Here is a 57,274-nt window from a genome sequence, read left to right as displayed (position 1 = left end):
TTCATGACCAGCATCCGCAACAACATCTACTACGTGGCGATCGTGGTGCCGGCGCAGACCGTGCTCGCGCTCGGGCTGGCGCTGGTGGTCAACAACCGGATGCTCAAGGGCAAGAGCTTCTTCCGCAGCGCGTTCTACTTTCCCTCGGTCACCAGCTCGGTCGCGATCAGCGTGGTGTTCCTGTTCCTCTTCGCCAACTCCGGCGCGGTGAACGCGCTGCTCGGCTTCCTCGGGATCGACGGCCCGGAGTGGTTCGCCGACTCCCGGGGTGTGCTGCACCTGCTCTTCGGCGCGGTCGGCGTCGACTCGCCCCCGGCGGCGCTCACCGACGGCGGCCCGTTCGGGCTGAGCTGGTGGGACTGGCTGGCCGGCCCCAGCGTGGCGATGATCTCGATCATCACGTTGGTCATCTGGACCACCTCCGGCACGTTCATGCTGATGTTCCTGGCCGGCCTGCAGAACGTGCCGGTGACGCTGGACGAGGCCAGCACGCTCGACGGAGCCTCCCGCTGGCAGCGGTTCCGCTACGTCACCCTGCCGATGATCAGGCCGACCACCTTCCTGGTGCTCACCCTCGGCATGATCGGCTCCTGGCAGGTCTTCGACCAGGTGTACGTCATGAGCCAGGGCGACCCGGCCAAGACCACCGTCACCCCGGCGTACCTGTCGTACCGGACCGCGTTCCGGGACTTCGACTACGGCTCCGGCGCGGCGATCTCGTTCGTGCTGTTCCTGATCATCATCGTGCTCACGCTGATCCAGCGTCGGGCGCTCGCCGAGCGGGACACCGACCGGCCGCGCCGCGGCTGGCGGCGTCGACGCGTACCGGAGAGGTCCTGACATGGCCGTGCTGACCGACCGCCCGGCGGCGGCGCCCACGCGCGGCGACCAGCGCGCGGCCCGCACCCTGGTCACCCGCTTTCTGGGGTACGCCACGCTGGTCTTCTTCGGGCTGGTGTTCCTCTACCCGTTCGTCATCCAGATCGCGAGCTCGCTCAAGACCGAGCCCGACGCGGCGGCGAACCCGCTCTCGCCGATTCCGGACCCGCTCAGCCTCGCCGGCTTCGACCGGATCTTCGCCGGCACCAACTTTCCGCTCTGGCTGGGCAACTCGCTGCTGGTCACCGTGCTGGTGACCCTCGGCCGGGTGTTCTTCGACTCGCTCGCCGGGTACGCGTTGGCCCGGCTGCGATTCCGGGGTCGCGGCGGGCTGTTCGCCGCCGTCATCGCGGTGATGGCGGTGCCCGGCGTGGTGCTGCTGATCCCGAAGTTCCTGGTGCTCAACCAGCTCGGCCTCTACAACAGCTACGCCGGCCTGGTGGTGCCGCTGCTGGCCGACGCGGCGGGCGTGTTCATCATGAAGCAGTTCTTCGAGTCGATCCCGGTGAGCGTGGAGGAGGCCGCCCGCATCGACGGGGCGAGCATCTTCCGCACCTTCTGGTCGGTGGTGCTGCCGATGGCGAAGCCAGCGCTGATCACCCTGACCATCCTGTCGTTCCAGGGTTCCTGGAACGAGTTCCCGCACAGCCTCGTGTCGGTGCAGGACCCGGACCTGTTCACCCTGCCGCGCGGCCTCGCCGACCTGGTCAGCGGCTCGCTGGGCAGCGGCACCCAGTACCCGCTCAAGCTGGGCGCGGCGCTGCTCGCCACCATCCCGGTGGCGATCATCTTCGTGGTGTTCCAGCGCTACTTCGTCCGCGACGCCAGCGACGGCGCGGACAAGGGTTGACCGTACCGGTGCGGCGGCCCCGGGCCGCCGCACCGGTCACTCGGCCGGAACCTTCTCGGTCGGCACGGCCACGTGCAGGCGCACCTGAGGCACCAGCATGTCGTCGACGTCCAGCGCCCGGGCCGCGCCGTCGGGCTCCCAACCGGTGCTGGTGAGGAACTTCCGGGTCGCCTCGTCACCGTCGAACGCCCAGGCCACCGCCCGACTCATGCCGTCGGACCGCCACAGGTCGACGGTCGCGGCGAGCAGCCGACTGCCGTGCCCGCGCCGGCCCCAGCGCGGCTCCACCAGCAGGTCGGTCACCGCCGCCACGTCCGGGCCGAGCGCGTCGGCCGGCTCACCCGGGGCGAGCGCCTCGCCGTCGGCCGGGCCGGAGGCGGCGAACCCCACCAGATACGATTGCTCGGCCTGTTCGACGGCGACCAGCACCCGGTGCGCGCCCGAGGGCGGCTCCAGCACCGCGGCGCTCCACCGCCGGGCGAGGAACGCCTCGTCCAGGTTGTCGAGCACATGCCGAGGCAGAATGCGGCGGTACGCGACCCGCCAGGTCGCGAGCTGGATGCGTGCGATCTCGCCGGCGTCCTCGGGACGCGCCGGGCGGACGTACCCGAGAGCCATGGGACGGAAGCCTACGCAGGGCGAGGGAGGCGACGGTGGCGCAGGGTGCCAACAGGACGACCGCGCAGGTCGTCGGGGTGGTGGTGCTCGCCGCGGCGGTCACCGCGTTCCTCGCCGTCGCGGCCGTCCGGCACGGTTTCTTCGACCTCAAGGTCTACTACGGCGCGTTGACGTGGTGGGTGCACGACGGCGGGGAGATCTACGACTACCTCAAACCGGGGACCCAGTACGGCTTCACGTACCCGCCGTTCGCGGCGCTGGTCATGCTGCCGATGGCGTACCTGCCGTGGTCGGCCGCGATCGTGGTGAGCGTACTCGCCAGTGTGGTCACCACGACGGTGCTGATCTGGTGGCTGGTCGACCCGATCGCCCGCCGGGCCGGGTGGACTCCCTGGTTCGCCCTCGCCGTCGCGCTCTGCCTGGCCGCCGCCTTCGAGCCGATGCGGGAGACGGTCAACTTCGGCCAGGTGAACACACTGCTGCTGTTCCTGGTGGCGGTGGACCTGCTGCGGCTGCTGCCGGTCGGCGACCGGTGGGCCGGGGTGGGCATCGGCCTGGCCACCGCGATCAAGCTGACCCCGGGCATCTTCATCGTCTATCTGCTGGTCACCGGGCGGTGGCGGGCGGCGCTCACCGCCAGTGGCGCGGCCGCCGGGGTGACGTTGCTGGCCGGCGCGCTCTTTCCGGACGCCTCCCGGGAGTTCTGGACCGAGGCGCTGTGGAACACCGGGCGGGTCGGGGAGCTGGCGTTCGTCTCCAACCAGTCGCTGCGCGGGGTGGTCGCCCGGCTCGACCCGCAGCACCCGAGCACCCTGCTGTGGCTGCTGCTGGTGCTCGGCGCCCTGGCGCTCTGGGCCTGGCGGTCCCGGGTCGCCGTCGCCGCCGGTGACGAGGCGACCGGCCTGGCCCTGACCGGCGCGGTGATGTGCCTGGTCAGCCCGGTCACCTGGGTGCACCACCTGGTCTGGCTGCTGCCCGGGCTGATCCTGCTGGTCGACAACGCGATGGCCGCGCCGGCCGGACGTCGACGGCGCGTCCTGCTGGCCGCCGCGACCATCGGGTACGTGCTGCTGATCAGCCGGACCGTCTGGTTCTGGGAGAAGGACTTCACCGGCGCCGACGGCTTCGTCGGCAGCAACGCGTACGTCTGGATCAGCCTGGCCCTGCTGGCCCTCCTGCCGGTCCGCCGGTGGCTGACACCGGGCAGGTCAGTCGTCGAGGCGTCCGGCGTACCGCAGCTCGACCAGTCCGACCGGCCCGCGCCCGCCGGCGAGCGGCACCTGGTAGGTCGACCGTTCACCGTCCGGTGACAGCCCCGCCCGTTCGTAGAACCGGCGGGCCCGCCGGTTGTCCGCCAGCACCCACAGCCGGTAGCCGGTCCAGCCCCGTTCGCTGAGCCCGGCGCGGGCGGCGGCGAGCAGTTCGGCGGCCATCCCGTCGCCCCAGAACTCCGGCTCGACGTAGAGCGCCAGCACCTCGCCGACCGTCGGGTCCAGATCGTCGCGGTCCTGGTTGCGGCGGTACGGCCCGAACGTGGTGAAGCCGACGACCAGCCCGTCCACCTCGCCGAGCAGGGTGCTGAACGGGTGCTCCGGGTCGGCGGTGCCCAGGTCACGACGGCGCTGCGCCCAGGCCCCCACGTTGAGCCGTCCGAGCACCTCGTCCGGCATGAAGCCGGCGTAACCCGCCTGCCAGCCGTGCACGTGCACCCGGGCGACCGCCTCGGCGTCGTCGGGCTCCTCCCGGCGGATGGTCAGCATTGCACCGTTCTATGCCCCCGTAGCCGTCGGAGTCCAGCTTCCCGCACCGGCGTCGTACCGATGATTTATCGTCGCCGACGATGGCCGCACCGGAAGCACTCTCACTCGCCCAGGCCCGCCGGGTGGCACTCGCCGCCCAGGGTTTCGCCGACCCGCCGCCGGTCGGGGTGCCCACGCGTCGACATCTGCGCCGGGTCCTCGACCGGGTCGGGTTGATCCAGATGGACTCGGTCAACGTGCTGCAACGTGCGCACTACCTGCCGCTCTACAGCCGGCTCGGTCCGTACCCCACCGCGCTGCTCGACCAGGCCGCCTACCGCCGCCCCCGCGAGCTGTTCGAATACTGGGGCCATGAGGCGTCCCTCGTGCCGGTCGGGCTGCACCCGCTGCTGCGCTGGCGAATGGCCCGCGCGCACAGCGAATCCTGGGGTGGCATGCGGCGCATCGCACAGGAGCAGCCGGAGCTGGTCGCCTGGGTCCGGGCCGAGGTGGCCGCGCGGGGTCCGTTGACCGCCGCCGAGATCGAGCACGACGCGCCCCGGGAGACCGGCAACTGGGGGTGGAACTGGTCGGCGGTGAAGCGGGCGCTGGAGTTCCTGTTCTGGGCCGGCGAGGTGACCGCCGCCGAGCGCAGCACGTCCTTCGCCCGCCGCTACGACCTGCCCGAGCGGGTGCTCCCGCCGGCCGTGCTGGCCGCGCCCACCCCGACCGACGCCGAGGCGTACCGCGCTCTGGTGGCCCTGGCGGCGCGGTCGCTCGGGGTGGCCGCCGAACCGGAGCTGCGCGACTACTTTCGGCTGCCACTGGCCGGCGCCCGGCAGGCCGTCGCGGAGCTGGCCGAGGCCGGCGAGCTGGTGCCGGTCACCGTGGCGGGCTGGCGACAGCCGGCCTGGCTGCACGCGTCCGCCCGGCTGCCCCGGTGGATTCGGGGCAACACGCTGGTCAGCCCGTTCGACCCGCTGGTCTGGGAACGTGCCCGCACCGAGCGGCTGTTCGACTTCAGCTACCGGATCGAGATCTACGTCCCGGCGCCACAGCGGGTGTACGGCTACTACGTGCTGCCGTTCCTGCAGGGCGACCGGTTCACCGCCCGGGTCGACCTGAAGGCCGACCGCAAGGCCGGGGTGCTGCTCGTTCCGGCCGCCTGGGTCGAGCCCGGCGCCGACCCGGGGGAGACCGCCGTGGCGCTCGCCGCCGAGCTGTACCGGCTCGCCGGCTGGCTCGGGTTGGACGCGGTGGCGCCGCCCGCGGCCGGCGACCTGGCCGGTCCGCTCACCGCCGCGTTGGCCGGCGTGTCCGGTGTACCGTGAGCGCGTGACGAGCGTTCCCGGACCGGTCGACCAGCCGCAGCCCGCCCCCGGTGCGAGCTGGCCGGCGAGCCCGCCGGATGGCTACGGCTACCCGGCGCCCGAGCCCGACCGGCTCACCCGGGGCGTTCTGTGGCTCTACGAGCGGTCACCGCGCTGGGCGGCGCCGCTGGCCGCGGTCGGGTGCGTCGGCCTCGGCATGGCCTACGCGCTGCTGAGCAACCCGGCCCACGCCGACCCGGACGCCGCGCCGACCTGCCTGCTCAAGCTGACCACGGGGCTGGACTGCCCGGGCTGCGGCGGCACCCGCGCGCTCTGGTACGTGCTGCACGGCGACCTGCCGGCCGCCGCCCGACACCACTTCCTGTTCGTCTTCGCGCTGCCCTTCCTGGCGTACCTCTTCGTCGCCTGGGCGGGCCATCAGGCGTTCGGTTGGCGGCTGCCGGAGCTGCGGATCAGCTCGAAGGTCATCGTCGGGTTCCTGGGCGTGTGGCTGGCCTTCTCGGTGCTGCGCAACCTGCCCTGGGCGCCGTTCACCTCGCTCTACGTCTGAGGCCTGCCAGCCCCGGCCCGGCGTGCCGTGGATCGGCCTTCCTCGGCCTTCCTCGGGCGGGCCGTGAGGTCCTGCGCGTCCTGTAGAGCTGCCCCGGATATGGGGCGTGGCGGTGGTGCGCCCGGCGTCGTGCCGCCTGCCCCACTTCTGGGGCAGCTCTACAGGGAACCGGGGGTGTGCGAGACCCGCGAGCCACCGGATCCGCGCGTAGAGATCTTGGACACCTCCGGGCGCCGGCGCGTCCGCGAGCACCGGTGATTCGGCTGCGGTTGGCGGCTTCCACACCGCGAGCCCGACTTGGGTCGCAAGGCGCCCCGCCACTACAGTCCCAGGAATGCCGGAGATGGTGCAGCCCCAGGTCAAGTTGATCGCGTGGACCCAGTTCGCGGCCCCGGACGACGTGCCGTGGTCGACCGACGCCGAGGGCGGCCAGGCGCTCGCCGAGTTCGCCGGGCGGGCCTGCTACCAGTCGTGGAAGAAGCCGAACCCGGCGACCGCCACGAACGCCGGCTACCTCGCGCACATCCTCGAGGTCGGGCACCTCAGCGTGCTGGAGCACGGCTCGGTCACCTTCTACTTCACCGGGGTGTCCCGCTCCTTCACCCACGAGTTGATCCGGCACCGGCACTTCTCGTACTCCCAGCTCTCCCAGCGCTACGTCCCCGAGCGGGACGCGGCCATGGTCGAGCCGGCGGTCATCGCCGACGACCCCGAGCTGCACAAGAAGTTCACCGAGGCCGCCGAGGCGAGCGTGCGGGCGTACACCGAGCTGCTGGAGGGTCTTGAGCAGCGCTTCTCCGACGAGCCCAACCCGACGCTGCGCCGCAAGCAGGCCCGGCAGGCGGCCCGCGCGGTGCTGCCGAACGCCACCGAGACCCGGATCGTGGTCACCGGCAACTACCGGGCGTGGCGGCACTTCGTCGCCATGCGGGCCACCGAGCACGCCGACGTGGAGATCCGTGAGCTGGCTGTGGAGTGCCTGCGCCAGCTCCAGGGAGTCGCACCGAACGTCTTCGCCGACTTCGTGATCTCGACGCTGCCGGACGGCACCGAGGTGGCGGCCAGCCCGCACGAGGCGTCCTGAGCCCTTCCCCGGCAGGCTCCGGCTGGTCGTCCGCTAGGTTGGAGGGTATGACGCACGACCACCCCGACGCCGCGGCCCAACCGGCGTCCCGCCCCTTCGGCCGGGTGCTCACGGCCATGGTGAGCCCGTTCACCCCCGACGGCTCGCTCGACCTCGACGGCGCCGCCCGACTGGCGAGCCACCTGGTCGACGAGCAGGGCAACGACGCGCTGGTGGTCAACGGCACCACCGGTGAGTCGCCGACCACCACCGACGCGGAGAAGGAACGCCTGATCCGGGCCGTGGTGGAGGCCGTCGGTGACCGAGTCAGGGTCGTCGCCGGGGTGGGTACCAACGACACTCGGCACACCATCGAGCTGGCCGCCGCCGCCGAGAAGGCCGGCGCGCACGGCCTGCTCGTGGTCACCCCGTACTACAACAAGCCGCCGCAGAGCGGTCTGCTGCGGCACTTCACCGCGGTGGCCGACGCCAGCGGACTGCCGGTGATGCTGTACGACATCCCGCACCGCTCCGGCGTGCCGATTGACACCGAGACACTGGTCCGGCTCGCCGACCACGCGCGGATCGTCGCGGTCAAGGACGCCAAGGGCGACCTGACCGCCACCAGCTGGGTGACCAGCCGGACCGGCCTCGCCTTCTACAGCGGCGAGGACGCGCTCACCCTGCCGGCGCTGGCCGTCGGCTGCGTGGGCGTGGTCGGCACCTCGACGCACTTCACCGGGGCGCTGACCGCACAGATGATCGAGGCGTACGACGCGGGGGACATGCCGGCCGCGCTTGCCCTGCACCGGCGGCTGCTGCCGCTGTTCACCGGCATCTTCCGCACGCAGGGCACCATCCTGGTGAAGGCGGGCCTGGCGTCGCTGGGCCTGCCGGCCGGCCCGGTGCGACCCCCGCTCGTGGACGCCACCGACGACGAGATCGCCCAGCTGCGCGCGGACTTCGCGGCAGCGGGCCTGGAGCTGCCCGAATGATCGAACGACACGATGGGCGCCGAGTGATGGCGTCGCAGAATGAGGTGGACGCGTGACCGAGGCGCACATCGAGGCGGAACTGCCCCCGCCGCTGCCGGAAGGTGGCCTGCGGATCATCCCGCTCGGCGGGCTCGGCGCCATCGGTCGGAACATGACCGTCTTCGAGTACGACGGCAAACTGCTGATCGTCGACTGCGGGGTGCTCTTCCCCGACGTCGAACAGCCGGGCGTGGACCTGATCCTGCCCGACTTCGGCCCGATCCTGGACCGGCTGGCCGACGTCCAGGCGATCGTGCTGACCCACGGCCACGAGGACCACATCGGCGCGGTGCCGTACCTGCTCGCCCACAAGCCCGACATCCCGCTGGTCGGCTCGCAGTTCACCCTCGCCCTGGTCGAGGCGAAGCTGGCCGAGCGGCGCATCCAGCCCTACACGCTGACCGTGCGGGAGGGCGGCCGCGAGCGGCTCGGCCCGTTCGAGTGCGAGTTCTTCGCGGTCAACCACTCCATCCCCGACGCGCTCGCCGTGGCCATCCGCACCCCGGCCGGCCTGGTGCTGCACACCGGCGACTTCAAGATGGACCAGCTCCCGCTGGACGGCCGGATCACCGACCTGGCCGGCTTCGCACGGCTCGGCGCCGAGGGCGTCGATCTGCTGCTGTCCGACTCCACCAACGCGGAGATCCCCGGCTTCGTCACCCCGGAGCGGGAGATCGGGCCGGTGCTCGACTCGATCTTCGCGAAGGCCAAGGGCCGGATCATCGTGGCCTCGTTCGCCTCGCACGTGCACCGGGTGCAGCAGGTCTTCGACTCCGCCGCGGAGCACGGCCGCAAGGTCGCGCTGATCGGTCGGTCCATGGTCCGCAACATGGGCATCGCCCGGGACCTCGGCCTGCTCAACATCCCGGCCGGCCTGGTCATCGGGATCGAGGAGGCGACCACGCTGCCTCCCGAGCAGATCGTGCTGATGTCCACCGGTTCGCAGGGCGAGCCGATGAGCGCGCTGGGCCGGATGGCCAGCGGCGACCACCGGCACATCACCATCGCGCCCGGCGACACAGTCGTGCTGGCGTCGTCGCTGGTGCCGGGCAACGAGACCTCGGTCTACCGGGTCATCAACCGGCTCGCCCGGGCCGGCGCGGTCGTCGTGCACAAGGACGTGGCGAAGGTGCACGTCTCCGGGCACGCCCCGGCCGGCGAACTGCTCTACCTGCTCAACGTGGTTCGGCCCAGCAACCTGATGCCGGTGCACGGCGAGTGGCGTCACCTGCGCGCGCACGCCCGCCTCGGCATCGAGTCGGGGGTCGCCGCCGACCGGGTCGTGATCTGCGAGGACGGCGACGTGGTCGACCTCGTCGAGGGCCGGGCCAGCCTCGTCGGGCACGTGAAGAGCCGGTACGTCTACGTCGACGGTCTCGCCGTCGGCGACGTCAGCGAGTCGCTGCTCACCGAACGGCGGATCCTCGGCGACGGCGGTTTCATCGCCACCACAGTGGTCGTCGACTCGGTCACCGGCAAGGTGGTCGCCGGCCCGACGCTGTCCGCGAAGGGCTTCTCCGAGGACCCGGAGGCGTTCAACCCGGTGGTGCCGCTGGTCACCGAGGCGCTCAACCGGGCCGCCGCGGACGGCATCACCGACCCGCACCAGCTCCAGCAGATCGTCCGGCGGACCGTGGGGCGGTGGGTCAACGACAAGTACCGTCGTCGACCGATGATCGTGCCCACCGTCGTCGAGGTCTGAGCACGTCGCGCTGACGCCGGTCCACCCGTTGCGGGTGGGCCGGCGTCGCCGTGTCGGCCGCCGGGCGGTCAGGGCAGGTCGGCCACCGCTTCGGCGTACGCGACGCCGGTGGCGATCGCGGCGTCCACCAGCACCAGCAGTTGCGCCGGCGCCACCCCGTGGGTCAGGTCTGTCGCCACGTCCCCGGCGAGCACGATCTCCGTGTCGAGATCGTGCGCGTACGCCTTGGGCAGCAGCCGGTCGTGGTTCCAGGCGTTGCAGAAGGCGTACGCCTCGGCGCGGCGCGCGGTCGGCAGCCGGCGGGCGGCCATCGCCCGGGTGTGCAACACCTCGCCGCGTTCGCCGGCCCGACGGAACTGGATCACGGCCGCACCCCACCGGCCGACCACGGTGCCGCCGTCGTCGACCAGGTACCGGTCGCCGCGCCTGTCCAGCGTCGAGGTGATCATGTCGGTGGTGAGCGCCATCACCTCCCGCTCGGAGTCCGCCTCCGCGCCGGCCTCGTCCGCCCCGGGCTCGTGCGCGCCGGCCTCGTGCGCGCCGGCCTCGTGCGCGCCGGCCTCGTCGCCAACCTCGTCGGCGGCCTCGTCGTCGGCGGGCAGCGGCGCTGCCGTCGCGGATGGGCGCTCGGCCAGCCAGGCCGCCATCCGGCCGGACTGGTGACCGGTGCCGTTGCGGGCGTCGAAGCTGCCCGCCAGGTCGGTGGCGAGGCCGAGCAGCAGCGCGCCCAGGGTGCCCACCTCCAGTTCGGTGGCCGGGCGATCGACGTACGCCGGGCGGTGCACCGTCCGGTCACCCAGCCCCGCCTCCTCGGCCAGCCCGCAGACCAGCGCCCCGGCGGCGGCGAACTCCATCGCGGCGAGGTCGTCGGTGGGCCGGTCCAGTCGGGGCAGCTGCTCGGTCAGGACGGTCAGCCCGCGTTCCAGGTGCCCGCCGAGCGCGCAGAACCGCAAATGCGTGGCGAGGTACGGAAAGGCGGAGCGCTCGCGCCGGTGTCGCCGGTACGCCCGCACGTGCGCCGCCGCTGCCTGCTCTGGTTCGCCGAGCCGCAACAGCGGCAGCAGATCGGCGACCAGCGCCCGCTCGGGCTGGTCGGTGCACTCCTGAGCGTCGCCGTCGTACGCCCGCAGCTCGCTGCGTGCGGCCTGCCACTCGCCCCAGCCGGCGAGCAGTTCCGCGCGTCGGGCCGGGGCGCAGCCGGGGCATCCACCGGCCGGGCCGGGACGCGTGCCCGCCCACCCCTGGAAGAAGCGGCGGGCGGTGGGTTCGTCGCCGAGGTGGTCGGCGATCCGGCAGCGCAGCTCGGCGACGGTCGGCGCGTCGGGCCCGTCCGCCCCCACCCGGTGGGCCAGGTCGTCCAGCAGGAGTCGGGTCTGGTCCAGCCCGACCCGAGGCGTGCCGAGCAGCGCCTCCACCGCGTAGCGCTGGTAGCGCGCCAGCAGCTCAGCCTCGGCGTCGGTGAGCAGCGCGGGCCACCGGTCGGCGGCGGCCCGGCAGCGTCGCAACGGCTCGACCAGCCGCCACCGCTCGCCGTGCAGCAGGTACGCCTCGATCAGGGCGAACCGGGCGTCCACCGCGGACCGGACGTCCCCGGCGGCGTCGGCCCGTTCGGCGACCCGTTCCAGGGCGACCAGCCGACCGGGCCCGTCGGGCAGGTCCCGGGCGTCGGCGAGCGCGGCCACCAGCGCCAGGACGCGCTGACCTGCGACCCGGCCATCGGAGGGGCCGTCCGCCCGGTCGGTGCGGCTGCCCGCCGCCTCCTCCCGCCCGGTCACGCCGACACCGCGCCGGGCAGCCGGCCGACGGCGACGGCGAGCTGGCAGCCGGCCGTGATGCCACAGTCGAGCAGTTGGTCGAGCTGGTGCGGTGTGACCCCGCGCTCCAGGTCGGTGATCACCTCACCGTAGATCCGGGCCTGACCGCCGTCGTCGACGTGCACGAACGCCTTCGGCCAGAGCCGGTCGTGGTTCCAGGCGTTGCAGAAGGCGTACAGGGCGGGCACCTGCTCGATCCCGAAAGCGGGCGCGACCATGGTGCGGACCTGGAGCAACTCGCCGTCCACCCCGAGACGCAGGAACCAGATCAGGTTGTCGTCGAAGCGACCCACGAGGTCACCGTTCACGGCGCGGCCGACCGGCCGGCCGCGCGCGGCGAGCACCGCGGCGACCAGCTCGTCGGTCAACGGGCGCAACCTACCGGGGTGCCCGGCCAGCGGATCGTCCTCGAGTCTCGGCGACGCCATCGGGCATCCCTTCTGAGGCGGATATCACGACCGGCGGCGGGGTCAGTGCTGCGACGCGCGGACACGACCCGGAAAAGCGGCGATCTGCCCGGCCCCACCGTTACCGTGACTCTATGGCGGGCCGTACCTCTCAGGCGAGCCGGCGACGCGGCGCGTCGCCGCGCGGTGGCACCAACAGCCGTGCCCGTCAACCGGCGAAGAAGACCCGGGCGCCGGTACGGCGGCGCACCACACCCGCCCGCCCGGGGCCGGCCGTCTACGTTGGCCGCGCGATCGGTGCACTGTGGATGGGGTTGGCGCACGGGATGGGCTGGGCGGTGCGGGCCGCCGGCCGGCAGGCCGCCTCCGCCCGCGACCTCGACCCCGAGCACCGTCGCGACGGCGGCGGGCTGCTGCTGTTCGGGCTGGCCCTGCTCACCGCCGTCGCGCTCTGGTTCTCCGGGGCGGGTCCGGTGGGCGCGCGGCTGGCCGACACGATCCGGCTGTTCCTGGGCGCGATCTCCGTGGTGGTTCCGGTGCTGCTGATGATCGGGGCGTGGCGGCTCATGCGCCAGCCGGCCGATCCGGAGCACCGGGGCCGCGGGTTGATCGGGTGGGGCTCGCTGCTGGTGTCGACCGCCGCGCTGCTCCAGATCGGTCAGGACCCGACAAACACCGTGCAGCGTGACTACGCCGGTGGCCTGGTCGGCGCCGGCGTGGGCGGGTTGCTGGAGCGGGCGGTCACCGCGTGGGTGGCCGTACCGTTGCTGGTCCTGCTGTTGCTCTTCGGCCTGCTCGTGGTCACCGCGACGCCGATCAACAAGATTCCCGAGCGGCTGGGCCTGCTCGCCGGAGGGTTGATCGCGCCTCCGGAGGCCACCGAGGAGGACGACGAGCCGGTCGCGCGGCCCGCGCGCAAGCGTCCGGCGAAGCGGATGCCGCCACCGATCGACCCGGACGACTTCGATGATCTGGAGGGCGCCGACCTCCAGGAGACCATGGTCCTGCCGCGCAAGGCGCCGGCGAAGGTGCCGGCCAGCCGCAAGCCGGCCGAGCCGCCGGAGCACTCGCCCGCGCCCACCCGCGCCGAGCAGCTCGCGTTGACCGGCCTGTCCGGCGACTACACCCTGCCCCCGGCGAACATGCTCAGCGCCGGTGCCGCCGCGAAGACCCGCAGCAAGGCGAACGACGAGGTGATCGCCGCGCTGACCGGCGTCTTCGACCAGTTCGACGTGGACGCCGCGGTCACCGGCTTCACCCGGGGCCCGACTGTCACCCGCTACGAGGTGGAGCTGGGGCACGGGGTCAAGGTCGAGCGGATCACCCAGCTCTCCCGCAACATCGCGTATGCGGTGAAGTCGCCGGACGTACGGATCCTCAGCCCGATCCCGGGCAAGAGCGCGGTCGGCGTGGAGATCCCGAATACCGACCCGGAAAACGTGGCGCTCGGCGACGTGCTGCGCTCGCGGGCGGCGACCAGCGACCACCATCCGATGGTGGTGGCGCTCGGTAAGGACATCGAGGGCGGCTACGTGGTGGCCAACCTCGCCAAGATGCCGCACATCCTCATCGCCGGGGCCACCGGCGCGGGCAAGGCGCTGGCCCTGGACACGCCGATCCCGACACCCGACGGCTGGTCCACGATGGGCGACCTCCAGGTTGGCGGGAAGGTTTTCGACGAACACGGCCGCAGCTGCACCATCGTCGCTGCCACCCCAGTGATGTACGACCGCCCCTGTTACGAAGTGGAGTTCTCCGACGGCACGGTGATTGTCGCCGACGCGCAGCACCAATGGCAGACGACGACCAGAGCTGGCCGGACCCAGCGAACCCATCGTTGGAGGGACGGGGCCTACTGGTCGGCGGATGATCGGCACCGGCTGGCTACAAAGACCGACGAGGTGTTGGCAGAGCCTGATCGTTCGGTATCGACCGACGAGGTTGTCTCCGATGTCGGCCAGCAGTTTCGGAACGCGCTGTACAAGGTGGTGCGTGGGCTGCCGAAGGAGTTCGGCAATACCCTGACCAGCTATGTGCGGGGCGGACGCGAGGTGGCCCGCCGAGTTCCCGCCTATTCCCGCCACCGTCTTTATCAGGCGTTGAACGAACTCGTCGCTGATCCAGGCCGGTCGGGTCGGAGGCGCAGCTTCGACGACCGGCCAGTGACGACCGAAGAGATCGCAGCTTCGCTGCGGGTGGTCGGGCGTGGCGGGTCCTGGGCCAACCATGCGGTTGCGGTGTGTGGACCACTCGACTATCCGGAGCAGGATCTACCAATCGCTCCGTACACGATGGGTTGTTGGCTGGGTGATGGCACGACCGGCTCGGCCTCCTTCACCTGCGACGAGGATGAGTTACTGGACAACATTCGGCTGGACGGGTACGTGGTGACGAAACGCCCCTCCAGCCGGAGGCATTACACGATCTCCAACAAACCAGAACGGGACGGGCGAATCGCCGAGGCTGTGAATCTGTTCGCTCAGGGTGTAAGCCTCGTTCGGGCGTCTCGGCAGGCCGGGGTCGGCCTTTCCGCTGTATGCCTGGCGGCTCGCGGTCGGGCCAGGGTTGCACGGCCGGGCCGCCGCGAGCCAGACTCTGCGCTCCGAGAGCAGTACCGGACGTTGCGGCACTTGTTCCGCGAGATCGGGACGAAACACATTCCTGCCAGCTACCTGCGCTCCTCGGAGGAGCAGCGGCGGGCTCTGCTGGCTGGTCTGTTGGACACGGACGGAACAATTTCCCCTCGGGGCGGAGTCGAGCTGGGGCTCACAAACCAACGTCTGGCACAGGATGCTCTAGAGCTGATCATCGGGCTCGGCTACCGGGCGACAATGACGACCAAGCGGGTGAAGGGCCGGAGCGAGTCGTCCTCCACCTTCTATCGAATTCACTTCACCCCGGCCGACAAGGTCTTCCGGCTGACACGCAAAGCGAGCCGCCAGGTGGTCGGCGGGCGTTCCACGACTGCCCGTCGTTACATCGTGGATGTACGACCAATCGCCTCGGTGCCCGTCCGGTGCATCGAGGTCGACAGTCCGAGTCATCTGTACCTGGCCAGCCGCGCGTGCATCCCCACCCACAACTCCAGCTGCCTCAACACCCTGCTGGTGTCTGTCCTCACCCGGGCCACCCCGGACGAGGTGCGGCTGCTGCTGATCGACCCGAAGCGGGTCGAGATGACCGGCTACGAGGGCATCCCGCACCTGGTCACCCCGATCGTGACCAACGCCAAGAAGGCGGCCGACTCGCTGGACTGGGTGGTCCGCGAGATGGACATGCGCTACGACGACCTCGCCGCCAACGGGGTCCGGCACATCGACGACTTCAACCGCAAGGTCCGCAACGGCGAGATCAAGGCTCCGCCGGGCAGCGAACGGGAGATGCGTCCGTACCCGTACCTGTTGGTGATCGTGGACGAGCTGGCGGACCTGATGATGGTCGCGCCGCGCGACGTGGAGGACTCGGTCGTCCGGATCACCCAGCTGGCCCGGGCCGCCGGCATCCACCTGGTGCTGGCCACCCAGCGCCCCTCGGTCGACGTGGTGACCGGTCTGATCAAGGCGAACGTGCCGTCCCGGCTGGCGTTCGCCACGTCGTCCCTCGCCGACTCGCGGGTCATCCTGGACCAGCCCGGCGCGGAGAAGCTGCTCGGCCGCGGTGACGGTCTCTTCCTGCCGATGGGCGCCTCGAAGCCGGTCCGGATCCAGGGTGCCTGGGTCACCGAGCGCGAGATCGCCGACGTGGTGAAGTTCTGCAAGGACCAGCGCGAGCCCGAGTTCCGCCCGGACGTGCTGGCTCCCGCCCAGGAGAACAAGAAGAAGATCGACGAGGACATCGGCGACGACCTCGACCTGCTGGTGCAGGCGGTGGAGCTGGTGGTCACCTCGCAGTTCGGCTCCACCTCGATGCTCCAGCGCAAGCTGCGGGTCGGTTTCGCGAAGGCGGGCCGTCTCATGGACCTCATGGAGACCCGGGGCGTGGTCGGGCCGTCGGAGGGGTCGAAGGCGCGCGACGTGCTGGTCAAGCCGGACGAGCTGGAGGACGTCCTGGCCGGCCTGCGTGGCGACGTGGACTGACAGCGCCGGCCCGGCCCGCTGACAGCGACGGGCCCGCCGGAAGCCGGCGGGCCCGTGCAAGCAGAACGCTCAGTTGTTGATCAGCGCGCCGATGATCACCAGGCTGATGATCGCGGCGACGACGCTGGCCGCGGCGGCGTACCAGCCCAGCGGCTTGTCGCCCAGGACGGCGCCGACGACGCCGGCGATCACGCCGAGCACACCGAAGATGATCGGGTTGAGCAACAGGGCGAGCACGGCGAAGACGAAGCCCACGATGGTGAGGATGCGGGCGGCGTTGTTACGCGGGCGGGCGGTGGTGGGGACGTCGGCCATGTCTTCCTCCGGTGTGAGAGCCTGTCGTGCCAGACCGATCAACTACCCACCGTGGACATTGGTCACGCGTACCTCTTCAATGGAAGATCTTCAGTCCGACCACGCCGGCGATCACCAGCAGCAGGCAGAGGACCCGGGGCAGGCTGGCCGACTCGCCGAGCGCCAGCATCCCGACCAGCGCCGTCCCCACCGCGCCGATGCCGACCCAGACCGCGTAGCCGGTGCCGACCGGGATGTCGCGCAGCGCGTACGCCAGCCCGCCCATGCTCAGCACCAGGGCCAGCACGAACACCGCCGACGGGAGCAGCCGGCTGAAGCCGGCGCTGCGGTCCAGGGCGATCGCCCAGACCGTCTCCAACAGTCCAGAGATCACCAACACCAGCCAGGCCATCGTCCACCTCACGAAGGAGCGCCCGGGCTGCCGCACCGGACGAGTCGGGTCGTCACGTGGGGCGTCTTGGCCTGACCGGGTACGCCCACCACTCGTCCGGAGTGGTCACCGGCATCCGGGGCCACCGTGGCCGACGCTAGCACCGGCCCGGCGGCCGGGATGGTGACTCCCGCCACCACGCGTTGACCTCTACCTCGCTTCAACTTGCAGTATGGCGAGATGGCCCTGCTCTATGCCGATCCCGAGATCGCCGCCGTCCTGGACGCCACCACCACCGTCGACGCCATGCGCGTCGCCCTGGTGGCCGCGTACGAGGGGCGGCTGGTCGCCCCACCCCGGGCCGCCGCCCCGCTCGGCGGGGGACGGATGGTGCTCACCGCCGGGCACCTGGTCGGCGAGTGGTACGGCTACCGCTCGTACGACACGTTCGGCCACCCGCAGGGCGAGCAGCTGGTGGTGCTGCACGACGCCCGCACCGGCGCGGTCCGGGCGGTAGCCGTCGGCGAGGAGCTGGGCTCCCGGCGTACCGGTGGGCTGGGTGGCGTCGCGGTCGACGCGCTGGCCCGGCCGGACGCGGCGACCCTCGGCGTGATCGGCTCCGGGCGGCAGGCGTGGACCCAGGTGTGGGCCGCGGCGGCCGTCCGTCCGCTGCGCGAGGTGGTGGTGCACAGCCGCTCGGCGGCGCGCCGGGACGCCTTCGCCGCCCGGGTGCGCGCCGAGCTGGGCGTGCCGGCCCGCGCGGTCGCCGACCCGGGCGCGGCCGTCACCGGACGGGACATCGTGGTGCTCGCCACCACCAGCCCCACCCCGGTGCTGCGCGCCGCCGATGTGAGCCCCGGCACGCACGTCAACGCGGTGGGTTTCAAGCAGCACGACCGCAGCGAGTTCGGCATCGACCTGCTGGACGTCGCCGACCTGCTGGTCACCGACTCGCCGGCCCAGGCGGCGGACTACCAGCCGCCGATGCTCGCGGCTCTGCCCCCGTACGCCGGACGGTTGCGTGACCTGGGCGGCATCCTGGCCGGCGCGGTCCCCGGCCGGACCACGGCGGACCAGCTCTCCGTCTTCTGCTCCACGGGCCTGGCCGGCACGGAGGTCTTCCTGCTCGACGCGCTGACCCGCGTGGGCGCCGCGACCCGCTGACGGGTCGGCGCCCGGCGAGGGCGCGCGGGGTGTGTGCCGGACGACCACCCCGGCCCGCGTGCGCGGGCTTCCGCGGCCGGCCCGGTACCCTCGGATGGTGTCTGCCACCTCTCCTTCTCCTTCCGACAACGCCGACGGCCGTCGCGTCGCCTTGCTGACCCTGGGCTGTGCCCGCAACGAGGTCGACTCGGAGGAGCTGGCCGCCCGCCTGCACGCCGACGGCTGGCAGGTGACCACCGACGGCGAGGGCGCCGACGTGGTGGTCGTCAACACCTGCGGTTTCGTGGAGAAGGCCAAGCAGGACTCCATCCAGACCCTGCTCGCCGCCGCCGGCACCGGCGCGAAGGTGGTGGCCGCCGGCTGCATGGCCGAGCGCTACGGCCGGGAGCTGGCCGACAGCCTGCCCGAGGCGCAGGCGGTGCTGAGCTTCGACGACTACCCGGACATCGCGGCCCGGCTGAACGCCGTCGTCGCCGGGGAGCAGATCACCGCGCACACTCCCCGGGACCGCCGCGAGCTGCTGCCGCTGACCCCGGTGCAGCGCCAGAGCGCCACCGTGTCCCTGCCCGGGCACGGCACCGTGGCGCGCACCGTCGTCGACACCGACGAGCACACCCCGGCGCACCTGCGCCAGGTGCTGCGCCGCCGACTGGACACCGGCCCGGTCGCCTCGCTGAAGCTCGCCAGCGGCTGCGACCGGCGCTGCGCGTTCTGTGCCATTCCCGCGTTCCGTGGGGCCTTCGTCTCGCGTACGCCGGACGAGCTGCTCGCCGAGGCGGAATGGCTGGCCAAGACCGGCGTACGGGAGCTGGTGCTGGTCAGCGAGAACTCCACCTCGTACGGCAAGGACCTCGGCGACCCCCGCGCGTTGGAGAAGCTGCTGCCGCAGCTCGCCGCGGTGTCCGGCATCGTCCGGGTGCGGGTGAGCTATCTCCAGCCGGCCGAGACCCGGCCCGGTCTGGTCGAGGCGATCGCCGGCACACCGGGGGTGGCCCCGTACTTCGACCTGTCGTTCCAGCACTCCAGCGAGCCGGTGCTGCGTCGGATGCGGCGTTTCGGCTCCACCGACCGGTTCCTGGAGCTGCTGGCCAGTGCCCGCGCGCTGGCCCCGGAAGCGGGCGCGCGGAGCAACTTCATCGTGGGCTTCCCCGGCGAGACCCGCGCCGACATCGACGAGCTGACCCGGTTCCTGACCGAGGCCCGACTCGACGCGATCGGCATGTTCGACTACAGCGACGAGGACGGCACCGAGGCGGCCGGCCTGCCCGGCAAGGTCTCCGCCGCGACCATCAAGCGGCGCTACGACCGGCTCAGCGCGCTCGCCGACGAGCTCTGCTCGCAGCGGGCCGAGGACCGGCTCGGCTCGACCGTCGAGGTGCTCGTCGACGCGATCGTCGACGGCGTGGTGGAGGGCCGGGCGGCGCACCAGGCGCCGGAGGTGGACGGTTCCACCACCCTGGTCGCACCTGCCGATGGCGGGGTCGACCTGGCCGCGTTGCGCCCGGGTGACCTGGTGCGGGCCACGGTGACCGGCACCGAAGGGGTGGATCTGCTCGCGGTGCCGGATGAGATGATCTCGGCGGCGCCCGGCGCGGCACGGTGACGGCGGGCCCGGACGAAGCGGGGGAGCCAGGTGGTGCGGTGCCGGAAACGCCATGGCGACCCGAGCGGAGCGAGGCGGTGACCGGGGCGACGGAGTCGACGCCGGCCCGGGTGGTCGCGCGGGTGCCCGTGCTCAACGCGGCCAACGCGCTGACCGCGCTGCGGCTGGTGCTGGTGCCGGTCTTCGCCGCGTCCGTGATCGTGTCGGGGATGACCCACGCGGGCTGGCGGATGGCGGCCTGCCTGATCTTCGCGGTGGCCTCAGCGACCGACCTGGTGGATGGCTGGATCGCCCGCCGGTTCGCTCTGGTCACCTCGGTCGGCAAGGTGGCCGACCCGATCGCCGACAAGGCGCTCACCGGCGCGGCCCTGGTGCTGCTCTCCTGGTACGACCGGCTGCCCTGGTGGGTGACGGCGCTGATCCTCGTCCGCGAGCTGGGCATCACCGGGCTGCGGTTCTGGGTGATCCGGCACGGGGTGATCGCGGCCAGCCGCGGCGGCAAGATCAAGACTGCGCTCCAGATCCTGGCCATCGCCTGGTACCTCTGGCCGATGCCGGCCGCCCTCGTGGCCGTCGGCCCCTGGATCATGGGTGCCGCCGTCCTGGTCACGGTGGCGACGGGCTTCGACTACATAACCCAGGCCCTCCGCCTCCGCCGCCCCCACCACCCCTGACCCCCCGGTGATCATGAAGTTATTGCCGTCCGGGCCGGCGTGTCGGGGCGATAACTTCATGATCGACGGGGTTCGGCCGGGAGGGTTGGGGGTCGGCGGGTGGGGAAGGACGAGCTCATGCGGCGGGAAGAGCGGGACGAGAACGCGACGGGTAGCGCGGCGGCGGGTGTCGTGCACAGTCTGTCGCAGCGCCACGAGACAGTGGCCACCGTCGAGTCGCTCACCGGCGGGCTGCTGGCCGCGTCGATCGTGGAGATCGCCGGGGTCAGTGGGATCTACCGGGGCGGGCTGGTCGTCTACGCCACCGAGCTGAAGTCCACGCTGGCTGGCGTACCGGCCGATCTGCTGGCCGAGCGCGGCCCGGTCGACCCGGACGTGGCGGCGGCGCTCGCCGAGGGCGGCCGGCGGCGCTGCGGCGCGGACTGGGGGCTCGCCACCACCGGGGTCGCCGGCCCGGAGCCGCAGGACGGCAAGCCCGTGGGCCTGGTCTACGTCGCGGTCGCCGGCCCGAGCGGTGTCGAGGTCCGCCAGCTCGACCTGGACGGCGGGCGGGACCACGTACGCTCGGCCGCCGTGGTCGAGGCGCTGCGGCTGCTCGCCGAACGGATCCACGCCGCCGACGAAGCCGCCCGGGACGGGTTGGAGACGGCCGGCGAGGTCGCCCGGGGCGGTCTGGGGACGGCCGGTGCGGGGCGTCGATGAGCCGCCCCGGGCGAACCAACGGGCGGGGCGGGATGTCGCCGGGCCCCACAGCGGGTACGGTTGCGGGAAGGCTCCGACGCTCGGAGTCGGCGCGGTCCGCCGCGGCCGGCCGCCCGACGCCGGGCGAGAGGTATCCCTCAGGGGGAGGTGCGATGGTCCTGCTACGCCGGGTGATCGGTGACGCACTGCGGGCGCGCCGGCAGGGACAGCAGCGCACACTGCGTGAGGTGTCCACCGCCGCCAACGTCAGCCTCGGCTACCTCTCCGAGATCGAGCGGGGGCACAAGGAGCCGTCCAGCGAGCTGCTCGCCGCGATCTGCGACGCGCTCGGCGCCCGCCTGTCCGAATTGCTGCGCGAGGTGAGCGACACCGTGGCCCTCGCCGAGCAGATGCCCGCCGGGGTGCTCGTCGGCATGCAGGACGAGCCGGCCGAGGCCGCGCCCGTCGGCGCGACGACCGCCGTGCGCAAGGGCGCCAACCGGGGCGTCCGTCAGGTCACCTCCGATGGCAAGGTCGCCGTGTCGGTCCGGCAGGACTCGCCGCTGCGGGCAACCCTGCGCAGCACCCGGGTTCGCCCCACCGAGCGCGACCGGGACGTGGTCTGCGCCGCCTGAGCCCGCCGAGCGGTTGACCATGGGCGACGTGGCCACAGCCGCGTAGGGTGGCCCGCAGGAGCCGACGGTTCCCGTCGAGCACCCGGTACGGATGCCTCGGTGGCGTTCGGCTGGGACGATGGAGACCGGCCGGTCCGCGGTCGGTCGGCTGAACCCGACCCGATCGCGGTGGAGCGACGCTACTGAGGGGATACCGCGGAGATGGCGAACCCGTTCGTCAAGGGCTGGAACTACCTGATGGCGCTCTTCGGTGCCAAGATCGATGAGCACGCCGATCCCAAGGTGCAGATCCAGCAGGCCATCGAGGATGCCCAGCGGCAGCACCAGGCGCTGGTCCAGCAGGCTGCGGCGGTCATTGGCAACCAGCGTCAGCTGGAGATGAAGCTGTCCCGGCAGATGTCCGAGGTCGAGCGGTTGCAGGGCAACGCCCGGCAGGCCCTGGTGCTCTCCGACCAGGCCCGCGCCAAGGGCGACGAGGCCGAGGCGGTGCGGTTCGAGCAATCCGCCCAGGCCCTGGCCACCCAGCTGGTCTCGGCCGAGCAGGCCACCGAGGACCTGAAGACCCTGCACGACCAGGCGCTCGGCGCCGCCGCGCAGGCCCGCCGCGCCGTCGAGAACAACTCGATGATCCTCCAGCAGAAGCTCGCCGAGCGCACCAAGCTGCTCAGCCAGCTGGAGCAGGCCAAGATGCAGGAGACGGTGGCCCGCTCGCTGGAGTCGATGTCGTCGATGACCGCCCCCGGCACCACCCCGTCGCTGGACGAGGTGCGTGACCGCATCGAGCGGCGGTACGCCAACGCGATGGGCCGCGCGGAGCTGGCCGGCAACTCCGTCGAGGGCCGGATGCTGGAGATCCAGAAGGCGACCATCGACTCGGCGGGCTCGGCCCGGCTGGAGCAGATCCGGTCCAGCATGGCGGGGGAGCAGCTCGGCGGCACGGCGCAGCGCCCGGCGGTGCCGCAGGGTGAGACGGCGAGTCCGGGCAGCGACCCGACCGCCGCGGCCCGGCTGGACGAGCTGCGCGCCAGCATGGCCCGCGAACGGGGCACCGGCGACCCGACCGCCGCCGGCTGAACGGTTCGAGGAGGTCTTCGGTGGCAGACGAGCGGACGCGGTACTTCCGTCGGCTGGGTCGGCTGCGCCGGTCCGCCCGGCGGTGGAGCGTACTGGCCGGTGGGCTCGGCGGCGCCGCGGCGGTGCTGACTCCGTACGCCGGCCTCGGTCTGCCGGACGCGGCCTGGGCCGGCGCCGCGGGCAGCGCGGTGGCGTTGGCCGCCTGGCGCTGGATCGATCTGCGGGCGCTGGCCGCCCGCCCGGCGCCCCCGGCGCTGGATCCGGCCGAGGCTGCCGCCCGGTCCCGAGCCCGGCTGGTGGCCGCCGTCGAGCGACTGCCGGTCGGCTCGGGCGTGCTCGCCGAGGTGCGCCGCGTCCGCAGCCGGGTCGCGCTGCGCGGCACCACCGCCGGGCAGCAGTGGGCCCGACTGGACCGAGCGTCGCTCACCCTGGCCGGGATGGCGCCCCGGCTTACCGGGCTGGCCGAGCCGGCCGTGCTGGAGGCCGCTGCCGCCGACCGGTCGTTGCGCGACCTCGCCGCGCGGGTGGCCAGCGTGGAACGAGCCCTGCGGCTCGCGCCGACCGACGCCCGGGCGCCGCTGGCCGAGGCGCACCGCACGCTGACCGCCCAGCTGGAGAGCGGCGTGGCGGCCTACGAGCGGCTGGTGGTCGCCGCCGCCGGCTACCTCGCCGAGGACGCCCGACCGGAGCCCACCCACCCGGCAGCCGACCGGCTCACCGAGGCGACCGACCTGCTGCACGGGGTGGCCTCCGCCCTGGCCGAGCTGCGTGCCGGCGGCTCCGGGCTGCGGGCACCCACCAGCTGAGCCCCGCCCGGCCCGTCACGGTGGGGTCGTGACCGGGATCGGGCCGGTGTACGGCGAGCTGCCCACGACGTTGAACGACCGGATCCGGTAGTGGTAGGTCACGCCCCGGGCCAGCCCCGTGTTGGTGAAGCCGCGACCGGTCACGGTGAAGGTCGCCACCTCCTGCCCGAACGCCGGGTCCAGCGCCCGCTGCACGATGAACCCGGACCCCGGACCGGCGGGCGTGTGCGCCGTCCAACCCAGCACCACCGTGGCGGTGTCCGGCCCCGGCGCGCTCGCGGCGGCGGTCACCTCGCTCGGGGTGCCCGGCGCGGGCGGGGTGCTCGCCGCGGCCACCGTCGACCAGGCCGAGGCGGCACCCAGGTACGTGGTGCGGACCCGGTAGTAGTACGTGGTGTCCGGGGCGGCCGTGGTGTCCAGGTGGTTGTCACCGACCCCGATCGCCGTGGTGCCGGGGCCGCTGGTGAAGGTCGGGTTGGTGGCCCGCTGCACGTCGATGCCGGTGGCGAAGGAGCGGTTCGTCCAGCGCAGGGCCACCCGCAGCGGCGCGGCGGGCGGGATCGCCGCGATCAGCCCGCCCGGCGCGGCGAGGTGCACCGAGGCGGGCACGCTGTTCGACCAGGACGAGTAGCTGACGTCGTTCTCCGCGCGGATCCGGTAGTGGTAGGTCGTGCCGGGGGTGACCGTGGCGTCGGTGTAGCGGGTGGCGGCGGCCGCGACGGTGATCGTGGTGACGTCGCCGCCGAAGGTCGCGTCGGTGGCCCGTTGCAGCAGGTGGCTGGTCGCGGGCGGGCGTCCGCCGTTGCCGGTCCACGCCAGGGCGATCGCCGGCAACGCCGTGGCCGAGCCGGGCACCGGCGTGGCGGTCAGCCCGGTGGGGGCCCTCGGGGTCACCCGCAGCACCAGCGGGCGACTCATGCCCAGGTCGCGGTGGCCGGCGAGCTGGCTGTGCCAGCGGTACTCCCAACCGAGGTTGACCATCTGGTTGACCACCACTGCGGGTCGCCCGTCGGTCGGGCTGATCGGCGTCGACCCGGCCCGCGCGCCGGGTGGACGGCCGGGGTCGAGCAACCGGACGCTGTCGCCCAACTTGAACGGCAGGGCCGGGGCCACGGGGCGGAGCGCCACCACCACGTCCTCCCGCGGGTTGACCCGCACGATCTGCTTCCAGCCCAGCTCCGCACCGTGCGGGGGGCGCTGCGTGCCGTCCCAGCCGACCCGGTTGACGAGCTGCACGTCGCAGCCGCCGAAGTGCAGCGGCTCGGTCTGCCGGACGTTGCCGCTGATCCGCCAGAGCTGGGTGCCGTCGGCCGGCGCGCCGACCGGTATGGCCGGGTCGGCGGCGTACAGCACCTCGGTGACCGGGTCGGTCGGGCCGAGCGGCAGGGTCGCCGGGGCGAGCGGCCCGGCGTGCGGGTGGGCCACCCCGAGCCGCCCGGCCAGCCGCCCGTGACCGGGTTCGAAGACCTGTTGGGCGGCCTTGACCTCGATCGGCAGGGTCACCGGGCCGGCGCCGCCCAGCGGTGTGAACGTCACGGTGTCGGCGTGCGCCGACACCGTCGTCCCGGCCGCCGTCCGGCTGCCGAAGGCCGGGTCGTACGCCGGCTGCGGCACGATCGGCGGGCGCTGGCTGGCCGCGTACGCCCCGGGCAGCCGCTCCCGCAGCCGGGCCAGGTCGTACGCCGGTTCGGGCACGCCGCTCACCCGGAACTGGAGCAGGGTGCGGGTGTTCGGGCCGTACCCGGGCTCGGTGGGCGGCGGGCCGCCCTCGGCCGTCCGGTCCGGCGCGTCGGTGTGCTGGTCGTAGCGCGGGTCGAAGCCGGGCAGCGGTGCCGGGGCGTCGTTGTAGAGGATCAGCGTGCTGCCCGGTGCCACGGTGGAGAAGTCGACGAGCACATCGGCGCGCTCACCCGGGGCGAGCAGCAGCGTGTGCCCGTCCACGTTCAGCACGGTCGGGTCGAGCCGGTCGTAGCGGTACCCGATCGGCCGGTTCGGCAGCACCACCGGGGCGGGCAGCAGCCCGGCCTCGTTGCCGATCTGGACGAACTCCGGGCCGGCGGCCCGTGGGTCCGGCACACCGCCGTCCCGCCCGTCGCTCGGCCAGGCGGCCGGCCGGTCCGGCGCCCGTACGGCGGGCACCATCGGCACCTCGCCGGCGTCCGCGTCGGCCAGGACGCCGTCGTCGGTCCACATCGGCGCGTCCGAGCAGGCCCGGTAGAGCTGGAGGTTGAGGCTGCGGTCCAGGCAGGCGTTGAGGATGCGGAACCGGTACGCGCGTGGACGCACCTCCAGGTGCGGGTAGGCGACGCCGTTGACGAGCGGGGTGTCGCCGTACGCCGCGGGCACCGCGGACGGGTGCGGCACCCCGGGGCGCAGCGGCGGCTCGGTGGGCGCGCCGACGGGGTCGTGGTGCGGGTTCGGCACCGGCCCCGGTCCGGTCGGCGGTGGCCCGCCGGTGATCCGTTCCGCCAGCGGCCAGCCGTCCACCGTGGGCTCGCCGTCGGCCCGGCTGCCGTCCGGGGCGGGACTGCGCGACCAGGGGCCGTAGTCCCACCGGCCGGTGGGGTTGCGCCCGCCGGACCGGTACGGGTTCTGCCGGGGCTGGTAGACGTGGGGGTGCCACAGGCTGCCCCGGGCCCCCCACCGTTCCCGGTCCCAGGTCGGGTCCTCGGCGGCGAGTTGGGTGTCGTCCGGCACGAACGTCTTGTCCTCGATCACCAGGGGCAGCTGGTCGGCCGGCAGCACCCCGTCGGCGACGAGCTGGTCCTCGACCGGGTCGGTGAGCAGGTAGGGCGCGAGCTGACCACCGTAGACGGTGAGCCGGGCCAGGCCGAGGGTGTTGTCGTGGAACCAGAGCAGCCGGCCGCTCTGCTCGTTGGGGAAGTAGAGCGTGGTGGCGCCGGCACCGGGCGGGGGCATGTCCGGCACGGGCGTCAGGCCCGTCCCGGTCGGGTACGGGGTGATCTCACCGGCCGGGGTGATCCACTGCCCGGGGTTGCCCGCGCTGGTCCAGCCGGTCTGCGCCCCGGCCAGGTGCAGCACCGCTCGATTCTGCGGGTACGGCGCCGGGCCGTCCAGCGGGCCGATGCCGGCCCCCTCGACCGTCTCGTCGACCGGCAGGAACAGCTCGCCGGCCCGGCCGGTGGGGAGCTGGTTGATGAACTTCACCCGGACCGGCCGGCCCCGCCGGGCGTGGATCATCGGGCCGAGGTGCCAGGGCCGTTCCGGGGGCGCCACCGTGTTGTGGCCGGACGCGTCGGTGCCCAGGTTGAGCTGGCGGTAGCCGCGCAGCCGGGTGGCCGGCAGGTCCCGGTGCAGGCGTTGCGTGTACTCCTGGAGCCCGATCTCGTAGTAGTCGCAGCCCGGGTAGCTGATCGTGTCGGGCACCGCAACCGGCAACCGCCCGCCGAGGTCGGTGCCGCCCGCCCGGCCCGGGATCGGCAGCGCGTCGACGAACTTCCGCAGCCCCGTGCCGGGCACCGACCGGCCGTCGGGGGCGCGCGTCGGGCGGGGACTGTACGCGACGTTCGGCACCGGCCCGAAACAGCGCGGCACGGCGGTCGGGTCCAGGCTCGCCGCGGGGGCGGCCTCCTCGGCGGTACGCGCGGCCGGGACGGACACCGTCCGGGCGAGGCTGTCGGAGGTGGGCCGGTAGAAGAAGGTGGAGCGGAGTCTGCGGAAGATCGCCATGACTCTCCCCGGGGTTGGGGCACGAGGATCGCCACCCCGGCGTGGCGACCCCCGGCACTCTGCTGACGGGCGGTGAGCATTCAACCGCAGCATGCGACGTCGGAGGCCGGATAGGAATTACCCAATCGTCCGTATCTGGGCTGGCCCCGGTCGGTGGGGGCCCGGTCAGCCGGGCGGTGGGGTGTGCGGCTGCTCCGGCTGGCAGACCGGGCACCAGTAGGTGACCCGTTCGCCCAGCTCCTCCTTGCGGATGGCGGTGCCGCAGCGGCGGCACGGCTGGGCGCGGCGGCCGTACACGTAGCTGGTCTGACCCCGGTGCAGCGAGCCGGTGGTGCTCTGCGTCCAGCGGCCCCGGTTGGCGGCCAGCAGCCGCTGGGCGAGCGCCACCGTGGCGGGCAGGTCCGGCACCGCGGCGACGGGCGTCCACGGCGACACGCCCCGCAGGAACAGCACCTCGCACTTGTAGAGGTTGCCCACCCCGGCCAGGTTGCGCTGGTCGAGCAGGGCCTCGCCGATGCTCTGCTCCGGGTGCGCGGCGAGCCGGTGGACCGCCTCGGCCGGGTCCCAGTCCGGGCCGAGCAGATCCGGCCCGAGGTGACCCACCAGACCGCTCTCCTCGGCGGTCGGCACCAGGGCCAGCTCGTGCAGGTGGTAGCCGACCGCCACCGCGCCGGGGGTGCGCAGCACCACCCGGATCAGGTGCGCGGGCCGGCCGCTCCACCGTTCCCCCGGCGCGTACGCCCGCCAGGCGCCGTCCATCCGCAGGTGCGAGTGCAGCGTCCACCGCGCGTCGTCCGGGGCGGTGAGGCGCAGCAGCAGGTGCTTGCCCCGGCTGGCCGACCCGCGGACGGTCCACCCGGTGAGGTCGGTGGTGGCCAGCTGCGGCACCCGGAAGTCGGACCCGGTGAGCCGCGCGCCGGCCAGCGCGCGGTGCAGCACGCGGGCGGTGTTCCAGACGGTGTCACCTTCGGGCACCCTGCCATCCTCCCTCTTTCGAGCAAGATTCGCATGTGTCGCTATTTGTAGGCAGGTTCCTCATGATCTCCTGACATGCGAGGGTCAGGGGGTTCTGAGGAGAATGCCCATGACGCGACCTCATTGTCGTATCCGATCCGCTACCCTCACCGCCACCCTCGCCCTCGCGCTCACCGCCGCCGTCGCGCCCGCCACCAGCCTTTTCCCCAGCGCCGTACCCGCAACCGCCACGTCGCTCACCCTGACCGCCGCCGTGCCCGGTGTGGAGCGGTGGAGCGCCAACCTGTCGGTCGTCGACCGTGACGACGTCAACGTCCGGCGTACCGCCGCCGGGCTGCGGCTGCGCGAGGCGCGCACGGCCGGGCGCAGCCCGCGCAGCCCGCACAGCGCGGTCGCCGAGGGCATGCTGCTGACCGCACCACGCACCCTCGCCCGACCGGCCACCCGGGTCCGCGCCGAGATCAGCGCCGACGTCCCCGCCGGCGCCAGCGTGGAGGCGCAGGTCCGCGGTTGGCGGGTCAGCGGCTGGACCGAATGGCGGTCCGCGACCGCCGGCGTGGTCTTCGACCGACCGGTCCGCCGGGTGCAGACCCGGGTGGTGCTGACCGCGCGGGCCGGCGGCGCCACCGCGACGGTACGCGGCGTCCAGCTCACCGCCGACGCGACGGCAGCCGTCTCCGCCGCCACGCCCGGCCTCACCTACCGGGTGTACGCCACCCGGATCGGGCTGGTCGGCCAACTGACCGCCAACGGCCGCACCATCGCGCCGCGCGACCACTTCGCGGCGCTACCGTCGCGCCGGAGCCTCTCCCCGCTCAACAGCGGCGACTACACCGTGCGGGTCTGCACCACCACGGGCGCCCGCTGCGAGTACGCCCCGGTCTGGGACGTCGGGCCGTGGAACACCCGCGACGACTACTGGAACCCGTCCGCCGTACGGGAGAACTGGAAGAACCTGCCGCAGGGCCGGCCCGAGGCGCAGGCCGCCTACCAGTCCGGCTACAACGGTGGGCGGGACCAGTTCGGGCGTACGGTGCTCAACCCGGCCGGCGTCGACCTGGCCGACGGCACGTTCACCGACGGCCTGCAACTCACCACCAACGCCTGGGTGGACGTCGCCTACCTGTGGACCGGCGGCGGGCCGCGCGGCGTCGTCGGTGCAGGGCCGCTCAACATCCGCAGCGGGCCCAGCACGTCGTACAGGGTCCGCGGCCTCGCCGCCCGGTTTGCCAACGTGCCGATCCAGTGCTACGTCACCGGTCAGTCGGTCGCCGGCCCGTACCGCACCACCACCAGGTGGAACCGCCTGGCCACCGGGCAGTACGTCAGCCACGCGTACATCTCCGCCGTCTACGGCGGCGGCGTGCCGGTCTGCTGAGTCGGCCCTACCCCGGCGGGGTCGTCAGGGACGCTCGTCGGGGCGGGCGGGGCGCACCATGTCCTGGTAACGCGGGTGGCTCGCCCCGTACACGGCGTAGTTGAGCCGGGCGTGCGACAGGCTCAGGTCGCCGTTCGCGCCGCCGCGCACCGCGTCGGCGTCGGCGTCGCTCTGACCGTCGTCGGTCCAGAAGCAGACCGGGCAGGTCCCGCCGCCGGTCCGAGAGGCACAACAGGGACAGTCCACGGGAACTACGTGTTCACCCACCGGGGCAGCATTCCATAGTCGAATGTCACCCGGCCACCCGCAGGAGGTCGCCCGGACGCACCCCGAGGACGTCCACCGCTCGGCCGCCGTTGACCGCCACCGCCACCAGATCGGCCGAATCGACGTACACCACCAGGCCGCCCTCCGGTGCGTCGCCGAACGTCCGTCCGCGCACCGCCCCGCGGGCCGGTGCGGGCCCCGGCGGGCCCACCCGGACGGTGGCCGGGAGCGGGCCGAGCACCTCGGCCGGTGCGGCCAGTTGGACGTTTCCGAAGTGGTCGACGGTCAGCACCTCGGCGGTGAAGCCCTCGGCGTCGCGGGCCACGACCGCCGGCGGCAGCCGGACGAGCCCGTCCGGGTCGACCGCCGGACCCGCCTCGGCCAGCGGCGCGCCGAGCGCCAGCCGGGCCGCCACCGGGGCGAAGACGTCCCGGCCGTGGAACGTGCCGGACACCCGGGCCGCCAGCCAGCGCGGCTCGGTCAGCTCCACCGCGGCGGTCACCCCGCCGAGCGCGGCAGCGGCGTCCGGCAGCAGCCCGTTGTCCGGGCCGACCAGCAACCCACCCGGGGTGGCCAGCGCGACGCCCCGCCGGGCGGTGCCCACCCCCGGGTCGACCACCGCCACGTGCACGCCCACCGGCAGGTACGGCACCGTCTGCGCCAGCACGGCGGCACCGCGTCGGACGTCCGCCGGCGGCACCAGATGGGTCACGTCGATGACCCGGGCGGCCGGCGCGATCCGGGCGATCACCCCGTGGCAGGCGGCCACGAATCCGTCGGTGAGGCCGTAGTCGGTGGTCAACGAGACCCAGGGCGTGACAGCCATGCCGGCAGGTTAACCGTCGACGTCGGTCCGCGGTTCCACCAGTGGGATCTCCGGCTGAGCCGACGGGCGCGTCGGTGCCCGCCGGAGCGCACCCCGGCCGTGCGGTCGATCGCCGGTGGCGGATATGGGACAGCGCGGTGGCTGACCGGCCACTGCCGCCGTCGGGCGTGGCCCGGCAGACTGCCCTGGTGACACATCGGAGCCTGCCCGCCGTCGGGATCCTTCTGGTCGCCGTCGCGCTGACCGCCGGCTGCGGCAGTGACGACGACAGCCCTCGGGCGGCCCCGCCGGCGTCGCCCGTCGCGACCCTGGCGGCGAGCGACCTCGCGAGCGCGCCGACGCCGTCGGTGGTCCCGTCCGGTTCGGCCGATGCCGCCGGGCCGTCGGGCCGCCCCGCTCAGCCGACCCCGCCGCCCGCCGTGCCGCCCGCGCCGCCGCAGGGGCCGGTCGAGCGCCGGCCGGCCAGCCCGCCGCCGGTGGTGCTGCCCCCGCGCCCGGCCGGTGCGCCCGGTGCCCGCCAGGTGGTCGACGCCTTCAAGGCCGCCGGTCTGCGAGTGACGCACCCCAAAGACCGCTCCGTTGACTGTGGACCGGACGGTCTCGGTCTGGGCTGTTCCGAGATCGTCGCCACCGATGGCGTGACGGTCTACGTGTTCCCCGACGAGACCAGCGCCGGCGACATCGCCGAGACGTGGGGCGGCCAGTCGTACCGGCGCGGCGCCGTGGTGCTCAACTACCTCGAGGCGAAGACCCCGGCGGCCGACCGACTTCGCTACGAGAAGATCCTCAACAACCTCCACTGAAACCGAGCGCCGGCCACCAGCCGCCGCCGCCGCCGACCGCCGACTGCCGACCGCCGACTGCCGACCGCTACGGGCCTTAGCGTCGGTGGCCGGGGCATGTCTGTCTCGTGAGCGATATGACTGTGAGTCATATTTATGACTCACAGTCATATCGCTCGACGGGAGATTGGCTAGCCGGTGGGCCGGTGGGCCGGTGGGTCGATGGGCCGGTGGATCTGGCGGGCCAAGTGGGCCGGGTGGGCCGACACCGCCCGGCGCAGCATGTCGCGTGGGCCGGGTGGCCCAAGTGCCCGAAGTGGCCCAAGTGCCCGAAGTGGCCCAAGTGGCCCAAGTGGCCCAAGTGGCCCAAGTGGCCCAAGTGGCCCAAGTGGCCCAAGTGGCCCAAGTGGCCCGAGTGGGCCGGGTGGGCGCGGGCCGGGTGGGCCCGGTGGGCCGGGTGGCCCAAGTGGGCCGGGCGGGCCGGTGGGCCGGACGGGCCGGGTGCGCCGAGTGGCCCAAGCGGGCCGGACGGCCAGTGGGCCAGGTGGCCGCCGCGCTGGCGTCGCGCGGTCGGATCAGCCGCGCAGGCGCAGGCCGCGCGGGGTGGCCCGGAAGCCGGCGGCGGTCAGCGCGTCCCGCAGCGGCGAGGAGTGCACCGCCTCGCCGTCGGCCCGCTCCACCGACATCGCGCCCAACGCTCCGGAGTGGACGGCGTCGGCGAGCGCCTTGCCGGCCGCGGCGAGCATGTCGGTGTCGTCGCTGAAGGAGAGCAGGGTCCGGCCGCCGCGTTCCACGTACAACACCAGGTCACCGGCGACCTGCACCACCAGGGCACCGGCCTTGCGGCCGGCCCGGTGCCCGGTCGCGGGGGCGGCCCCGTCGCCGGAGTCGACGACGCGTTCCGGCCAGGGCAGCGCCGCGCCGTACGGGTTGGCGGGGTCGGTGGCCGCGAGGACTGTGGTCGGCCCGCTCCGGCCGCGCGTGCCGTCGGCCGGGTCGGCAAGCGCGCGGAGCCGGTCCACCGCGCCGGGCACCGCGAACTGCGCCGCGCCGAGGCCCTCGACGAAGTAGCCCCGGCGGGCCGCGCCGCGCTCCTCCAGCGCCGACAGCACCGGGTAGACGGCGGAGAACCCGCCGACCACCTGCTCGGCCATCACCGCGCCCCGGGTGACCACGCCGTGCCGTTCCAGCAGCACGTCGGCGAGGGCGGCGGCCCGCCTCGTCGGGTCGAGGTCCCGCTCGGGAAGACGCGACCAGCGGCCGGCGACGGTCGGTGGGCCGCTCCGGGTGGGCAGCGCCACCCGGCCGGGCCGCCGGTAGCGGGTGCGCGGCGCGGAGGGCCGCGACCGGTGCGCACCACCGGCGCCGAGGACCGCCCGCAGCGGGGCGAGGGTGTCGTTGGTGAGGTGGCCTGCCCAGACCAGATCCCAGATCACCCCGGTCAGCGCGGTGTCGTCGGTGGAGCCGACCCGGTCGGCCAGTGCGCGGAAGAACAGCGCCTGCCCGTCGCCGAGCGCGTCGAGTACCGCGTCGTGCAGCGGGGTACGGGTCAGCGCCTCGTCGGGCGGCGGGAGCAGCAGCGGCGCGGCGTCCGCGTACGCCAGGGTGACCCAGCCGTCGCCCCCGGAGATCGCCCCGGACCCGGCCCAGAGCACCTCACCGCTGGCGCACAGCTCGTCGAGGTGGGCGGGGGAGTAGTCGGCGACCCGGCCGGGCAGCACCAGCCGCTCCAGCGCGGACGCCGGCACCGCCGCGCCCTGCAACTGCTCCACCGTGGCGGCGAGCGCCTCCACGCCCCGGGCGGACGAGCCGACCTGCTGCCAGCGCGGCAGGAACGTGGCCAGCGCCCGGGGCGGCACCGGCTCGATCTCCCGGCGCAGCGCCGCGAGCGAACGGCGGCGCAGCATCCGCAGCACCTCGGCGTCGCACCACTGGGCGCCGGCCGTGTCCGGTGTGAACTCCCCGGAGACGACGCGGCCGGTGGCGGCGAGGCGGCGCAGCGCCTGCTCGACGACGAACACCCCGAGCCCGAAGCGCGCCGCGCAGCTCGCGGCGGAGAACGGCCCGTGGGTGCGGGCGTAGCGGGCCACCAGGTCACCGAGCGGGTCAGCCACCGGGGCGAGGTACGCCTCGGCCACCCCGACCGGCAGCGCCACGCCGAGGGCGTCGCGCAGCCGGGCGGCGTCCTCGATGCCCACCCAGCGCTGCTCGCCAGCGATGCGGACCCGCAGCACCCGGCGGGTGGCCTCCAACTCGGTCAGCCAGCCCTCCGGTACGCCCCGCTCGGTCACCTCGGCGTCGCTCAGGTCGCCGAGCACCCGCAGCAGCTCGACCACGTCCTCCGCGTCGCGCGGGCGGCGCTGGTCGGTCAGCCAGCGCAGTTGCCGATCGGTCTCGGCGAGCACCGCCGGATCCAGCAGTTCGCGCAGGTCGACCCGGCCGAGCAGCTCGCCGAGGAGGGTGGAATCCAGCGCGAGGGCGGCGGCCCGGCGCTCGGCGAGCGGGGCGTCGCCCTCGTAGAGGAACGCCCCGACGTAGCCGAAGAGCAGCGACCGGGCGAACGGGGACGGCGCGCTGGTCTCCACCTCGACCAGGCGGACCTTGCGGGCCGCCAGGTCGCGCATGAGCCCGGCCAGCGCCGGCTGGTCGAAGACGTCCTGGAGGCACTCCCGGGCGGCCTCCAGGGTGACCGGGAAGTCGGCGTACTCACGGGCGACGTCGAGCAGTTGCGCGGCGCGTTGCCGCTGCTGCCAGAGCGGCTGGCGGCGGCGCGGGTCGCGGCGGGGCAGCAGCAGCGAGCGGGCGGCGCACTCCCGGAAACGGGCGGCGAAGAGCGCGGACGTGCCGACCGACTCCTCCACGAGCTGGGCGATCTCGTCGGGTTCGAAGACCACCACGTCGGCGCCGGGTGGCTCGTCGGCGGTGTCGGGCAGGCGCACCACGATCCCGTCGTCGGAGGGCATCACCTGAGCGTCCACCCCGTACCGCTCGGCCAGCCGGCGGCCCACGGCGAGGGCCCACGGCCCGTTGACCCGCGCGCCGAGAACGCTGTGCACGGCCAGCCGCCAGTCGCCCAGCTCGTCGCGGAACCGCTCGACCACGATGGTGCGGTCGTCGGGCAGCGAGCGGGTGGCCTCCCGCTGGTCGCGCAGGTAGGCCATCAGGTTGGCGGCGGCCCAGTCGTCCAGCCCGCCGTCGCGCAGCGCGGCCAGCGCCGCCTCGTCGCTCAACCGCAGGAGGGTGCGCACCCGGGCGCCGATGGCCCGACCCAGCTCGACCGGGCGGCCCAGCTGGTCGCCCTTCCAGAACGGCATCCGGGCGGCCTGGCCGGGCGCGGGGGAGACCAGCACCCGGTCGGGTGTGATCTCCTCGATGCGCCACGACGAGGAGCCGAGCAGGAAGACGTCGCCGACCCGCGACTCGTAGACCATCTCCTCGTCCAGCTCGCCGACCCGGGCGGCCCGCTCGGCGCCGGCCAGGAAGACCCCGAACAGGCCCCGGTCGGGGATGGTGCCGCCGCTGGTCACCGCGAGGCGCTGCGCGCCGGGCCGGCCGGTGAGCAGGTCGCTGGCCCGGTCCCAGACCAACCGGGGGCGCAGCTCGGCGAACGCGGTGGACGGGTAGCGGCCGGAGAGCATGTCCAGCACGGCGTGCAGCGCGGAGTCGGGCAGCTCGTTGAAGGGCGCGGCCCGGCGGACCAGCACGGCCAGGTCGCCGACCCGCCACGGCTCCAGAGAAACCATCGCGACGATCTGCTGGGCCAGCACGTCCAGCGGGTTGCGCGGGTAGTGCAGCTCCTCGATCGCGCCGTCGGTCATCCGCTCGGCGACGACCGCGCAGGACAGCAGGTCGCCACGGTGCTTGGGGAAGACCACCCCGCGGGAGACCGCGCCCACCTGGTGCCCGGCCCGGCCGACGCGTTGCAGGCCGGCGGCGACGCTCGGTGGGGCCTCGATCTGCACCACCAGGTCGACCGCGCCCATGTCGATGCCCAGCTCCAGGCTGGAGGTGGCCACCACCGCCGGGAGCTGGCCGGACTTGAGCGCCTCCTCGATGTGCTTGCGCTCCTCGCGCGAGACGCTGCCGTGGTGCGCGCGGGCGATCACCGGCGCGGCGCCGGTGGCCGCGCCGGACTGGGCCATCACCTCGGCTGGCGCGCGACTGCTGCCCGGACCGGGCGCCGAGCCGCCGTTGGCCGGCGCGCGACTGCTGCCCGGACCGGGCGCCGAGCCGCCGTTGGCCGGCGCGCGGTTGCGGACCGGACCGGCCGGGCCACCCCACCGCTGCGCGCCGGGCGCCGGGCCGCCGTCGGCCGCCGGCTCGTCGCCCACCGACAACCCATCCGGTACGTCGATCGCGCCCACGGCCGACGCGGAGGCGATCGCGGCGGAGGCGACCTCCTCGGCGGCCAGCTCGTTGAGCCGTGCGCACAGGCGCTCGGCACTGCGGCGGGAGTTGGTGAAGACGATGGTGGAGCGGTGCTGACCGATGAGCGTGAAGACCCGCTCCTCGACGGCCGGCCAGATCGAGGCACGGCGTGGCCCGGGACCGCCGAGGGAATCCTCCGGCGGCTGCTCCTGCTCGTCGAGGCGGGTCATGTCCTCCACGGGGACCTGCACGCTGACCTCGATGGTCTTCGCCGTGGCCGGCTGCACGACGTCGACCGGCCGGGCGCCGCCGAGGAACCGGGCGCAGGCGTCGACCGGTCGGACGGTGGCGGAGAGGCCGATCCGTTGTGCCGGCGTGGGCAGCAGCTCGTCCAGGCGTTCCAGCGAGAGGGCGAGGTGGGCGCCGCGCTTGCTGCCGGCCACCGCGTGCACCTCGTCGACGATCACCGTCTGGACGCCGCGCAGCGAGTCCCGAGCGGCGGAGGTGAGCAGCAGGAACAGGGACTCGGGCGTGGTGATGAGGATGTCCGGTGGGGTGCGGGCGAAGGCCCGTCGCTCGTCGGCAGGTGTGTCGCCGGTGCGCATGCCGACGGTGATGTCCGGCGGCGTCACGCCGAGCCGGGTCGCCGCCTGCCGGATGCCGGCCAGCGGGGCGCGCAGGTTGCGCTCCACGTCGACGGCGAGAGCCTTGAGCGGGCTGACGTAGAGCACCCGGCACCGCTGCCGTGCCTCGGCCGGTGCGGGCTCGCGGGCCAGCCGGTCCAGCGACCAGAGGAAGGCGGCGAGCGTCTTGCCGGAGCCGGTGGGCGCCACGACGAGGGCGTTGCGGCCGGCGGCGACGGATCGCCAGGCACCGGTCTGGGCGGCGGTGGGCGCGGCGAAGGCGGCGTCGAACCAGGCGCGGGTGGCGGGACCGAACCCCTCCAGCACCTCGCCCTTGCCCGCGTCTGCCCCGCTCACCGGTCCATCGTGCCCCGCCGGTACGACAACGACGAGCGCCCCACGAGGGATCGTGCCGCCCTGTATGGAAATTGCGTGTGATGCGCCATTAATACGTTAAGTCTCACTTAACTGCTTGCTTGTAAGGAGCAACATAAAGTAACTTCACCCGCAACGCGAACCGGGTGGAGGGGATCGGATGGCCGGCGAGCCGCGACACGTCGAACCCGCCACCGATGTGCTGATCCGCAAGGTCGACAGTCACCTCGCCACGCTCCGCGGCGGCCTGCACGGGCCCGAGCTGGAGCTCGCCGAACGCCTCGCCCGTTGCCTGCGCGAGATGGTCGTCTCCACCGCCCAGGCCAGCGCCGCCGACCGGGGGCAGGTCCGCGTCGCCGTGCACTATTTCGTGCTCCGCCGGGAGAGCCGCGGCCGGCTGCTCTCGATGCGGTCCCTCGCTGTCGCGGAGCGGGTCGTCGCGAAGGTCGCCCGCCAGCTCGGCCGCGTCGATCTGCTGAGCGAGCTGCACCTGGAGAGCTCGGACCTCGACGACGAGCTGACCGTCGGCGACGCCCTGCTGCGCTGACCGTCGCCCGCCGACCGCACACCAGGGCTCATAGCGGGCTGATTCCGGCAAAACCGCCCGAAGGGCGGAGAACTGGCGTTCGATCGCTGCTAGGCGCCACCGCTGTACGGGCGTCGGCCACCTCGATCGGGAGTGCGGGTGCTGGTACTGCTCATCCTCCACCTCGCGGCGGCCCTCGCCGCGCCGCTGCTCGTCCGGTGGTGGGGTCCGCGCGCGTGTTATCCGCTGGCGCTCGCGCCGGCCGCCGCGTTCGGCTGGGCGCTGGCCCGCACCCCGGCAGTCGGTCACGGCGGCGCGGTGGTCGAGACGTACCCGTGGATCGGGCAGTTGGACCTGGACATCGCGCTGCGCCTCACCACGCTGTCCTGGCTCCTGACCCTGTTGATCGGCGGCGTCGGCGCGCTGGTGCTGGTCTACAGCGCCCGGTACTTCGACGCGGGCGCGCCCGGGATGGCGCAGTTCGCCGCCGTCCTGGTCGCCTTCGCCGGCGCGATGCTCGTCCTGGTCTTCGCCGACGACCTGCTGCTGCTCTACGTCGGCTGGGAGCTGACGACGATCTTCTCGTACCTGCTGATCGGGCACAGCACCGAACGCCGGTCCAGCCGGTGGGCGGCGGCGCAGGCGTTGACCGTCACCACGGCGGGCGGGCTGGCCATGCTGGTCGGGTTCATCCTGCTCGGCCAGCACGCCGGCAGCTACCGCTGGTCGGAGATCGCCACCCACCCGCTGCCCGGCGGCGGCTACCTGATCACGGCGGTGCTGCTGATCCTGGCCGGGGCCCTGTCCAAGTCGGCGGTGCTGCCGTTCAGCTCCTGGCTGCCGGTCGCGATGGCGGCGCCCACCCCGGTCAGCGCGTACCTGCACGCCGCCGCCATGGTCAAGGCGGGCGTCTACCTGGTCGGGCTGCTCACGCCGGTGCTCGCCACGGTCGGCCCGTGGCGGCCCGTGGTGCTCATCGCCGGTGTGGCCACCATGCTCATCGGCGGCTGGGCGGCGCTGCGGCAGACCGACCTGAAGCTGTTGTTGGCGTACGGGACGGTCAGCCAGTTGGGCCTGCTGGTCGCGGTGACGGGCGCGGGCACCCCGGACGCCGCGCTGGCCGCCACGGCGATGCTGCTGGCGCACGCCCTGTTCAAGGCGGCGCTGTTCCTGGTCGTCGGCGTCATCGACCACGGCGCCGGCACCCGCGACCTGCGCGAGCTGTCCGGGCTGCGGCGCTGGTCGCGGCCGTTGTTCGCGGTCGCGGTGCTGGCGGCGGCGTCGATGGCCGGCGTGCCGCCGCTGGTCGGGTTCGTCGCCAAGGAGGCGGTCTTCGCGGCGTTCACCGACGACCCGGTGCTCCTCACCGGGCTGGTCGCCGGGACGGTGCTCACCGTGGCGTACAGCGCCCGCTTCCTCTGGGGCGCGTTCGCCGACCGGCCGGGCGTCGAACCGGTCGAGCCGGTGCCGATCGCGGCGTCGATGCTGGTCCCCCCGGCCGTGCTCGCCGTCGTCGGGCTGCTCGCCGGCCCCGCCGCCGGCGTGCTGGACGGGCTGCTCAGCCCGTACGCCGAACTGCTCGGCGCGGTCGACGGGCACCTGACGCTCTGGCCCGGGCCGACCGCGGCGCTCGGTCTGTCCGTGCTGGCGCTCGCCGGCGGCGGCCTGCTCTTCGCGCTACGCGGACCGCTCGCCCCGGTGTTGGCCCGGCTCCGCGCGCCGGTCAGCGGCAATCAGGGGTACGAGTGGACCGTCGGCCGGTTCGACCGGCTCGCCATCGAGGTCACCGGCGCGACCCAGCGGGGCTCCCTGCCGCAGTACCTGGGCATCATCCTGATCACCCTCGTGCTGCTGCCCGGTGGGGCGATGCTCGCCGCCGGGCCGTGGCGGGCCGGGCTCCCGCTCTGGGACAACCCGCTGCAACCGGTGGTCGTGGTGGTGATCGCGGTGGCCGCGCTGCTCGCGGTCGGCGCCCGCCGGCGGTTGACCGCGATGCTGCTGGTGGGGATGACCGGCTACGGCACCGCCATGCTGTTCATCCTGCACGGCGCACCGGATCTCGCGCTCACGCAGTTCCTGGTGGAGACCGCAACCATCGCCGTGTTCGTGCTGGTGCTGCGCCGCCTGCCGGAGCGTTTCTCGGCCCGTCCGCTGCGCCGCAGCCGATGGACCCGCCGGGTGATCGGCGTGGCGATGGGCGTGGCGGCGGGCGGGCTCGCCCTCGTCGCGGCCGGGGCCCGTCGCGCACCGGACATCTCCGCAGTCTTCCCGGACCTGGCGGTGGGCGAGGCGTACGGCCGCAACGTGGTCAACGTGACCCTGGTCGACATCCGGGCCTGGGACACCATGGGGGAGGTGGCGGTGCTGGTGGTGGCCGCCACCGGGGTGGCCAGCCTGATCTTCGAGCGGTCCCGTACCGGGCCGCGACCGCGCCGGCCGGAGTCGGCCGATCGAGCGGCCCGGTCCGACCGGCCGGTCTGGTTGCGGGGCGGCCCGACCCTCTACGAGGAGCAGCGTTCGCTCGTGCTGGAGGTGGTCACCCGGCTGATCTTCCACACGGTGGTGCTGTTCTCGCTGTTCCTGCTCTTCTCCGGGCACAACGCGCCGGGCGGCGGGTTCTCGGGCGGACTGGTGGCGGGGCTCGCGCTGGCGGTCCGCTACCTGGCCGGCGGCCGGTACGAGCTGACCGAGGCCGCCCCGGTGGGCGCCGGCCTGATCCTCGGCGCGGGGTTGGCCGTGGCGGTGGGCTCCGGCGCGGTGGCGCTGGCGGCCGGTGGGTCGGTGCTGGAGAGCGCCAAGCTCGACCTGTCCCTGCCGCTGATCGGCGACGCCCACCTCGTCACCTCGCTGTTCTTCGACATCGGCGTGTACCTGATCGTGATCGGGCTGATGCTGGACATCCTGCGCAGCCTCGGCGCCGAGGTGGACCGGCACATCGAGGCCACCGGCACGGCGAGCGGCGGTCTGGCCGTCGACAAGGGCGGCCGGACGTGACGGCGAGTGGCCCCGGACCCACGATGGTGTTGGTGCTCGCCGTCGCGGTGCTGGTCGGGTGCGGGGTGATCCTGCTGCTGGAGCGCAGCCTCACCCGGATCCTGCTCGGCGTGATCCTGCTCGGCAACGGGGTCAATCTGCTGATCCTGCTGGGCGGCCGGTCCGGTGGCGCGCCGGTCGTGGGCACCGGGCCGGTGGACCAGATGAGTGACCCGCTGCCGCAGGCGATGGTGCTGACCGCCATCGTGATCACGTTCGGGTTCACCGCGTTCCTGCTCGCCGTCGCATACCGGAGCTGGTATCTCACCGGCGACGACGAGGTGCCCGACGACCTGGAGGACCGCCAGATCATCCGCCGGGCCGGGCGCAACGAGGTGGGGGCCGTCGACCACGGCGGCGAGGGCCCGGACGCCGACCCGGAGCAGGTCGATCCCGAGCCGGCCCGCCGACGACTCCGGCGTGGCAGAGGGGACGGGGCGCGGTGAGCGGGGCGCGGGGGACGTGGTGAGCAGGCTCCTGCCGCTGCCGGTGGTGGTGCCGCTGCTCGGCGCGGCGCTGACCCTGCTGCTGGCCACCCGGCCCCGGGTGCAGCGGGCGGTCAGCGTGCTCTGCCTGACCGTCACGTTCACCGTCGCGGTGGTGCTGCTGGTGCAGGCGTACCGGCACGGGCCGGTGGTGCTCGCGATCGGCGGGTGGCCGCCACCGGTCGGCATCGTGCTGGTGGCCGACCAGTTGGCCGCGCTGATGCTTGTGGTGTCCTCGGCGGTGACCCTCTGCGTGCTGCTGTACTCGATCGGCCAGGGCCGCAGCGAGACCAGCGAGAGCGCGCCGGTGGTCATCTTCCACCCGACGTACCTGGTGCTCACCGCGGGTGTCACCAACGCGTTCCTGGCGGGCGACCTGTTCAACCTGTTCGTCGGCTTCGAGATCCTGCTGGCGGCCAGCTTCGTGCTGATCACGCTGGGCGGCACCGAGACGCGGATCCGCACCGGGTCGACGTACGTGGTGGTCAGCATCCTCTCCTCGATGATCTTCCTGGCCGCGGTGGGGCTGGTGTACGCGGCCACCGGCACGCTCAACCTGGCGCAGCTCGCCCAGCGCCTCGACGACCTGCCGGACAACGTCCGGTTGACCCTGCAACTGATGCTGCTGCTCGCGTTCGCGATCAAGGCGGCGGTCTTCCCGCTGTCGGCCTGGCTGCCGGACAGCTATCCCACGGCCCCGGCCCCGGTCACCGCCGTGTTCGCGGGGCTGCTCACCAAGGTCGGCGTGTACGCGATCATCCGTACCGAGACGTTGCTGTTTCCGGGTGGTCAGGTCGACGGTCTGCTCATGGTCGTCGCCGGGCTGACCATGCTGGTCGGCATCCTCGGCGCGGTGGCGCAGTCGGACATGAAGCGGCTCTTCTCGTTCACCCTGGTCAGCCACATCGGCTACATGATCTTCGGGGTGGCGTTGAGCACCGCCGCCGGTCTCGCCGGCGCGATCTTCTACGTGGTGCACCACATCACCATCCAGACCACGCTGTTCCTGGTGGCCGGCCTGGTCGAGGAGCGGGCCGGCAGCACCGATCTGCGTCGTCTCGGCGGCCTGGCCCGAATGGCGCCCCTGCTCGGCGTCCTCTTCTTCGTACCGGCGATGAATCTCGCCGGGGTGCCGCCGTTCTCCGGGTTCCTCGGCAAGCTCGGCCTGCTCCAGGCCGGTGTGGCGGCCGGCGGGGCGCTGCCCTTGACGCTGGTGGCGGCCGGCACGCTGACCAGCCTGCTCACCCTGTACGTGGCCTCCCGGGTGTGGAACATCGCGTTCTGGCGGGCGCCCCGGACCGTCTCCAGCGAGCCCACCGTCCGGCTGCCCACCGTGATGGTCGGCGCGACCGCCGCCCTGGTCGCGTTCGGGTTGACGCTCACCGTGCTGGCCGGCCCGCTCTTCGACGTCACCGCCGACGCGGCCACCGACCTGCTCTTGCGTACCCCGTACGTGCGGGCCGTCCTGCCCGGTGTCGTGCCGTGACCGGCCCGCGTGCGACGACCCCGACGGGCGCGACCCCGCCGGTGCGGAGCCGGTTCGGGCGTTGGCGGGACCAGGCGTTGGCGCTCGGCTGGCTGGTGCTCGTCTGGAACCTGCTCTGGGGTTCGATCAACCTCGCCAACATCATCGGTGGCCTGCTGGTGGGCGGCGCGGTCCTGGTGTTCTTCCCGCTGCCGGCGGTCAGCTTCGGCGGCCGGCTGCGGCCGGGTGCCCTGGTGGCGTTCGCGGGCCGGTTCGCCGTCGAACTCGTCAGCGCGAGCCTGCACATCGCCCGGATCGCCGTGCAACCCGGCTACCGCCCGCGCGGGGCGATCATCGCCGTGGCGCTGCGGGTTCCCACCGACCTGAACCTGGCGCTCACCGCCGAGGCGGTCTCGCTGGTGCCGGGCACGCTGATCCTCGAGGTGGACCGGGAGTCGGCGACGCTCTACCTGCACGTGCTGGACACCCACGGGCCGGCGGACCTGGCCCTCTCCCGGGAACGCACCCTCGACGTCGAGCGACGGATCGTCCGGGCGGTGGGCAGCGCCGCCGAACTGCGCCGCGTCGGGCCCCATCCCGTCGAGAAGGGAAACTCCCAATGATCACGTTCCTGGCCGTCGTCCTCACCACCCTGCTGTCGGTGACCGCGCTGCTCGCGCTGATCCGGCTCTACCGGGGCCCCTCGCTGCTGGACCGGGTGATCGCGGCGGACATGCTCCTCGCCACCATGGTCGGCGCGGTGGGCGCGGAGGCGGCGGTCAACCGGCACGCCACCACGCTGCCCGTGCTGGTGGTGCTCTCCCTGCTCGGTTTCGTCGGCTCGGTGTCCCTGGTCCGCTTCGCCGTGCGGGAGCAGGCGTGATGGTGGCGACCGGCGGACACTCGGCGGCCGGTGTGCTCGCGACGGCTGCCGACTGGCTCGGCGCCGCCTGCCTGGTGACCGGCGCGCTGCTCGCCCTGTCCGCCGCGATCGGTGTGCTGCGCTTCCCGGACGCCCTGTCCCGGATGCACGCGGCCACCAAACCCCAGGTGCTGGGAGTGCTCCTGCTGCTGCTCGGCATCACGCTACGGCTGCGGTCCGCGGCCGACGTCGGCACGATCCTGCTGGTGGCGGTCTTCCAGTTGGCCACCGCGCCGGTCGCGGCACAGATGATCGGCCGGGCCGCGTACCGGTCCGGCCGGTTCGACCGCGGCCTGCTCGACGCCGACGAGTTGGCCGAGCGCCCGGCGGGCGGCGGACCCGGCGACGGCCGCGCCCGGCCGGAGTGAACCGGACGATCGACGCCTTCGGCCCACCCTCAGCGGAGTCCCAGGCAACGCCGATAAAATAGCGGCATGATCGACTCTTCTGCCCAGGAGGGCAGCAGTAGCCAGCCGGGTCGTGCCCGGCATATTCCCGTCCCGACGGCCCCGGGAGCCCTGAGCGACCCGTGTTGATCGTCGTCGGCCTTCTCTTGATCATCCTGCTCACTGCCGCCACCGGTTACTTCGTGGCGCAGGAGTTCGGCTATGTCGCCGTGGACCGGGGCAAGCTGCGCCAGCTCGCCGACGACGGCGACCAGGCCGCCGCCCGGGCCCTCACCGTCACCAGCCGGCTCTCCTTCGTGCTCTCCGGTGCGCAACTAGGCATCACCGTCACCGCCCTGCTGGTCGGCTACGTCGCCGAGCCGTACCTCGGCGGCGGCCTCGCCGACCTGTTCGGCGTCGCCGGTCTCCGCGAGTCGGTCAGCCTGCCGCTGTCGGTGGCGCTGGCCCTGGTCATCGCCACCGTGGTGCAGATGGTCCTCGGCGAGCTGGCCCCGAAGAACCTCGCCATCGCCCGAGCCGAGTCACTCGCCCGGGCGCTGAGCCGGTCCACCCTCCTCTACCTGGCGATGGCCGGGCCGGTGATCCGGCTCTTCGACCGCGCGTCGATACGCCTGCTGCGCCGGGTCGGCATCGAGCCGATCGAGGAGCTGCCCAGCGGCGCCACCCCCGCCGACCTGGAACAGATCATCGCCGAGTCCCGCGAGGAGGGCAGCCTGGACGCCGAGATGTCCACGCTGCTCGACCGCGGGCTCGACTTCCGCGAGCTGACCGCCGGCGAGGCGATGGTGCCGCGCGTCGACGTGCACACCGTCCGGGCGCAGGAGCCGGTGAGCCGGGTGGTCGAGCTGCTGGACACCGGCCACTCCCGCTTCCCGGTGCGGGGTGCCGAGGGCGTCGACGACCTGATCGGCATCGTCGGGATCGCCGAGGTGCTCGGCGTACCGCCGGGGGAGCGGGCCACCACCCCGGTGAGCGCGGTGGCGGGGCCGCCGCTGCTCGTGCCGGAGACCCTGCCCCTGCCCACGGTGCTGGACCGCCTGCGGTCCGGGCACCGGCAGATGGCCTGCGTGGTGGACGAGTACGGCGGCTTCGCCGGTGTGATCACGCTGGAGGACATCGCGGAGGAGCTGGTCGGCCCGATCCGGGACGAGGACGACCCGCCGGAGCGCGCCCCCGCGCGGCAGGACGACGGCTCGTGGGTGGTGCCGGCCCGCTGGCGGATCGACGAGGTCGCCGACAGCACCGGCATCGCGCTGCCCGAAGCCCCGGAGTACGACACGCTGTCCGGGCTGGTCATGCGCGAGCTGGGCCGGGTGCCGGAGGTCGGCGACCGGCTGGAGATCAGCCTGCTGCCCGAGGGTGCCGAGGTCGAAGACGGTGAGGCGGAGCCTCGGGCCCTGGTCGAGGTGCTCGCCGTGGACCGGCACGTCGCCGACTCGGTACGGCTGCAACTGAGCACGCCGGGGGTGACCGCGTGAGCCCCGGCATCGCGTTGTTCAGCTCGGGGGTCCTGCTGGCGCTGAACGGGTTCTTCGTGGCCGCCGAGTTCGCCCTGGTGGCCAGCAAGCGGTACCGGCTGGAGCAGGCGGCGGCCAGCGGCGGCCGGGCGGCCCGGGCCGCGCTGGACGGTGTCCGCGAGCTGTCGCTGATGCTGGCCGGGGCGCAGCTGGGCATCACGCTGTGCACCCTGGGGCTCGGCGCGCTGGCCGAACCGGCGATCGAGCACCTGATCAGCCCGCTGCTGCACGCGGTGGGGCTGCCCGACGCGGCCAGTCACGTGGTCGCCCTGGTCTTCGCCCTCGCTCTGGTGACCTTCCTGCACCTGGTGGTGGGGGAGATGGCGCCGAAGTCGTGGGCGATCACCGACGCCGAGCGTTCGGCGACGCTGCTCGCGCTGCCGTTCCGGGCCTTCGCCCGGGTGTCCCGGCCGGTGCTGTCGGCGTTGAACGCGCTGGCCAACGCGATCCTGCGCCTGGTCGGGGTCAACCAGCAGGATCAGCTCGCCCAGGTGCACGGCCCGGACGAGCTGCGGATGCTGCTGGAGCAGTCCCGCGAGCACGGGTTGCTCGGCGCTGAGCAGCACCAGCTGCTCACCAGCATGCTGGAGTTGCAGGGCACGTCGGTGGCGCAGGTGATGGAGCCGTTCGCCACCATGGTCACCGTCCGGCGCGACGACCCGGCCGAGCGGATCGAGCAGGTCAGCCGGGACAGCGGCCGGTCGCGGCTGGCGGTCCTGGACTCCAGCGGCGACGTCTGTGGCCTGGTGCACGTCCGGGAGGCGGTACGGGTGGTCACCACCGGCCGGGCCGCCACCGCCGGGGAGCTGATGACGCCGGCTTTCACCCTCCCGGCGACGTCCTCGGTCACCGAGGCGGTGGCCGCGATGCGCGCCCGGCAGTCCCAGCTCGCGCTGGTGCGCAACGGCGGTGGTCCGGCCCGCCCGATCGGCTTCGTCGCTCTGGAGGACCTGCTGGAGGAGGTCATCGGCGAGTTCGACGACGAGACCGACACGGTGCCGCGGGGCCGGCGGTTGCGGTGAGGCGCACGCCGACCCGACCGCGCTGCTGCGGTGCGGCGGGTCGGCGCGTCAGCATCCGGTCGAGGCGGCGGGCGTGAGGTGACCGCGACCGGGTAGGCGCGGTCGGTCCGGGGCCAGGGGGGCCTCGTCCCGCGAGGGGGCGCGCGGTGCGGTTGACGGGGGTGTCTCGGGACTCCGGCTGGACCGGGCTGTCCGTGCGGACCACGCTGCCGAACCCGAGCACCCGTCCGGGCCTGCGTCTGCCGGGGCGGGTGACCCTCGCCGCCGGGCCGGACGACGTGCTCGTACGCCACATCCGGCTCGGCCTGGTCACCACTGTCGAGCCGGACGACCCGGCCGCGCCCCGGCGCCTCGTGCAGTTCTTCTCGCTGCCGATCGCCGGGCGGTTCGTGGTGCCGGCGGGTCGCCGGCGGGCGGTCGACTTCGCGTTGCCGTTGCCGTGGGAGATCCCGGTGACCACGTTCGGCGGGGTGCCGTTGCTGAGCCTGCGGATGGGTCTGCGGACCGAGGTGTCCGTCGACCCGGATCTGGACCAGGGGGCCATGGTGCCGGTCCTCGTGCACCCGATCCCCACCCAGCAGCACGTGCTGGCGGCGCTGGACACGCTCGGCTTCATGATCCGCCAATCCGGGTTGCAGGAGGGCGGGCTGCCGGGGGTGGAGCACACCCTGCCGCTGCACCAGCGGTGGGGCTACTGGGTGGGCCCGCTCTACGCCGGCCCGATCACCGAGCTTGAGCTGATCTTCGTGACGAACTCGGCGGGCCTGGAGGTGATCATGTGGCTGGACCGTCGGCTGTCGCTGGCCGGGATCACCCACCAGAGCATCAGCCGGTTCCGGGTCTGGCACGCGGACGCCGGGCAGCGGGACTGGGTCGCCACCGTGGACGGCTGGCTACGTCAGGCGATCAACCGGCACGCCGCGGCTGCCGCGCACGCCGACTGGTCCGCCACCATCAGCCGGTCCGCCCATGTCAGCCGCCACCCCGACCAGCCGATCAAACCCGGTTACGGGCTGGGCGGCACGGCCGGAAGCGGAGGCGTGGGAGGCGGCTCCGGCGGCGGCGACGGCACCTGAGGGGGTCAGCCGGCGCTGGCGGTGGCGAGCTTGAGGCTGAAGGCGAGGAAGAGGGCTGCCACTGCGGTGGTGCCGCCCACGGCGAGGCGACGCCGTTGGCGGAACTGGGCGGCCAGGAACGTGCCCGCGAAGATCAGCGCGGTCAGGTAGAGCGCGCTGGTGACCTGGGCGATCAGGCCGAGCATCAGGAACGACAGCGCCGGCCAGGCGTAGTCGGGATCGACGAACTGGATGAAGAACGAGATGAAGAACAGGATCGCCTTCGGGTTCAGCAGGCTGATCACCAGCGCCTTGCGGAACGGGCTGCGCATCTGCGCCGGTTCCGCGGCGTCGATGAGCCGCGGCGTGTCCGGGTCGTTGCGGTCGCGCCAGCGCCGCCAGGCGCCGCGCAGCATGGTCAACCCGACATAACCGAGGTACGCGGCACCGGCGTACTTGACCACAAGAAAGACCGGCGGGTACGCCTTGAGCAGCGACGCCACCCCGGCGGCGGAGAGGACCATCAGCACCGCGTCGCCGACCCACACCCCGCTGGCGGCCCGGTAGCCGACCCCCACGCCCCGCTTGGCGGCGGTGGACAGCACGAAGAGCGAGTTCGGTCCGGGTAGCAGGATGATGGCCACGGTGCCCAGCACGTACGTCCAGATGTCGGTGATCCCCAGCACGCCCGCCATCATCACGCCACCGACGCCGTCCGCAGAAGTCTTTCCCGCAGCCTGGCCTGTGCGTTAGGCCACTCGTCGACGGTCATCGCGTACTGCACGGTGTCCCGCCACGAGCCGTCCGGACGCTGGCAGTGCATCCGCAGCACCCCCTCCCGGGTGGCGCCGAGTCGTTCGATGGCCGCCTGCGAGCGGACGTTGCGGATGTCGGTGTGCCAGACGACCCGCACCGCGCCCAGGTCGTCGAAGGCCCGGCCGAGCAGCAGCAGCTTGGCCTCGGTGTTGATCCCGGTACGCCACCACGGCCGGCCGAGGAAGGTGTACCCGATCGCCACCGACCGTCGTTCCGGGTTGATCTCGTAGTAGGACGTGGTGCCGACCACCGCCCCGGTCCTCGCGCAGCGCTGCACCCAGGGCGCCCGCTCGCCGCGCTGCTGTGCGGCCAGCGCCGCGGCGACCACCTCGGCGGTCCCGGCCGGCTCGGTGGGCCGGGTAACGGTGAGGTGCCGCCAGACGTCGTCGTCGGCGGTGGCGCTGTGCAGGTCGTCGGCGTGCGCCAGGTCCAGCGGCTCCAGCAGGACGTGTTCGCCGCGCAGTGATACCGGGTCGTGCCAGGGCGTGCGGGCCGTCCGCAGGTACGCCGGCAGGGGCGCGGTGACCCCGGCGGCGGGTTGCGGCAGGCCGGCGGTCAGCCGCAACGGCAGTACGCCGGCCCAGTGCGGCAGGTGCAGGTCGGCCTCGTCCTCGCGGACCCCGCCGGTGCGGGACCGGATGGACACCTCCCGCAGCGGCAGGGCCAGCACCGCGGTCTCGGCCAGCTCGCGACGGTTCGGCGGGCGGCTGTCCGTGCTGCGTCCCGCGCCCACCTTGTCGACCAGCGCGGTGAGCATGGCGCTCTTCTCCTGCTCGTCGGTGACCAGCCGGGCGGTGCCGAGCGCGACCACCGAGCGGTAGTTGGCGCTGTGGTGGAACTGCGAGCGGGCGTAGACCAGGCCGTCGAGCAGGGTCACCGTGACGCAGACGGGCAGCCCGTCGCCCCGGGCGGCGAGCAGGGGCCGGCTGCCGGTGGACCCGTGCAGGTAGAGGGTGTCGCCGATGCGCACGTGCAGGGTGGGCAGCACCCGGGGCTCGCCGTCGACGGTGAAGCCGAGCGCGCAGTGGTACGCCTCGTCGAGCACGGCGTGCGCCGCCTCCCGGTCGTAGCTCATCCGGTCGCGCGAGCGGGTGGGAGTGGTCCGGGCGGTGGGTGGATACATGCGCGCCCCTTTGTTCTAGTACAATCTCCTGTTTGTGTCAGCACGCTATCAGTTCAGCGGGACGACGGCCGTCGCGATTTCGGCCAGCATCGAGTCGGGAATCCGTACCGGCGCCCTGCCACCCGGCGCCGCCCTGCCGCCGGTGCGGGCCCTCGCCGCCGAGCTGGGCGTCAGCCCGGCCACTGTCGCCCGCGCCTATCGGGAGCTGCGCCAACGCGGCGTGCTGGCCACCGCCGGCCGCCACGGCACCCGCGTCCGTCCGCGCCCCCCGGTGGCCGCCCGCCGCTCCGTGCTACGCCCCGCACCGCTGCCGGACGCCCGCGACCTGTCCCGGGGCGAGCCCGACCCCCGACTGCTGCCCCCGATCGGCCCGCACCTGGCCGCGCTCGCCGCCGACGCGGGTCCTCCGGTCGGCTACTCGCAGGCCGGCGTGCTCCCGGAGCTGGCCGAGGCCGCCCGCGCCCGGTTGAGCGCCGACGGCGTACCTGCCGGGGACCTCACCCTCACCGGCGGCGCGCTGGACGGCATCGAGCGGCTGCTCGGCGCCCACCTTCGTCCCGGTGACGCGGTGGCGGTGGAGGATCCCGGCTGGGCCAACCTGCTCGACCTGGTCGCCGCGCTCGGGCTGCGGCCGATCGGTGTGCCGCTGGACGACGAGGGTCCGCTGGTGGCCGGGGTGGCGGCCGCACTGAGCGCCGGAGCACGGGCGGTGGTGATCACCAGCCGGGCGCAGAACCCGACCGGCGCCGCCGTCTCCGCCGCCCGCGCCGAGGAGCTGCGCGCTCTGCTCGCCGGCCGACGGGACCTGCTGCTCATCGAGGACGACCACGCCGCCGAGCTGGCCCGCGTACCCCTGCATTCGCTCGCCGGCGTGACCGGAAGCTGGGCCTTCGTGCGGTCGGTGAGCAAGCCGTTCGGCCCCGACCTGCGGCTGGCGGTGCTGGCCGGTGACGAGACCACCGTGGCCCGGGTGACCGGCCGGACGCGGGTCGGCGCCGGCTGGGTGTCCACCGTGCTGCAACGGCTGGTGCTCGCCCTCTGGGGGGACCCGGCGGTCGACGAGCTGGTGCGGCGGGCGGCGCAGAGCTACGACCTGCGGCGCGAGGGCCTGTTGGCCGCGCTCGCCGAGCATGGCCTGACCGCGCACGGCCGCAGCGGCATCAACGTCTGGCTGCCGGTGCCGGACGAGACCAGCGCGCTGACCGCGTTGCGGGACGCCGGCTGGGCGGTGGCGCCCGGCGCCCTCTACCGGATCGCCGCCCCGCCCGCCCTGCGCATCACCGTCAGTTCCCTGGACGTCGAGGAGCTGACCCCCCTGGCCGCCGCCCTGGCCCGCGCCATCCATCCCTCTCCTGAAATGGGCTTCTCCACCTGACCTGCGAGCGGGGGTATCACGGCGATTCGGAGCGATTGGGGCGGGTATGCGGGCCGCCGGAGGTGCCTGATCATGGCTGCAGGTGGGAACCGCAAGGGGCTGTGGATCGCGATCGCGATCGCCATCATCGTGATCATCATTGTGCTGATCGCCATCGCGTCCGGTGGTGGCGGGGGCGGCAACGGCTACTGACGCGGCCGGGCCGCGCCCACCCGGGGCGTACCCGGCAGGCGATACCGAACGGGTATATAACAGTCGGCATGGCCGAGCAGACCGACAGCGCTCCCGGCGCCCAGCGGTTCATCCCGCCCGACGCCGACACCATCGACGAACTCCGCGCGGCGTCGGGTGGCTGTCGGGGCTGCGAGCTGTACCGCGACGCCACCCAGACCGTCTTCGGCCGGGGGGACGAGAGCGCCCGCGTGGTCCTCGTCGGCGAGCAGCCCGGCGACATGGAGGACCAGAAGGGCCTGCCCTTCGTCGGCCCCGCCGGACGGCTGCTGCGCCGCGCCGTCGACGACGCCAAGCTGGACCCGACGCAGCTCTACCTCACGAACGCCGTCAAGCACTTTCGTTTTGAGGCGCGCGGCAAGCGGCGCATCCACCAGACCCCGGACCAGGTGCACATCACCGCGTGCCGGCCCTGGCTGGTGGCCGAGTTTGCCCGGCTGCGCCCGGAGATCGTCGTCGTGCTCGGCGCCACCGCCGCCAAGGCGCTGCTCGGCCCGTCCTTCCGGGTGACGAGACAGCGCGGCGAGCTGCTGCCCTGGCCCGCGTCGGCCCAGCGCCCAGAGGACTTCCAACGGGTGCCGGTGGACGACACGGGGAAGCGGGCCGACGCGCCGCCGGCTCGGTTGCTGGCCACCATCCACCCGTCCGCGGTCCTGCGCGCCGACGACCAGGACAAGGCGTACGAGGGACTGGTCGCCGACCTGACGGTCGCCGCCCGCGCCCTGCCCGCCTGACCCAGGTGTTCCCGCCGGTGGTCGGGCGGTGCCCAGGCAACGCCGACGCGCCCGGCCAGAGGCCGGGCGCGTCGACTGAGGGTGTCAGATGATGCTGTTGAAGCCGCCCCAGCCGCTGCCGATCTGCTGGTTGCCGCTGAAGGGGACGCCGTTGTCGCGTTCGATGTTGTTGGGGTACAGCAGGAGGGCACCGCTGGTCGTGCGGCCCACCAGGTCCGTGTAGCCGTCACCGGTCACGTCCGCGCCGACCAGCGTGTCGAAGCCGCTCCAGCCGCTGCCGATCTGCCGGTTGCCGCTGTACGGGACCCCGTTGTCGCGTTCGATGTTGTTCGGGTAGAGCCACAGGGTGCCGTCGGTCTTGCGGGCCACCAGGTCGGTGTAACCGTCGCCGGTCACGTCCGCGCCGACCAGCGTGTCGAAGCCGCTCCAGCCCTGGCCGATCTGCCGCGCCGACGAGCTGCTGTACGGAGTGCCGTTGTCGCGTTCGATGTTGTTCGGGTAGAGCCACAGGGTGCCGTCGGTCTTGCGGGCCACCAGGTCGGTGCAACCGTCGCCGGTCACGTCCGCGCCGACGATCCGGTCGAACCCGCCCCAACCGCTGCCGATCTGCCGCGACGCGCCGCTGCTGTACGGGGCGCCGTCGTCACGAACGATGTTGTTGGAGTACAACAACATCGTTCCGTCTGACTTGACGGAGATCAGGTCGGTGAAGCCGTCACCGGTGACGTCGGCGTTGATGATCCGGTCCGCGCTGCTCCAGCCGCTGCCGATCTGCCGGGACGAGCCGCTGCTGTACGGGACGCCGTTGTCGCGCTCGATGTTGTTCGAGTACAGCCACAGAGTGCCGTCAGTCTTGCGGGCCACCAGATCGTGATAGCCGTCGCCGGTCACGTCGGCGACCCCTGGGTCCTTCACCGGAGCCTGGCCGCCGGTGGTGATGTTGTTGTAGCGGCGGGCGACGTAGTTGCTGGCCGGGTGCGAGTCGATGAGACCGTCCCCGCCGCCGCTGAGCGTCTCGGTGTCGATCTTCACCGGGGTCGATCCGAAGGCGTAGTACTCGAACGTGCCCGTCGACTGGTTGATCCAGCGCTTGAAGAGGATGACGTGCTGGCTCGCCGAGTTCAGGATGTCGCCCGGCTGGAGGTCGCTCTTACTGATCTGCTTCGACACCGTGTACATGTTGTAGGTCGTCTTCGACGTCGAGAGGTGCCAGGCCATCGAGACGAACCCGGAGCAGTCGGTGCGGTAGTTCTTGCCGTTCTCGTCGCGGTAGTAGCCGCCCTGGCTGTAGGGGATGCTGCCGCGATTGTCGTACCAGTACTTGGCGCGGCTGAGCACCTCGGTCGGACTGATCGACCCACCCACGCTGGAGTCGGCGAAGGCTGCCTCGGGACTGCTCGCCAGCACCGTGGCGACGCCCCCGGAGAGGCCGGCGCCGGCGGCGAGTGCCACGCCGAGCGCCATTGTGGTCAGGCGACGAATCGCATTTCGTTGCATGGTGTTCCTTTCTGATTAATTCCGATTTCAAGGCAGGTTTGTCCGTCCGCCGAACGGTATCCGTCGGCGGAGGCGGGAAAATTGAACAGGTGATGCCGTGGTCAGACGATTCGCCACGGGCCGAGCAGTGGGCTGCTGGCGATTGTGCGGTCGACGACGCGGCGCAACGTCACGGCGGCTGCCGTCGGATCGTCGGTGTCCACGAAGGCCAGGATGTCGGCGCTGTCCGGGCCGGCGCGGACTCGAAGGTGTTCGATACCGCTCCCGGCCGTGGCGTTCACGTGGATCAGATTTCGCAGCGTCGCCGGGTCGATGGCGGCCGTCGAGGTGAGCGGGGCGATACGGATGTGCGTCACGATCATCAGGACCACTCCGACGGGTCGACCGGGGGCGGCGAGCCCCAGCCAAATCCCTGGCCTCCGAACTGGCCGGTCGAGGCGTCCTGTGCGGGACCACCCCAGCCGAACCCCTCCGCGAGCGCCGCCATCGCACCCGGTTCCGAGTTCAGGATGATCGCGAGGGCGAGGGCGAGGCCGAGTGCGAGAATGGCGATCGAGGTACGGTAATTGGCATTGATAAAAGTGGTTATGCTCATTGACGTCTCTCCTGTGCTTGGAATGTCGATTCCGGAGGCTCCGTGGTCGTTGTCGCCGCCGTGAGAGAAGCATCGCGGGCCCACGGTGCCCTGTCACCAGGTTCGGCCTGGCGTGACCCCGCCCGGCGGGACCACGCCAGGTGCGGAACGGGTCCACGAGAACGCTCGATACGCGGCAGAATGTCGATTGGTTCTACCGGGGGAGGGGTCATGTTCGACCTGCTGGGACTGTCCGCGCAGCATGAGGCGGTCTATCGCGCCATGCTGCAGTGTCCCGACCTGAACGTCGCCGGCCTGTCCGATCACCTCGGCGTCTCGCCGGGGGAGGTGACGGCGGCACTGGACGTGTTGGCCGACCTCGCACTCGTTCGGCTCGACTCCCTGGGCGATCACGCCCGGCCGGTGCGACCGCAGGCCGGGTTGATGGCGCTCCTGACCAAGGTGGAGGCCGAGGTCGCGGTCCGGCAGCGGCAGGTCGAGGCGACCAAGGCCGCCATCGCCGCCATCGCGACCGCCCACGACGACTACCACCAGGTGGCGGAGGGGCGGTTGCTCGCAGGGGTCGACAGCGTCCGGGACCGGCTTGCCGAGTTGGCCGACACCGCCCGCGCCGAGTGTCTCTCCTTTAGCAGCGGCGGCGCACAGAGCCCGGACACGCTCGAGGCGGAGGCGCCGCTCGACCAGCAGGCTCTGCAGCGGGGTGTCCAGATCCGCAACGTCTATCAGGACAGCTTCCGCAACGACCCCGGCACCCTCGCGCACGCCCGCTGGCTGGCCGGCCTCGGTGGGCAGTCACGCACGACGCCGACGCTGCCGATGCGCATGGTCATCGTCGATCGGGAGGTCGCACTCGTGCCCATCGACCCGGCCAATCCCCGGCAGGGTGCACTGGAACTGCGCAGCCGCGGGATTGTTGCCGGGCTTATCGCGCTCTTCGAGCAGGTGTGGCACGCCGCGACTCCGTTCGGCGAACAGGCGGCGGCCGACGAGCAGGGTCTCACCCGGCAGGAACGCGAGCTGCTGCGGCTGCTCGCCGCGGGGCACACCGACGAGTCGGCGGCCCGCAAGCTCGCAATCTCCCTGCGCAGTGTGCAGCGCATGATGACGTCCCTGACCGAGCGGTTGGGCGCCGCCAGCCGATTCCAGGCCGGCGTGCAGGCGGCCAGCAACGGTTGGGTGTGAGGGGGCGGTACGGCACGGTCGTCGGCTCGGCCGGTAGCGAGATCGGTGACAAAAACCGCCACCGCCGGCGGTCGGTGAGGTGATACCTACCGGAAACGGCGTTGCGTGATCCGCGTAACAGGTCCTCTGCAGACTCACGTGAGTCGATCTTGTAGGGGAGGCGTTCATGAGCGATCAGACGCAGTCGACGGTGAGTCGGCGTGGGTTCCTGCGCGCGGTCGGGATCAGCGGCGGTGCCGGTGCGATGCTCGCCACGATGGGAGCCATGGGTCTCGCGCCCAGCGCCGACGCGTCGGTGACCCCGGCGTTCCGGGCGCCCGAGCCGTCCGACTTCACCCTGACCGGCCGGCCGGGGGCCAGTGTCGTCGTGCTCGGCGGTGGCATCGCGGGGCTCACCACCGCGTACGAGCTGGGCAAGGCGGGTTACCACTGCACGGTCCTGGAGGCGCGCCACCGCGTCGGCGGGCGGAACCTGACCATCCGCGGCGGCGACGTCGAGACCGACCTCGACGGGCACACCCAGCGGGCCGGCTTCTCCGACGGCGTCTACTTCAACGCCGGGCCCGGCCGGATCGCACAGTGGATGCTCACCATGGACTACTGCCGGGAACTCGGCGTACCCATCGAGGTGTTCACCAACCAGAACGCCGACGCCTGGATCTACAACGAGTCCGCCGGGATGACCGAGCCGATCCGGTACCGCACCGCCAAGGCCGACGTGTACGGCTACGTCTCGGAGCTGCTCGCCAAGGCCACCGACCAGGGCGCGCTGGACGCGCGGCTCACCACCGAGGACCGGGACCGGCTGCTGTCGTTCCTGCAGGGCTTCGGCGCGATCGGCGGGCGTGCCAACGACTGGGCGTACGCCGGGACCAACCGTCGCGGCTTCTCCGCGTACCCCGGCGCCGGCAACGACGTGGGGACGCTGCTCGGCGCGCCGCCAGCGCTCTCCGACGTCTTCGCCAGCAACGTGGGCCGGTACTTCTCCTTCGAATTCGGCTACGACCAGGCGATGCTGATGTTCCAGCCGGTGGGCGGCATGGACCAGATCCCGCGTGCCCTCGCCAAGGCAGTGGGCGGGCACCGGATCCGACTCAACGCCGAGGTGACCGGAGTGACCGACCGGGGCGGCCGGGTCGAGGTGACCTATCGGCAGGGCGGCCGGGAGTCGCAGATCGCCGCCGACTACTGCGTGGCGGCGCTGCCGCCGCACCTGATGGCCCGGGTGCCCCACAACCTCGGTGCCGGGGTGACCGCCGCCCTGGCCGACTTCCCGGTCACCGCCGCCGGCAAGATCGGCCTGGAGTACCGCAGCCGCTGGTGGGAGACCGACCAGCGGATCTACGGCGGCATCACGGAGACCGACCTGGACCTGTCGCACATCTGGTACCCGTCCTACGGCTTCCACGGCAAGCGTGGCCTGGTCGTCGGCTACTACAACACCGGGGCGAACGCCAGGGCGTACAGCGGGCTCACCCCCGAGCAGCGCCGGGAGCGCGCGGTCAGCCAGGGGGTGAAGATCCACGGCGACAAGTACCGCAGCGAGCTGGTCACCTCGTACTCCCACGCCTGGGACCGGACCCGCTACATCGAGGGCGCCTGGACCTCGCCCCGCTACGGCACCGCCGGATACAACCTGCTGCTTCAGCCGGCCGGGCGGGTCTACTTCGCCGGGGACTGGCTGAGCCACGAGGTGGCCTGGCAGCACGGGGCGTTCGTGGCGGCCCGTTCGGCGGTGTCGTCCCTGCACCAGCGGGTCATGGCCGGCTGACCGACGGGCCCTCGCGAAGATCCGCACCGCGGAGATCCGCGCGGGCGCGGCGAGGCGGCCCGGCGGGCGGGGCAGCCCGGCGGGGGCGTCGGGGTTCGGGGTGGGTGCGCGAGGATGAGGTCACCCCCGTCCTCAAGGAGCGCCGATGGCCACCGACCTGACCGAGCCGCGTACCGGCGGCGCCGGGCTCGACGTCGCGCCGATCCAGCGGCGCACCATGCGGCTGCTCTTCACCACCCAGATCATCGGCGGCGTCGGTGTGACCATCGGCATCTCCGTCGGCGCGCTGCTCGCCGCCCGCATCGCCGGTACCGCGGTGGCGGGCGTCGCGCAGAGCGCCGGGGTGGTCGGTGCGGCGCTGCTCGCCGTCCCGGTCACCCGGATCATGGCGCGGCACGGCCGTCGTCCCGGCCTGGTGCTGGCGTACACCGTGGGCGCCGTCGGCGGCGTCCTGGTGGTGGTGGCGGCGGCCACCCGCTCGGTGCCGCTGCTCTTCCTCGGCATGCTGCTCTTCGGCGGTGGCACCGCCGCGAACCTGCAGGCCCGCTACACGGCGGTGGACCTCGCCGAGCCGACCCGTCGAGGGCGTCAGCTCTCGCTGATCGTCTGGGCCACCACCATCGGGGCGGTGGCCGCGCCGAACTTCGCCGCCCTGGCCGACCGGGTCACCACCGGCTGGGGGCTGCCGCCGCTGGCCGGCCCCTTCGCGTTCAGCGCGACGGCATTCGTGCTGGCTTCCGTCGTACTCCTCGGGTTGCTCCGCCCCGACCCGTTCCTCACCGCGCGGCGGCTCGCGGCGGCCGACGCGCCACCGACCGCCGTCGGGCCGCCCGCCGACGCCGCGCCGGC

48 protein-coding genes, 2 pseudogenes and 1 riboswitch (1 of these 51 cut by a window edge) are annotated in these 57,274 nt (G+C 73.1%); of the genes and pseudogenes, 34 read left to right on the top strand and 16 right to left on the bottom strand.

Annotated elements, in window-relative coordinates; genetic code table 11:
* Both ABZU53_RS18555 and ABZU53_RS18550 read left to right on the top strand, forming a co-directional pair.
* Positions 1–840, top strand: partial view of a sugar ABC transporter permease gene (locus tag ABZU53_RS18555; protein WP_355066848.1) — the 3' portion only. 282 nt of this gene lie to the left of the window's left edge; the window shows 840 of its 1,122 coding nt (coding positions 283–1,122); its start codon lies beyond the left edge, outside the window; it ends in the stop codon at positions 838–840.
* A 1-nt stretch (position 841) separates the two neighbouring features.
* Positions 842–1,729, top strand: coding sequence for a carbohydrate ABC transporter permease (locus ABZU53_RS18550; RefSeq protein ID WP_355066847.1), 888 nt, complete (start codon positions 842–844; stop codon positions 1,727–1,729).
* Positions 1,730–1,765: 36 nt separating this feature from the next.
* Here the strand turns inward: ABZU53_RS18550 and ABZU53_RS18545 are convergent, their stop codons facing one another.
* Positions 1,766–2,347, bottom strand: a complete 582-nt coding sequence (locus ABZU53_RS18545) for a GNAT family N-acetyltransferase (RefSeq protein ID WP_354859186.1) — start codon at positions 2,345–2,347, stop codon at positions 1,766–1,768.
* A 35-nt stretch (positions 2,348–2,382) separates the two neighbouring features.
* On the opposite strand from ABZU53_RS18545, the gene ABZU53_RS18540 reads away from it, so the two are divergent.
* Positions 2,383–3,657, top strand: coding sequence for a glycosyltransferase family 87 protein (locus ABZU53_RS18540; protein ID WP_355066846.1), 1,275 nt, complete (start codon positions 2,383–2,385; stop codon positions 3,655–3,657).
* Here the strand turns inward: ABZU53_RS18540 and ABZU53_RS18535 are convergent.
* The gene (locus ABZU53_RS18535) at positions 3,556–4,107 is read right to left on the bottom strand and encodes a GNAT family N-acetyltransferase (RefSeq protein WP_355066845.1); all 552 of its coding nucleotides are present in this window, start codon (positions 4,105–4,107) and stop codon (positions 3,556–3,558) included. The genes ABZU53_RS18540 and ABZU53_RS18535 overlap by 102 nt on opposite strands.
* 80 nt (positions 4,108–4,187) lie before the next feature.
* Here ABZU53_RS18535 and ABZU53_RS18530 point away from each other — a divergent pair, with 80 nt between their 5' ends.
* From ABZU53_RS18530 to ABZU53_RS18510, 5 genes are all read left to right on the top strand, one after another.
* A complete protein-coding gene (locus tag ABZU53_RS18530) occupies positions 4,188–5,417 on the top strand; it encodes a crosslink repair DNA glycosylase YcaQ family protein (RefSeq protein ID WP_355066844.1) in 1,230 nt (409 codons plus the stop codon).
* Positions 5,418–5,421: 4 nt separating this feature from the next.
* Entirely contained in the window at positions 5,422–5,967 is a 546-nt protein-coding gene (locus ABZU53_RS18525) for a DUF2752 domain-containing protein (protein WP_355066843.1), read from the top strand.
* Between the two features lie 343 nt (positions 5,968–6,310).
* Complete coding sequence (thyX, locus tag ABZU53_RS18520) at positions 6,311–7,051, top strand: FAD-dependent thymidylate synthase (protein WP_145785820.1); 741 nt, start codon at positions 6,311–6,313, stop codon at positions 7,049–7,051.
* A gap of 47 nt (positions 7,052–7,098) precedes the next feature.
* Positions 7,099–8,025, top strand: coding sequence for a 4-hydroxy-tetrahydrodipicolinate synthase (gene dapA / locus ABZU53_RS18515; RefSeq protein ID WP_355066842.1), 927 nt, complete (start codon positions 7,099–7,101; stop codon positions 8,023–8,025).
* Between the two features lie 52 nt (positions 8,026–8,077).
* On the top strand, positions 8,078–9,766 hold the full coding sequence (locus ABZU53_RS18510) for a ribonuclease J (RefSeq protein WP_124854118.1): 1,689 nt from the start codon (positions 8,078–8,080) through the stop codon (positions 9,764–9,766).
* A 68-nt stretch (positions 9,767–9,834) separates the two neighbouring features.
* Here ABZU53_RS18510 and ABZU53_RS18505 read toward each other — a convergent pair whose 3' ends face one another.
* Positions 9,835–11,457: a YbjN domain-containing protein gene (locus ABZU53_RS18505; RefSeq protein WP_355066872.1), complete on the bottom strand. Its 1,623-nt coding sequence runs from the start codon at positions 11,455–11,457 to the stop codon at positions 9,835–9,837.
* An 80-nt stretch (positions 11,458–11,537) separates the two neighbouring features.
* Entirely contained in the window at positions 11,538–12,008 is a 471-nt protein-coding gene (locus tag ABZU53_RS18500) for a YbjN domain-containing protein (protein WP_355066841.1), read from the bottom strand.
* A 113-nt stretch (positions 12,009–12,121) separates the two neighbouring features.
* On the opposite strand from ABZU53_RS18500, the pseudogene ABZU53_RS18495 reads away from it, so the two are divergent.
* Both ABZU53_RS18495 and ABZU53_RS18490 read left to right on the top strand, forming a co-directional pair.
* Positions 12,122–13,600 (top strand): annotated as a pseudogene (locus ABZU53_RS18495) (DNA translocase FtsK 4TM domain-containing protein); the annotation flags it as partial.
* Entirely contained in the window at positions 13,586–16,063 is a 2,478-nt protein-coding gene (locus ABZU53_RS18490) for an FtsK/SpoIIIE domain-containing protein (protein WP_354859233.1), read from the top strand. The pseudogene ABZU53_RS18495 and the gene ABZU53_RS18490, both read left to right, overlap by 15 nt.
* 69 nt (positions 16,064–16,132) lie before the next feature.
* On the opposite strand, the gene ABZU53_RS18485 is transcribed toward ABZU53_RS18490, so the two are convergent.
* Complete coding sequence (locus ABZU53_RS18485) at positions 16,133–16,378, bottom strand: hypothetical protein (RefSeq protein WP_354859203.1); 246 nt, start codon at positions 16,376–16,378, stop codon at positions 16,133–16,135.
* Between the two features lie 76 nt (positions 16,379–16,454).
* Positions 16,455–16,769, bottom strand: coding sequence for an SMR family transporter (locus tag ABZU53_RS18480; RefSeq protein ID WP_354859204.1), 315 nt, complete (start codon positions 16,767–16,769; stop codon positions 16,455–16,457).
* Between the two features lie 55 nt (positions 16,770–16,824).
* Positions 16,825–16,895: riboswitch (guanidine-III (ykkC-III) riboswitch) on the bottom strand.
* Positions 16,896–16,988: 93 nt separating this feature from the next.
* On the opposite strand from ABZU53_RS18480, the gene ABZU53_RS18475 reads away from it, so the two are divergent.
* The 7 genes from ABZU53_RS18475 (at position 16,989) to ABZU53_RS18445 (ending at position 23,385) form a co-directional block, all read left to right on the top strand.
* Positions 16,989–17,912: an ornithine cyclodeaminase family protein gene (locus tag ABZU53_RS18475; RefSeq protein WP_355066840.1), complete on the top strand. Its 924-nt coding sequence runs from the start codon at positions 16,989–16,991 to the stop codon at positions 17,910–17,912.
* Between the two features lie 94 nt (positions 17,913–18,006).
* Entirely contained in the window at positions 18,007–19,515 is a 1,509-nt protein-coding gene (gene rimO / locus ABZU53_RS18470) for a 30S ribosomal protein S12 methylthiotransferase RimO (RefSeq protein WP_354859208.1), read from the top strand.
* 77 nt (positions 19,516–19,592) lie between these two features.
* Complete coding sequence (pgsA, locus tag ABZU53_RS18465; RefSeq protein ID WP_354859210.1) at positions 19,593–20,189, top strand: CDP-diacylglycerol--glycerol-3-phosphate 3-phosphatidyltransferase; 597 nt, start codon at positions 19,593–19,595, stop codon at positions 20,187–20,189.
* Between the two features lie 117 nt (positions 20,190–20,306).
* A complete protein-coding gene (locus tag ABZU53_RS18460; RefSeq protein WP_355066839.1) occupies positions 20,307–20,891 on the top strand; it encodes a CinA family protein in 585 nt (194 codons plus the stop codon).
* A gap of 152 nt (positions 20,892–21,043) precedes the next feature.
* Positions 21,044–21,505 carry a helix-turn-helix transcriptional regulator gene (locus ABZU53_RS18455; protein WP_354859213.1) on the top strand — a complete coding sequence of 154 codons (462 nt, stop codon included), beginning with the start codon at positions 21,044–21,046 and terminating at the stop codon, positions 21,503–21,505.
* Between the two features lie 201 nt (positions 21,506–21,706).
* Complete coding sequence (locus ABZU53_RS18450) at positions 21,707–22,579, top strand: PspA/IM30 family protein (protein WP_355066838.1); 873 nt, start codon at positions 21,707–21,709, stop codon at positions 22,577–22,579.
* Positions 22,580–22,599: 20 nt separating this feature from the next.
* Positions 22,600–23,385 carry a hypothetical protein gene (locus ABZU53_RS18445; protein WP_354859216.1) on the top strand — a complete coding sequence of 262 codons (786 nt, stop codon included), beginning with the start codon at positions 22,600–22,602 and terminating at the stop codon, positions 23,383–23,385.
* 15 nt (positions 23,386–23,400) lie between these two features.
* On the opposite strand, the gene ABZU53_RS18440 is transcribed toward ABZU53_RS18445, so the two are convergent.
* Both ABZU53_RS18440 and ABZU53_RS18435 read right to left on the bottom strand, forming a co-directional pair.
* Entirely contained in the window at positions 23,401–27,075 is a 3,675-nt protein-coding gene (locus tag ABZU53_RS18440; RefSeq protein WP_355066837.1) for a hypothetical protein, read from the bottom strand.
* A 165-nt stretch (positions 27,076–27,240) separates the two neighbouring features.
* Positions 27,241–28,050, bottom strand: a complete 810-nt coding sequence (locus ABZU53_RS18435; RefSeq protein WP_355066836.1) for a DNA-formamidopyrimidine glycosylase family protein — start codon at positions 28,048–28,050, stop codon at positions 27,241–27,243.
* 109 nt (positions 28,051–28,159) lie between these two features.
* On the opposite strand from ABZU53_RS18435, the gene ABZU53_RS18430 reads away from it, so the two are divergent.
* Positions 28,160–29,428 (top strand): hypothetical protein, encoded by a 1,269-nt coding sequence (locus ABZU53_RS18430; RefSeq protein WP_355066835.1) that lies wholly within the window; start codon positions 28,160–28,162, stop codon positions 29,426–29,428.
* A gap of 24 nt (positions 29,429–29,452) precedes the next feature.
* On the opposite strand, the gene ABZU53_RS18425 is transcribed toward ABZU53_RS18430, so the two are convergent.
* Positions 29,453–29,695 carry a CPCC family cysteine-rich protein gene (locus ABZU53_RS18425; protein ID WP_355066834.1) on the bottom strand — a complete coding sequence of 81 codons (243 nt, stop codon included), beginning with the start codon at positions 29,693–29,695 and terminating at the stop codon, positions 29,453–29,455.
* A 25-nt stretch (positions 29,696–29,720) separates the two neighbouring features.
* Positions 29,721–30,521, bottom strand: coding sequence for an SAM-dependent chlorinase/fluorinase (locus tag ABZU53_RS18420; RefSeq protein ID WP_354859227.1), 801 nt, complete (start codon positions 30,519–30,521; stop codon positions 29,721–29,723).
* Positions 30,522–30,709: 188 nt separating this feature from the next.
* Between ABZU53_RS18420 and ABZU53_RS18415 the strand changes: the two genes are divergently transcribed.
* Entirely contained in the window at positions 30,710–31,324 is a 615-nt protein-coding gene (locus ABZU53_RS18415) for a hypothetical protein (RefSeq protein WP_354859229.1), read from the top strand.
* Positions 31,325–31,878: 554 nt separating this feature from the next.
* On the opposite strand, the gene ABZU53_RS18410 is transcribed toward ABZU53_RS18415, so the two are convergent.
* The gene (locus ABZU53_RS18410; protein ID WP_355066833.1) at positions 31,879–36,651 is read right to left on the bottom strand and encodes a DEAD/DEAH box helicase; all 4,773 of its coding nucleotides are present in this window, start codon (positions 36,649–36,651) and stop codon (positions 31,879–31,881) included.
* A gap of 178 nt (positions 36,652–36,829) precedes the next feature.
* Here ABZU53_RS18410 and ABZU53_RS18405 point away from each other — a divergent pair, with 178 nt between their 5' ends.
* From ABZU53_RS18405 to ABZU53_RS18360, 10 genes are all read left to right on the top strand, one after another.
* Entirely contained in the window at positions 36,830–37,216 is a 387-nt protein-coding gene (locus ABZU53_RS18405) for a hypothetical protein (protein ID WP_355066832.1), read from the top strand.
* Positions 37,217–37,354: 138 nt separating this feature from the next.
* On the top strand, positions 37,355–40,189 hold the full coding sequence (locus ABZU53_RS18400; RefSeq protein WP_355066831.1) for a Na+/H+ antiporter subunit A: 2,835 nt from the start codon (positions 37,355–37,357) through the stop codon (positions 40,187–40,189).
* 23 nt (positions 40,190–40,212) lie between these two features.
* A complete protein-coding gene (locus ABZU53_RS18395; protein ID WP_354859968.1) occupies positions 40,213–40,674 on the top strand; it encodes a Na(+)/H(+) antiporter subunit C in 462 nt (153 codons plus the stop codon).
* Positions 40,675–40,693: 19 nt separating this feature from the next.
* Complete coding sequence (locus ABZU53_RS18390) at positions 40,694–42,199, top strand: Na+/H+ antiporter subunit D (RefSeq protein ID WP_354859919.1); 1,506 nt, start codon at positions 40,694–40,696, stop codon at positions 42,197–42,199.
* Positions 42,196–42,801, top strand: a complete 606-nt coding sequence (locus ABZU53_RS18385) for a Na+/H+ antiporter subunit E (RefSeq protein ID WP_354859921.1) — start codon at positions 42,196–42,198, stop codon at positions 42,799–42,801. The genes ABZU53_RS18390 and ABZU53_RS18385 overlap by 4 nt, the downstream gene beginning before the upstream one ends.
* The gene (locus ABZU53_RS18380) at positions 42,798–43,061 is read left to right on the top strand and encodes a monovalent cation/H+ antiporter complex subunit F (RefSeq protein WP_354859923.1); all 264 of its coding nucleotides are present in this window, start codon (positions 42,798–42,800) and stop codon (positions 43,059–43,061) included. Before ABZU53_RS18385 ends, ABZU53_RS18380 begins: the two co-directional genes overlap by 4 nt.
* Entirely contained in the window at positions 43,061–43,468 is a 408-nt protein-coding gene (mnhG, locus tag ABZU53_RS18375) for a monovalent cation/H(+) antiporter subunit G (RefSeq protein WP_354859970.1), read from the top strand. Before ABZU53_RS18380 ends, mnhG begins: the two co-directional genes overlap by 1 nt.
* A gap of 161 nt (positions 43,469–43,629) precedes the next feature.
* Positions 43,630–44,985, top strand: a complete 1,356-nt coding sequence (locus ABZU53_RS18370; protein ID WP_354859925.1) for a hemolysin family protein — start codon at positions 43,630–43,632, stop codon at positions 44,983–44,985.
* Entirely contained in the window at positions 44,982–46,046 is a 1,065-nt protein-coding gene (locus tag ABZU53_RS18365; RefSeq protein WP_354859928.1) for a hemolysin family protein, read from the top strand. Before ABZU53_RS18370 ends, ABZU53_RS18365 begins: the two co-directional genes overlap by 4 nt.
* A gap of 146 nt (positions 46,047–46,192) precedes the next feature.
* Complete coding sequence (locus ABZU53_RS18360; RefSeq protein WP_355066830.1) at positions 46,193–47,122, top strand: sporulation protein; 930 nt, start codon at positions 46,193–46,195, stop codon at positions 47,120–47,122.
* 5 nt (positions 47,123–47,127) lie between these two features.
* Here the strand turns inward: ABZU53_RS18360 and leuE are convergent, their stop codons facing one another.
* Together leuE and ABZU53_RS18350 are read right to left on the bottom strand one after the other, a co-directional pair.
* Positions 47,128–47,799, bottom strand: a complete 672-nt coding sequence (gene leuE / locus ABZU53_RS18355) for a leucine efflux protein LeuE (protein ID WP_355066829.1) — start codon at positions 47,797–47,799, stop codon at positions 47,128–47,130.
* Positions 47,799–49,040: a bifunctional pyridoxamine 5'-phosphate oxidase family protein/GNAT family N-acetyltransferase gene (locus ABZU53_RS18350; protein WP_355066828.1), complete on the bottom strand. Its 1,242-nt coding sequence runs from the start codon at positions 49,038–49,040 to the stop codon at positions 47,799–47,801. The genes leuE and ABZU53_RS18350 overlap by 1 nt, the downstream gene beginning before the upstream one ends.
* A 34-nt stretch (positions 49,041–49,074) precedes the next feature.
* Here ABZU53_RS18350 and ABZU53_RS18345 point away from each other — a divergent pair, with 34 nt between their 5' ends.
* Together ABZU53_RS18345 and ABZU53_RS18340 are read left to right on the top strand one after the other, a co-directional pair.
* Positions 49,075–50,415 carry an aminotransferase class I/II-fold pyridoxal phosphate-dependent enzyme gene (locus ABZU53_RS18345; RefSeq protein WP_355066827.1) on the top strand — a complete coding sequence of 447 codons (1,341 nt, stop codon included), beginning with the start codon at positions 49,075–49,077 and terminating at the stop codon, positions 50,413–50,415.
* Between the two features lie 260 nt (positions 50,416–50,675).
* Positions 50,676–51,380 (top strand): UdgX family uracil-DNA binding protein, encoded by a 705-nt coding sequence (locus ABZU53_RS18340; RefSeq protein ID WP_354859940.1) that lies wholly within the window; start codon positions 50,676–50,678, stop codon positions 51,378–51,380.
* 84 nt (positions 51,381–51,464) lie between these two features.
* Here the strand turns inward: ABZU53_RS18340 and ABZU53_RS18335 are convergent, their stop codons facing one another.
* From ABZU53_RS18335 to ABZU53_RS18325, 3 genes are all read right to left on the bottom strand, one after another.
* Entirely contained in the window at positions 51,465–52,877 is a 1,413-nt protein-coding gene (locus ABZU53_RS18335; protein ID WP_355066826.1) for an FG-GAP-like repeat-containing protein, read from the bottom strand.
* A 101-nt stretch (positions 52,878–52,978) separates the two neighbouring features.
* Positions 52,979–53,239: a hypothetical protein gene (locus ABZU53_RS18330; RefSeq protein WP_354859945.1), complete on the bottom strand. Its 261-nt coding sequence runs from the start codon at positions 53,237–53,239 to the stop codon at positions 52,979–52,981.
* Positions 53,239–53,472, bottom strand: a complete 234-nt coding sequence (locus ABZU53_RS18325; protein WP_354859947.1) for a hypothetical protein — start codon at positions 53,470–53,472, stop codon at positions 53,239–53,241. Before ABZU53_RS18325 ends, ABZU53_RS18330 begins: the two co-directional genes overlap by 1 nt.
* Positions 53,473–53,682: 210 nt before the next feature.
* Between ABZU53_RS18325 and ABZU53_RS18320 the strand changes: the two genes are divergently transcribed.
* The 3 genes and pseudogenes from ABZU53_RS18320 to ABZU53_RS18310 all read left to right on the top strand — a co-directional run.
* Positions 53,683–54,654 (top strand): LuxR C-terminal-related transcriptional regulator, encoded by a 972-nt coding sequence (locus tag ABZU53_RS18320; RefSeq protein WP_354859949.1) that lies wholly within the window; start codon positions 53,683–53,685, stop codon positions 54,652–54,654.
* Positions 54,655–54,820: 166 nt separating this feature from the next.
* Entirely contained in the window at positions 54,821–56,425 is a 1,605-nt protein-coding gene (locus ABZU53_RS18315; RefSeq protein ID WP_355066825.1) for an FAD-dependent oxidoreductase, read from the top strand.
* Between the two features lie 145 nt (positions 56,426–56,570).
* A pseudogene (locus ABZU53_RS18310) lies at positions 56,571–57,274 on the top strand (MFS transporter); the annotation flags it as partial.

Source organism: Micromonospora sp. NPDC005194 (assembly GCF_040608335.1).
Taxonomy (GTDB): domain Bacteria; phylum Actinomycetota; class Actinomycetes; order Mycobacteriales; family Micromonosporaceae; genus Micromonospora.
Note: the sequence above shows the minus strand (reverse complement) of the source record. Positions and strands in the feature narration are given on the sequence as shown.

Coding starts and splice junctions, on each gene's coding strand:
- ABZU53_RS18335 (WP_355066826.1), bottom strand. CDS start 52,877: ATGCAACGAAATGCGATTCGTCGCCTGACCACAATGGCGCTCGGCGTG.
- ABZU53_RS18340 (WP_354859940.1), top strand. CDS start 50,676: ATGGCCGAGCAGACCGACAGCGCTCCCGGCGCCCAGCGGTTCATCCCG.
- ABZU53_RS18395 (WP_354859968.1), top strand. CDS start 40,213: ATGGTGTTGGTGCTCGCCGTCGCGGTGCTGGTCGGGTGCGGGGTGATC.
- ABZU53_RS18440 (WP_355066837.1), bottom strand. CDS start 27,075: ATGGCGATCTTCCGCAGACTCCGCTCCACCTTCTTCTACCGGCCCACC.
- ABZU53_RS18500 (WP_355066841.1), bottom strand. CDS start 12,008: ATGGCGTCGCCGAGACTCGAGGACGATCCGCTGGCCGGGCACCCCGGT.
- ABZU53_RS18420 (WP_354859227.1), bottom strand. CDS start 30,521: ATGGCTGTCACGCCCTGGGTCTCGTTGACCACCGACTACGGCCTCACC.
- thyX (WP_145785820.1), top strand. CDS start 6,311: ATGGTGCAGCCCCAGGTCAAGTTGATCGCGTGGACCCAGTTCGCGGCC.
- ABZU53_RS18460 (WP_355066839.1), top strand. CDS start 20,307: ATGCGGCGGGAAGAGCGGGACGAGAACGCGACGGGTAGCGCGGCGGCG.
- ABZU53_RS18455 (WP_354859213.1), top strand. CDS start 21,044: ATGGTCCTGCTACGCCGGGTGATCGGTGACGCACTGCGGGCGCGCCGG.
- ABZU53_RS18320 (WP_354859949.1), top strand. CDS start 53,683: ATGTTCGACCTGCTGGGACTGTCCGCGCAGCATGAGGCGGTCTATCGC.
- ABZU53_RS18350 (WP_355066828.1), bottom strand. CDS start 49,040: ATGTATCCACCCACCGCCCGGACCACTCCCACCCGCTCGCGCGACCGG.
- ABZU53_RS18405 (WP_355066832.1), top strand. CDS start 36,830: ATGGCCGGCGAGCCGCGACACGTCGAACCCGCCACCGATGTGCTGATC.
- ABZU53_RS18485 (WP_354859203.1), bottom strand. CDS start 16,378: ATGGCCGACGTCCCCACCACCGCCCGCCCGCGTAACAACGCCGCCCGC.
- dapA (WP_355066842.1), top strand. CDS start 7,099: ATGACGCACGACCACCCCGACGCCGCGGCCCAACCGGCGTCCCGCCCC.
- ABZU53_RS18430 (WP_355066835.1), top strand. CDS start 28,160: ATGACGCGACCTCATTGTCGTATCCGATCCGCTACCCTCACCGCCACC.
- ABZU53_RS18550 (WP_355066847.1), top strand. CDS start 842: ATGGCCGTGCTGACCGACCGCCCGGCGGCGGCGCCCACGCGCGGCGAC.
- ABZU53_RS18380 (WP_354859923.1), top strand. CDS start 42,798: ATGATCACGTTCCTGGCCGTCGTCCTCACCACCCTGCTGTCGGTGACC.
- ABZU53_RS18480 (WP_354859204.1), bottom strand. CDS start 16,769: ATGGCCTGGCTGGTGTTGGTGATCTCTGGACTGTTGGAGACGGTCTGG.
- ABZU53_RS18330 (WP_354859945.1), bottom strand. CDS start 53,239: ATGATCGTGACGCACATCCGTATCGCCCCGCTCACCTCGACGGCCGCC.
- ABZU53_RS18530 (WP_355066844.1), top strand. CDS start 4,188: ATGGCCGCACCGGAAGCACTCTCACTCGCCCAGGCCCGCCGGGTGGCA.
- rimO (WP_354859208.1), top strand. CDS start 18,007: ATGGTGTCTGCCACCTCTCCTTCTCCTTCCGACAACGCCGACGGCCGT.
- ABZU53_RS18325 (WP_354859947.1), bottom strand. CDS start 53,472: ATGAGCATAACCACTTTTATCAATGCCAATTACCGTACCTCGATCGCC.
- mnhG (WP_354859970.1), top strand. CDS start 43,061: ATGGTGGCGACCGGCGGACACTCGGCGGCCGGTGTGCTCGCGACGGCT.
- leuE (WP_355066829.1), bottom strand. CDS start 47,799: ATGATGGCGGGCGTGCTGGGGATCACCGACATCTGGACGTACGTGCTG.
- ABZU53_RS18315 (WP_355066825.1), top strand. CDS start 54,821: ATGAGCGATCAGACGCAGTCGACGGTGAGTCGGCGTGGGTTCCTGCGC.
- ABZU53_RS18475 (WP_355066840.1), top strand. CDS start 16,989: ATGGCCCTGCTCTATGCCGATCCCGAGATCGCCGCCGTCCTGGACGCC.
- ABZU53_RS18535 (WP_355066845.1), bottom strand. CDS start 4,107: ATGCTGACCATCCGCCGGGAGGAGCCCGACGACGCCGAGGCGGTCGCC.
- ABZU53_RS18450 (WP_355066838.1), top strand. CDS start 21,707: ATGGCGAACCCGTTCGTCAAGGGCTGGAACTACCTGATGGCGCTCTTC.
- ABZU53_RS18545 (WP_354859186.1), bottom strand. CDS start 2,347: ATGGCTCTCGGGTACGTCCGCCCGGCGCGTCCCGAGGACGCCGGCGAG.